Here is a 57,671-nt window from a genome sequence, read left to right as displayed (position 1 = left end):
GCATTTAGCGTGGTATTCCGGTCCGTTAATACTCAAGGGCCAATACTAAACACTTGGCTATTGCCTAAGTTCTTCATTTACAATATGCCGATGGATGAAGCTAAATAGGGAGCGCTTTTTCAAACGACAATAAGTATATTGATCACTCTTCGTGCTGATTGATCACTCGTGACCTCAAAATTTGACTGCTCTTGGCCTCATTTACCATGAGCGCTGCGAAATGACCTCACCCAGAACACTCGCATCCAGTCCTACCGTCTGGTCGATTTGTGCAATGCGTGTCGAGAGCTTCTGCACCAAACCGAGGAGACTCTCCAATTCCGCCTCTGGAAACACGTTGTAGAGCAGAATGTGCGCGAAGGAACTGCCAATACGATCAACACGCCCAGCACGCTGGATAAGACGCACAGGATTCCAGTGCAGATCATAGTTGATGACGACCCCTGCATCTTGCAGGTTCTGCCCTTCTGAGAGGACATCGGTGCTGATGAGTACTTGGATTTCTGAACCATCAGGTCGCCAGGGTTGATCACCCGGGATCTCGGGTGGACGATTAGCCACCGGAGCAAAGCGCTCGATGAGATTACGACGCTCCTCCGGCTTGGTATTCCCGCTAATCATGCCCAGCGCAGGCTGGCCGGCCTGTTCCTGCCAAGCGGTATCCTCAAGGAGCTGTTGATACAAATAGGCAGCGGTGTCATGGTAGCTCGTGAAGATCAACACCTTTTGCCCCTTGAGCGAGCCAACCAGCACCTCCTTCACCTGATGGACCTTATCGTCTCCATTTCCACCGGCCTCATTCTCGCGGACTCTCTTCAGCATCAAGAGGATCGTGTTCAGGACCGTAATGTCACGATTGACCCCTCGAACTACCGCACTTCACCAACACCTGTGAACATTGTGGCCGGGAGTACAATTCATGCGGTCAGCTCCTGGCACCACGCGAGCAGTGGGAAGAACCCTGGGACCCAGAATAATAGAGAAACCCTTGGTAGCTTATGTAGGTAGCTCCAGGGGTTCTTTGTGCCTTGCCTTCTTCACAGTGGCTCAGGACCGATATGATGCTGCTCCCAGAATTCACGAGCATCTTCATAGTCTTGCATCTCTTCGTCGTATGCCTGCTGAGCTGCAAGCTCATCATCCAGTGACACACGACTCTCGCCGTAATAGGCTCGTGCAGGCCTATATGACTGAACCTCCACACGCGACCAGATAGGGTTATAGGAATTCAGATGCTCCATAGGTGTCATGTTCGCGATCTGCTTCTCTCCATGCGCCTTCCAGGCAAGCCTGCCTCTGTAGGCAGCATACCCCAGGGCTACAGCCAGCAGGAGCGTCAGTAAGAACATGCCTGGACCTGCCCACTCCCAAGTCATCACAAACACGCTAAAGGCCACAAACACGGCGACCAGACTATAGAGACAACCACTAAAGATCAGGATATTCCGCATCTATACTGGCCCTAAGAATTTAGACACGGGAAGAGGCTGAAATAAGATATACTCAAGCATGATGAGAAAACAGTATTCAGCCGCGTTCAAAGCGCGAATCGTACAAGAACTCTTGAAAGAAGAGAAGGCGCTGGCCCAAATTGCCAGCGAATATGAAGTCCATCCGACCCAACTGAAGAATTGGCGAGCCGTCGCCTTAGAAGGGTTGCCTAGCCTCTTTGAGAGGCAGGATACCACGGCAGACTTAAAAAGGGCGCATGAGCAGGAATTGAGCGAGTTGTACGCCGAAATTGGCAAGTTGAGTACACAGGTCAGTTGGCTTAAAAAAAAGTTACAACTCTGAGTCGGGGGGAACGAGTGGCACTGGTGGAGCGAGCAGAGAGAGAGCTGCCCTTGAGCCTGCAAGCCGATCTACTGGGCCTGAGCCGCGCAAGCTTGTATTACCAGCCGCGGCCACCTTCCGCTGAAGAAGTGTGGCTCAAACATCGGATCGATGAAATCTACACGCAGTGTCCCTTTTATGGCTCCCGCAAGATTGCGGCGCAGTTGCAGCGAGAAGGGATGAGCATCAATCGGAAAACGGTCGCGCGATATATGCAGGAGATGGGCATTGCGGCTATCTATCCGGGGCCGAATCTGAGTAAGCGGAACCAGAAGGAAGGAGTCTATCCGTATTTACTGCGCCACGTCACCAGCGCCTATCCCAATCACATTTGGGGAATCGATATCACCTACATTCGCCTCCACGCGGGCTGGATGTACCTGGTGGCGATCCTGGATTGGTACTCGCGCTACGTGGTCAGTTGGGAACTGGATCAGACGCTAGAGTTGCCTTTTGTCTTGGCTGCCATGCAGCGGGCATTGAAGCAAGCGGTGCCCCTGATCTGCAACAGTGATCAGGGCAGCCACTTTACCAGTCAAGAATATTGCCAACTTTTGCTGGATGCCAAGGTGCAGATTAGCATGGATGGCAAAGGGCGAGCCCTGGACAATATTTTTACGGAGCGTGTGCGCCGATGAGCACTCATTCTCCTCGTTGGATGAGTCCAACACCACTGAAGCACAGGTGGTTAAAGCACTTCCTTACCTGGCGGCGAAAGCCAAAGGGGACTGTAGCATGGAAAGAAAGCGCAGTGCGGGAAGCACTCTCTCCCAAGAGGCTGCGCGAGCTAGTCCGCATAGGGTCAGCCCTGTATTGGGCCAACGTCAGGCGACCTGTTGCAGGTGAACAACCAGAGGGTCATGGTGCTATTGCCTCTGCTTGAGATCGTGATGATAAGCCGTTCGTCATCACGAATGCTTCTCTCAAGGGGACTCGAAAGGATCGAGCCAACCGCCGAACAACGGACCTACGTGCGGACCAGGGGAATGGGTGAACTTCGGGATCGCCTACACGCCGCGAGGCGCAGGGCGACGGAACCCCCATAGTAGTGCGCCCATGTGGCACAAGAACCTCTCTCACCCGTCGGGGTGAGTCCACTGAAGCGAAGTGGATAAACCAGCAACTTACCTTCAGTCGAAAGATATGAGGGGACCGTAGCATGTTGTCAGGAAGGTCGGTGAAGTCCCAGTACCAGGGGCCAGAGGCCGATCAGGTAAGTCGTGTATGGTGAAGACTGATTGTCTGAAGCCCAGTCAAGGCGGAATTGGGGCAGCCCACAGGACACGGTACTAGCGCCTGTGTTCGACGTTGCCGGGAACGGTACTATTTCCCTGCAAAGCTTCCGTCGAAGCCTACCCGTACGGAACGGGAAAAGACGTAAAGGACACCTGGAGCACGAACTGAGATTCTTGGAGGCAACTTGGGGTTGCCCTAACCACCGCGAGGTGTATGGGTACAGAGGGACCGAAGTAGTCGCGGAAGTCACGCTCCGCCGGGGCCTGTGAGAAAGACACAGACAGGGCGAAGGGTCCCAGGAACTCGTCTCAGCGGCAGAGGTTGGCCTGGATGGGCCACACGATCTTTGCGCAACGAGGCAAAGGGTTCTGGAGAGCCACAGTGCCATGAAAGTGGCCCGCTGGGTTCGGGAAGAGACCGTTGGAAAAGGGCTGAGTCCAGGAAACCACCTGAAATATCAGGCAGGTCGGGACAGCATCAGTACCTCGCTGGCGGTCTACTTCATACTGGCAATGCCAGTGAAGGGGCAGCCTACGAAGGTAGGCCAGAGTGTATCGCTGATCACGATGCACAGGGAAGGTATTAGGAAGTCCATACACGGAAAGGTATGCGAAATGCAAACACCCCGTACGTACCTGGGACTTCTGCGTGAACGAGGCAAAAGAGGATTACCTCTCAAGCGCGTTTACCGACAACTGTTCAACAAGCAGCTCTACCTGACCGCTTACGGGAAGATCTACAGGAATACGGGCGCGACGACAAGAGGCATCAGCGAGGAAACTGCTGATGCGATGTCGCTCGAAAAAATTGATACCATTATCGAAGCGTTACGCTCCGAGCGGTACCAATGGCAACCCGCACGCAGGATCTACATTTTAAAGCGAAATGGGAAAAAGCGTCCCTTGGGCCTACCCGCCTGGAGTGACAAATTACTGGCGGAAGTAATTCGCCAGATCCTGCATGCCTACTATGACATTCAATTTAGCGAGCATTCCCACGGTTTTCGGGAAGGACGAGGATGTCACACGGCTCTACAGGAAATCTATCACACCTGGGGATCGGCAACCTGGATTATCGAGGGCGATATCTCCGACTGCTTCGGTTCATTATCGCATGACCTTCTCCTCTCAACGCTGAGAGAAAACATTCACGATGGACGCTTTCTCTACCTTGTGGAAAAACTGCTTCGGGCCGGATATCTGGAGGACTGGCGATTCAATCAGACACTCAGCGGAGTACCACAAGGCTCCGTTCTGAGTCCAATACTCAGCAATATCCTGCTCAACAAGTTGGACACCTTTGTGGAAACCATTCTCATCCCACAGTACACACGAGGAGAGAAAAGAAAGCTTAACCAGGAGTATGTGAAACTCCACAGACAGATGCATAACCTGCTGAGAAATGGGCAGAAGGAGGCTGCTCTCAAAGTGAGAAAACAACTCCAGAAGCTTCCCTCCGTAGATCCGCAAGATCCGGACTACCGACGGCTCAAATATGTTCGTTACGCCGACGACTTCGGCCTCGCATTCACGGGGCCAAAGCGTGAGGCAGAAGAGATCAAACGACGACTGACAGCGTTCTTGAGCGAGGAACTCAACCTCACACTCTCTTCAGAGAAGACGCTCATCACTCACGCAAGAAGTGATGCTGCTCGCTTTCTGGGCTACGAAATCACCACCATGCAAAGTGATACCAAGCAGAGTCGGACGAAAGCTGGCTTCAAACGCCGGAGTATTAACGGAAAAGTGGGATTGCGTGTCCCAAGAGCCGTCGTCATGGAAAAACGTAAACGCTACCAGCAACGAGGCAAACCTATCCATCGAACCGAACTGCTCAAGGAGAGTGACTACACAATCATCTCGACTTATCAGCTTGAATACCGAGGGATAGTCAACTACTATCGATATGCCTACAATCTGCATCGACTCCACACCCTCAAAAAGGCAATGGAAGGATCGCTGACAAAAACGTTGGCGGCCAAACACAAAACCTCGGTAGGACACATCTACCAGAAGTACCGAACACGGCTTCAAGTCGATGGAAAAACCTACAAAGGATTACAAGTCACCATTGCCCGTGAGGGAAAAAAGCCATTGGTAGCGGCCTGGGGAGGCATCCCCTTGCAGTGGGATATCAAAACAACGCTTGACGACCAGCCACAGCAAATCTGGCATGATCGATCGGAACTCGAACAGCGGCTCTTGGCCCAAGTCTGTGAATATTGCGGGGCGACCCGTATGACAGATCGTATTGAGGTGCACCATATTCGGGCCCTCAAAGATCTGAACAAGTATGAGGGCCAAGAGAAGCCAAGCTGGGCAAAAATCATGGCAGCCCGTCACCGTAAGACACTGGTCCTTTGCCGCACCTGCCATCTGGATTTGCATGCCGGACGGCCATTGAAACACAAACGATCACGTTCACGAACGGAAATCCTCCGATAATGCTGGAAAGCCCGGTGCAGAGAAATTTGCATGCCGGGTTTGGAGGGAGGCATTCGTAAAAGGGCAGCAATGTACCTCGACGGGTGCCTACCCTACTTATGGCGCACCGTCAAGTATGAGGAGGTTTACATTCACGACTACGCTTCACCTCGTGAGGCATGGCAAGCCTTAACCGGCTATTTTCAGTTCTATAATCATGAGCGTCCCCATCAGGCACTCGGTTACCTGACCCCGGCTGAACGGTACTTCGCGGTTCCTGCGTCGGTTTCGAGGGACGAGCGAGACCGAGATCGAGCATGAGGTCGCGCTGGCATCTGACGGGATCGAACGGAGGCCCAGCACGGGCATCAGAAGAAAGGTGGTATCTATGGCCGATCTCCATATCAAGCGGGTTGCTCCGACAGAGCTGGCCGAAATCATCCAACTCTTTACCGAGCAAGTCTACCCTGCCCATCCAGAAGAAGCTCACCGCCATTTCGCCGGACATGCACAAGGGCAGGCCGACACCTTCCTGGCCTGGAGCGCAGGGAGCTTGGCCGGCTATCTCACCATCCGCTGGCAATCGAAGAATCCGCAGTTTCGGCAGCAGAACATTCCGTTGATCCATCATCTGGGGGTCTTCCCGCAGTTCCAAAGACAAGGGATCGCCTCACGTTTGATGGATGCGGCAGAACAATTGATCGCCACTCGCGCCACTCAGGCAGGCATTACGGTTGGTCTCTTTGATGAGTATGGGCCAGCGCAGCGGCTGTATGCCAAGCGCGGCTATGTTCCCGACGGACGAGGGGCGTGCCAGGGGCAGCGACCACTTCAACAGGGGGAGACGGTCACAGTCGACCACGACCTCATTCTTTGGCTTACTAAGGATCTTTGATGCCTGTAAAGAAAATACACAAAGGAGGAAAGTAGCTCTTATTTCTACCGATTTTTCTGTCTTGACAACGCGGGCCACTTTACCTTTATCCAGCCTTTTCAATCTCCAAACGCTCTGTCAGATCGAGGTGAATGGTGCCATAGGGGTTGACATTGCTGTAGATCAAGGGTGTAAGCGCTCGAAGATCCTCTTTCGTCATCTTGTTCATCCAGGTGGGATCGGCCAGGAGTTGTTGAAGCAAAAGAGTCTGAATATAGACCAGACTGGCTTGGAGGAGGTGGAGTGAGAGCATGGTCAACTCCTGGCCCTCACGCCTGTTGGTCGTAAATTCCCCATGCCGCCCGTACAGAATAAAATTGGTGGCACCATTCCAGTTCTCCACCACATTGAGCCCCTCGTGGATCTCGCGTCTCAGTGCCTCACTGCTGAGATATTCGCAGAGGAAGATGGTTTTATACGCTCGTCCGAGCTCTGAGAGGGCTTTATACGTAGGATGCTGGACACCATTGCGGGTAAAGCGATGCAGAATGGTTTCGGTTTCTGCTGTGCCGAGCCGAAGGCCCGTCGCGACCTTGATCATTTCATCATATTGTTGCCGGATGAGATCCCAGTTGATCGAGCGCCGCAGTATCAGCTGGAGGTTGGGATACTTTTCGGCATCGCCTGCTTCGACCAGCGAGAGTTTTTGCCGATGGATGCCCTTGAGGCGGGGAAGCAGTCGAAAACCCAGGAGTGAGCACATGGCAAAAGCAACCTCCGACTGCCCATGAGTGTCCACGTAATTGCGATCAACAGCCATCTCGGTGCAATGGCGTAACACGCCCTCGATCATTGCTGCGACCTCCGACGAGGAACAGCTTTTCAATTGGGAATAGATGCAGGTCGCCTTCTTTTCGAGATGCCAGTAAATCATGATTCCCGGCCCATGATAGCGTGGGTGCCATTCCGTGAGCAGGTTCTGGGCAAACGCACTGAATTTCTTTGAGTCAGAGGCACAAGCCGTTGTGGCCTCGCCCCAAATGTGCGGAAGTCGCGCCTGGAAAGTGGCATTGGCTACGGCGCGAATGGCGGCTCGCTGGTGTTCTGGGGTCAGCAAGCGCTGTTTGGTATAGACAAGCTCCCGGTAACTGATTCCGTGATCACCCGCACTGACTCGTTTGAGCCCGATGTTGGTTCCCAGCCCGAAGAGGCAAAGGAGGAGACGCATATCACGCGTAGCCGGGTCCAGATGCTCGCGGGGCGTCGGACTGGGAAAGAAATCGGTGAAATTGGTCCGAAAGTTGGCCTCTTTCAAGATATCAAGTAAATCGATCACAGACCAGCGCCTGAACAACGCCGCTTTCAGGGCATTCAGGTTCGGGGGCTCCGGCTGCGGTTCTAACGAGGAGAGGGAAATCCAGCCGCCTTTCTTTGGCAAAAGCTGAACCTTGGGGTTGGTTGGCAGATTTCGATTGAGCTTTTCCAGTGCCGCCGTCATGTCTCGTTGCACGTGTGCAATGAATGCTTCTACATCTTGCGGCTGATGGAGCGCTTCGTAGTAGCCCTGGCGTTTGCTCTCAAAGTCCTTCGGCAGATCGTCATTGGGGTCGCGGAAACGATTGGCGTGCTTGAGCCAAACCTCTTTCGTGCGAACCGTGTTGCGCAGCGTTTGCAAGACACAGAGTTCATAGTTGATCCGATTGACATGCTCCGTCTTGCTCTTCGCATCCTGTTTCACGACGGCGGAGCGCCAGGTACCTGGCACCACTCCATCCAGGGGAATGTCCTCGGTGGGGGCGAAATGGACCTGGGTGCTGGGAATATCGACGTACTTTTTGAGCAGTGCTAACGCACGCACGACTGGTCGGTGGACCTCGTTGTTCGAGCAAAATTCCAGATGTTTCAGGATGACCGGGATCATGCGCCGATAGTGCTTGCTGTACGAGGAACGCATGAGCTTCTGAACCTTTTGCTGATAGCCGGTCCCGGTCGCTTTGTATTCCTTGACCAGGTCGCGCAGCGTTTGCTCTGGCACAACCGGAAAAATGACGGCGCGAACGGTGCCATCAGGCTGATCAATGGCGACTTCGGCAAGGCGAAAGAGCAGATTGGTTTTCCCGGACACTTTTTTGATCTCACGGACAAACGCTTGCTCGACCCGTCGCTCGGCTTTGGTCGTCAAATGGTGCGCCATGTCGAGCAGTAAATCGACCAGGATATCAATAATCTCCTGCCGACGCAGCCAGCAATAGGCAGCCAGCAGGGTCCAGCGGAGGGCATCTGGGTGGCGGCGAATTTCATGGATTTCTTCAACGACAATGCGCTGGCGGTACTGCTGCAACGGTTTCGGAGAAGCCTGGGCAAAAAGCGTCGCCGGAAGGCCAAGCTGCTCAATTCGCTCCAGCTTCGCGATTTCCTCCAGCATATGTTCCAGGCTCATCTGACCGGCATCCTGTTTGAGCGATTGCCAGACGGATCGATATCGCTGAGCAGGAGTCGCCCCCTCTTGATCTGGTGGTGCTTCTATGCTTGCCTCCGCAGAAGGTGGTTCCTCTGAGATGATGGTTGTCAGCAACCCATCGAGGCGCGCTCGAACTTCTGGTGTGAGTTGTTGGGAGATAGACGCACAGAACTGCTCGTCAAAGCGATGCAGTGCGGTGTGAAGTAAGCGGGAGAGGCGGTCGGGAGTAGGTGGCTCAATGTGCTGCTTCTGGCAATGCTGGTAGGCAGCGGCCAGGAGTGCATCCTCTTGCTGCTGCTCACCCAGCACCTCCTGGCACAACCAGGAGACCAGCGCCTCTTCATCCTGTCTGGTCGTTTCCCGGAAACCCAGAAATGCACGGATGGCCGCACGATGGGTTTTGATCATGCGGCCATCCCAATCATAGGCTAGCAGTTCTTCCGTAGCGATGCCGAGCTGGTGCGCGATATGGCGTGTCACAGCGGCGGGAATGTCCTGCTTCTGCGAGGGAAAGCGTCCTTCATACTGGAAATACTTGAGCAAGACAGCGAAGCCGAGCAGATTGCGATCGGTTTTGCTGTCTCCCACCAGATCGAGTTCAGTGGAATGAAGGGTAAAGTGCGCCTCCAATTCCTCATCGGTCCATTGTCGTTTCATACGGGTACGTTCTCCTACAAATACATGGTGAGCCAGGCTCACGGCTGGATTGTAGCAAGCGCGATAGACAGAGTAAAAGAGGAATTGTTTTTGTAACCAACAGTACTAGACACTCGAAAATTTATAGAGCAAATACTAGTAATTGGGGCGTTTCTTGAGGTAGAATAGGGGTGGTAAAAGACACTTTAGCACCTCTATTTCAGCGGCATTCTTGATCATTACAATCTAAGCAAAAAGAGCAAAGAAATGCATCGAACACCTGCGACAAGACTCAAAGCGATCGTTCTGGCTCCGCCAATGGCGGCCACGATGCAGAATGTCGCCGGGCAGTTGGCTCCCTCCTCACGCAAGACCTACACCATTGATGCCAAACATTTTGCCCACTGGCTTGCTGGCCGCGACCTCTCCCTCACCTCATTGAATCGAGATAATCTGGTGGCCTATCGAACTCATCTGGCAGAAACCTATGCACAATCGACTGCCGCGCGCATGTGGGCCGTCGCCAGGCGGTTGCTCGATGAAGCCGTTCAGCGTGGTCTCCTGCTGAAGAATCCAGCAGAGGGTGTTCGCGGGTTCAAAACAGGCGATGATGAAAGTCCCCACGCCTTGAAGCGTGAGGAAGCCAAGGCGCTTCTCGACGCTATTGATCGCCGCACTGCCCTCGGCAAGCGGGACAATGCCCTTCTCATGCTCCTCCTGCGCACGGGCATTCGTCGCGCTGAAGCAGTGGCTCTGACCATTGGCGATCTCATGATGGAACAAGGCTATCATATTGTCATCATTCGGCATGGCAAAGGCAAGAAGCGGGGCCTTGCCAAACTCCCGGTTGAAGTCCGACAGGCGATTGACGACTATCTAGAGGCAGTTGGCAGAGCGTGTGCTGCTCCAGAAGCACCGCTGTTTATTAGCTTTCGCAAAGGCGATCATCCCCAAGAGAGACCGCTTCATCCCAATCAGGTTGGGCGTATCGTGAAGCAGCGCGCGCAAGTTGTCGGGATCGTGATGTCTCCGCATGGAATGCGAGCCAGCTTCATCACCTTGGCGTTTGAGGGAGGAGCAGATCTCGCGCTCGTCCAGGATGGGGCGAGGCATAAAGATCCTCGAACCACAAGGCGCTATCAAAAGCGGCGAAATAATCTGCATAAAAATGCTGTCGATTTCGTTTGGCCTGAATAACCTATTTCTTATCGAATAGAAGGAGAGATTCATGGCACAGTTTGATCAACGTGGACAGAAAATCACAGGAAGCCAGTACAATGCTGGACGAGATATCAACTGGGGAACGGTACAAAGTCCTGTAGATCTCGTGTCAGAGCTAGAAAAACTGAAGGAAGAAGTAAATCAAGCTCAGCAGAATAGTCTTCTTGATAAAAAGAAAGCTACAGATGTTGAGTATCAAATCACAAAAGCTATTCAGGAAGCAGAGGAGTCACACCCAGATAAAAAGACAATAGTTGATCATCTCAAAACTGCAAAATCTTTTCTTGATGGCATTGCTACTGTCGGAGGACTGATAACAACTATAGCTGGCGCGATAGAAGCTGTTCAAAAACTCTTCTCCTGAGGTGTTGCATGACAAAGTTTGATCAGCGCAAGCAGCGTGTCGAGAACCAATACAACGCAGTTCGCGATATCAATTTGCATCAAACAGTCATCCCTTCTTTGAACGAAGCAGAACAACGATACAATAGACGAGAGATGCTTAAGAGAGTACAGGTATGGAGAGTTGATCCCATTCTCGACCGTGCATTCCATGAAATGGACAGAATTTCTGTTGCGTTTCACTATCAACTCAATGAAGAAGTAAATCCCTGGAAATCTGTTGTGCAAGAATCCAACAAACCTTTGCTCCCTCTTCCTACAGGGTTATCTATAGCGCAAGTTTATGATCAATCTGGAGGGCAACTCCTCATTCTGGGAGAACCAGGAACAGGTAAAACCATTTTGCTCTTGGAACTTGCCCGCAACCTCCTTGATAAGGCTGTACAAGACGATTCTCATCCCATACCCGTTATTTTTGATTTGCGGTCGTGGGGAAAGAAGCGAAGGTCTCTTGCTGAATGGCTTGTTGAGGAACTCCATGATAAATATCGCGTTCAAGAAAAAGTGGCTCAAGTTTGGATCAGGAATAACAGTCTGGTTGTGCTGCTTGATGGCTTTGATCAATTGGCTGTCAGGGTCCGTCAGGAGTGTATACAGGCTATTAATGCGTATCTACGACAACAAGGTTTTGTATCCATTGTCATATGCAGTCGCTTAACAGACTACCTGCACCAAAAAGTTCAACTTGACATTCAGAGGATAATAACAATTCAACCGCTTGCTTTACAGCAAGTCCTCACACATCTCTCTCAAAGGAGAGGATTGTTTACAATAGTGCAGGATACCTTACACCATGATCCGATTTTACAAGAATTACTGACGACTCCATTGATGTTAAGTGTTTTTATGTCAGCTTACCAAGACGTATCCATCGAACAAGATGTATTGACGGGAACACTGGAGGAACGTCGGCAAAAGATATTTTTAACGTATATTCAACAAATGTTTAAACGAGGAGGTATAGCCCGCTATTCAGAAGAGAAAACCGTGCAGTCGCTACAGCAACTAGCAAAATATATGAAGCAAACCCATCAAGAGGAGTTTTTTATCGAGCATATACAATTCGATTGGCTGACAGAAGAACATGCACGTCGTGCCCATAGAGTGATCATACATGGAAGTACACTGTTCCTCGGTTTTGTGGGTGCGTTAGGAGGCTTTCTCATCACCGCACCTAGCCTCGGATTGCTCCTTAGAGTGATCATTGGCATTATTGGATATGGTTTGTTTACTGGGCCCATAGTGGGATTTGTTCTTGGAAAACACCTGAAACAAAACTCAATAATACAGCCTACAGAAGTAGGCCATTGGTCTTGGAGACATGCATGGGAGAATATAGGCAACAATATACGCCTTATAACAAAAATTTTTAACATTACTATATTTATCGACTTATTTCTCGTAGGGATGAGAATGGGATTTCATATCAATGAAGGTCTAGCGAAGGAATACCTTATTGGTTTTATTGCAGGATTGGGACTTCCACTAGTGGTATCACTGAGCTTTGCAATAACAGTCGGGTTAGCGGGTGGGTGGTCAAGCAGCTTATTAGAGAAAAATCAGCGTGTAAGGCCGAATCAAGGAATACGGCGCTCATTTTACCATAGTTTGATTTGGGCTATCGCTTGTGGCTCGATAGCAGTCGTGGATACGACTGTTATGACATGGTTGTGGGATAGGCTTATCCCTGGACTCGATAGTTCGCCCCAACTAATTATCAATCCCCTATTCATTGGATTGGTTTTTGGAATATGTGCTGCTTTGGCTTCTGGACTGAAGTATGGTGGACTCGCATGTATACAACATTACATCCTACGTGTGTTCCTCCAGTTTGAAGGAAAGATGCCTTTAAATGCTACCAGCTTTCTTGACCACGCAGCAGAGCGTATCTTGCTTGACAAAGTGGGAGGAGGATATAAATTCATCCATAACCTTCTCCAAGATTATTTCTCTGGACACTCTACAACGCCACTTTCTGAAGAATTTACATACCCAGTAGGGAATGAAACACAATTAGCTCGAGAAATCATGGCATCGCCGAGACAAGAAAGACAAATAGGACCACATCAGAGGTTTTCAAAGAAACGAAAGAAACGTCGTCAATCGCGATCTCGGTAAAATCCGATAAAACCTTAATATTTTGAGCCAAGAAGGAAAACGAGCCTTATCATAAATTCATGGCATGAAAAAGCTAATGGCTTACTTTTTTCGTTAGAATCTCACCGATGGGCCTAATAAACCCTCAAGTTTTTTTGTATTGAAAATCTGAACCGTCTCCAGCAATATTGCTATCTTGCCCCTGGTAGCACGAACGTTGGAAATGGGCCTATTTCAGTAGCCATAAGGACAATCAGGACGCGGCAATCATTAAGCTCCATATCTTTCAATTCCGCTCGTATCTGCCCAAGGTTCAATCTAAACAATCCTGAGGTATCTTTCTTCTCTGTCATAAATCCCTCCTTGTGTGATGTGGTGGGTTACTCTTCTTCGTCTGCCTCTGCTTTGGCCTTTTCGAAGGCGTCTATTTCCTCCTGGGTGGCAGGCTCCAGCTTGTATGTTCCATCTTCCTGCTTCGCAAAGTGTTCGCCAACAGAGAGGCCCATCCAGTCCAGCTCTCCAATGCGATGGCTGATGTTCTGGCCGTCTTCATCTGGATACCAGTACGAGCCGTCTATGGATGATTCGGTATAGGCTCCAGTATCAACGATATGCATTAGCTCGCCGTACTCTTTGCAAGCCAGGGCGCGCCCGTGTTGTTCGCACGCATTTTCCTCTTCCTCTGTGGCCTCTACAGCTACTGGCTCTCTATCTTCATCGTCCTCACGATCGGGGATGTAGACCTTGAGCGTTTTCTCGATGGGATAGGAATAGCCGAATGTGCTGGTAGCGGTGCCCTGGACGTGTACCAAGTAAACAGGCGAGCCGTTCACCTCGTCGGGCAAGGTGCCTACAATAAAGGTATAATCAACTCCAACCTCTTTAGCGTCCAGGTTCCCCTCGTTGGCTTCATCCTGCCACATAAAAGCCGCAATCATACCCGCCTGGCGGTGTGCAATTGTACTGTCTATCTTCTGCTTAACAGCCATAGTGATAGCCTCTTTCTGTTATCATATGAGCAAGAGCGTTGCTCTTTTCCGATCTCACCAGGGCGGGCTCGTGCTACCTTTGCCCGTTCCTGGTGCTTCTAACGTGATGCCTCTAGTATACGCTACTTTGCTTTCCTGCACTAAAATGGGTGGTCGCCAAGCTCTTCTAGGTCACTCTCAAATGGGTTGCTGGGCAGATCAAGGCTGTCATCTTCTGGCGTTGGCACAACTGTGTATGTGTACTGCCCTGCCTCTTTTACGGTGCCTGTGGTCGCGTCGTACTCCTCATCTGGTAAGATAAGGTAGGTTTCATGAGCACTGCAATACTCGGCCATGATGTTAGAATTCATGCTTTTGTACAGAAGATTGATACCAGTGCTGGCCTCCTGGATCTCTCCATAGCTCCAGAACTCGACACCTTGCTTGGCGCAGCTGGCGCTCGCCTTTGCTATACACCCACTTGCCTGCAGGGTCATAGGGGTCAGCGTATCCAAACCTGAAAAGAGTACGCTAAGGATTCTGCGACGAGTTTTCTCGTGAGCAAACCGTTTTCCCGTTGGTAGGCTCTGAGTTAAGGAAGAAGCCCTCTAGCCGCAAAGTAGATAAGTCCGGCACAGTTACATTATCGGCAGAGTTTTTTGCGCAATAAAATGGTCAACTCTGCCGATAACACCGAGATTCTGGCCAGAACTGGACCGATAATGTAGATTATCGGTCCAGTTTGATGATCGTTTGGTTTCTCGCAGCGACCAAAGAACCAGACGAAAGAGTTAATTTCCTTGCAGGTTCAATTGCCATGAAACCCCGTATTTGTCTGCAATCCAACCAAACTTTTCGCTGAACGGATATCTATCAAGAGGCATGAAAACCGTGCCGCCTTCAGAAAGCTTTTGAAACAACCCATCGATTTCTGGTTCTGTTTCGCATTGTACAAATATCGACAGAGCCGGGGTGAAGGTAAAAGCATGTTGTCTGCCGCTATCCTGGGCTTGAAATTCCTGTCCATTGAGAGAGAACCTGGCAAGCTTGACGGTTCCTGCTGCCTCTTCTTTATCTTCGCCCTCGCTCCACCGTTCGATATGCAAGAGGCGTGAATTCTTGAACAAGGACATGTAGAATGTAATAGCTTCTTCAGCTTTGCCGCATTGTTCTCCGACGAACAAGAAGTGTGAAATGAACTTTTGCTTTGAAGTGTCCATTGAAACCTCGCTCCTTCTACGAAATGAGATAGACGATCAACGATATGAGTCTTCTCTAGACTCAGACAACCTTCTTTGTGTTGTCCGTCTGTGTATTCTTTCGGACACCATAAGAAATGGAATATGTTCCATTGCACAATGGTACTCTTGAGAAGATGGGAGGCGCTTGCCATTCAAAACTGTGCCGCACTTATCCACTTTGCGGCTGCCGTCTCGCTATCTTAACGCAGGGCCTGGTAGTTCTACTTTTTTGCTTCGCATACAAAAAGCAGAGGATAATGCAATGACCCCATCTATAGCATCGCTCCTCATGCGGTTAGATATGAAGCGTGGCTGAAGATAGCTATAGAACAGAGCTTAGCGTACAGTTTTCAGGTTTGGATGCGCTGACCCCTTTCTTTACAGGAAGTATTGTTCTTGGTTTTGTCGAGTATTCTTACGACGCTTTGCCAAGCGTTCAAGAGGTTCTTTACAATATCGTAGCTAGCGTGTTTCCTTTCTTGGGGTTTGGTGCTCTCTTGCTTGCGGTCGGAACTGATGAGCTACAGGGATCAGAGCTTCGCCGTGCTCTTCATTACGCATCTGTGCTGACAACTACACTTATTGTCTCCCTGTTTGCTACCATTATCTGGAATGTTACTAGCTGGCTACAATTTTATAATAGGCCTTTCGGTGTTTTTTTGACGAAAAGATACCTGGACTTTGCACATTTTAAGCTGAGGAACAGACGATATCAGCGAAGCGAGAGAGGTCTGAGCGCGGAAGTAAAATGACATTAGGGTTTTGGGGCAATGTCGAATAACGGAAATCATTCCACAGATGACGCCGCACAACAGCAAGCACATCGGCGAACGTCGCCTGGCGCTTTCGGTACCACGCTGTTTGTTGGAATGGAATATCCCCTGTGGGATGGTGGTGGTGACCAAGAAACGCGACCAAGCTGTAGAGCCCAAAGAGGCAAGGCGTCATCCGTTCGATCGCCTTGTCTGACCATTGTCGCTGTGTCTCCACACCTAAATGTGCCCGGCTCTCTTCAAAGGTGACTTCAGCACACCAGCGTTTCATAAAATCGGTGATGATAGAGAGGCCAGATTGGGTTTGATCAGTCGAGAAGTAGGCTCGTGGCTCGTGTTTCCCCTCGGGATCACGGCTCAAAACCCATCGGATAGGTAAAGGCGTTTGACCTCCGCGATACCACAGTGCCGTTGCACTGCACCATTCGATCCGCCGTTTGCCTTGTCCATACCATGTGACCCAGGCTTGCTGCCAGGTAGTATGTGGGTCAAAGAGCACCTGATCAAACTGCGGGAGGCGTTGGCCTATCAGGCGTGGTCGCCCCATTTGGCGTGGTTGACGTGTTGGAGGAGGCGTATAGAGACAGGCATCAAAACGCAACGGGGCGATGAGCGTGATCTGCTGTTTTCGGCAGGCCGTTCCCAACTCTACAACACTATATGCGCCATCACCAACAAGCTTGATAGCTCGATCAGGGAACCATCGGCGTACGAGCTTCATGAGTTGTTTAGTCCAGTCTGGAACGGTTTTATGCCGGCGCCCTAACCTCATATCGACCTCCTCGGAAGTCAACAAGACACAGAGAAAAGGAAGTGCCCAGGGTCGGCTCGTCCACGGAGGGGTGACGATGAGCATCAGGCAAAGCCACCTCAAACCACGACTGATCCTCTTTTGCTTCTCTGACGAGCGCACAGGGTCATGGTAGTATCCACACTTCGTAATATGTGGTCCCCATCGCCGCTCTAACGTTTCATCTGCTACGATTTCAACTGTTGCCCCTTTGGGAACAAACGTCTGAACGAGCAGCAGCAATAGAAGGCGACTGATTCGAAGAGGAGACCAGCGAGCGCGACTGAGGACATGGTGGAAGAGATTGAAATGCCTTTCTTCTTGCAGTCCTGCCGCTCGTAGCGCTGCTGTTACTGTCCTGCGTCCATGCGTCAGGAGCGTTCCTTCAATAAGTTGCACGACCTTTTGCCAGGTCGGCCTCGTGAAAGCTCCTCGGAATGGAGCTAAAAGGCTCGCAAGAGGATGTGGGAACACTGGAAGAAACCTCCTTTTCTCGCACAACGGACACTACTATTCCTTGCAGTGTACTGGCAGAGGTCAAAAAGGCTCTTCAGTAAAAATGTGCAAAGTCCAGGATACGACGTACCATATAACTAGCGAGCTCCTGCGAGTTGAGCGGAAGCCTTGCATCCGAAAATGAACGGCTTCCATGCCCCTGAATCGAGCGGTGGCTCGTTTGCTCGTGTCAACCCGCGGTAATGGTGACGTTGCTGGCGGAGCCCGCAACGTCGATGTCGTAGCATGGGGCCGTGGGGTCCATGTCCGAGCTTTGGAGCCGCACGTCGTTGCCCACATGACTGAAGGTTTGATCGTCGAAGCGCAATTCGGAGACCCACCCCTTGAGGTGGACGCGGGCCGCAACCCCTCCCGGACGTCGAATCGTCACCACTGTTGCTCCCCCGCTGATCTGGATGGGAACGACCCTGGAGGGCACAGGAAGCTCCAGGTGGATGGAACTGAGTCCCCCCTTGACCTCCAGCCCGACGAGATCGAGACCACCTAATTCAGCGGTGATGTCCGCTGCCCCGCCCTGGACCACGATCTGCCAGGGGATGGCGACGTTGAGGGACACTTCGGATGCGCGTTGCCTCCAGTCCACCACCCCCAGATAGCGGGGATAGCGGATCGTGACCACCCCATCTTTGGTCTTCACGTTGGGCGCCGGTCCCTCGAAACGGGCCTGGTAGAGGGTGGCGCTGTTGTCGTCCGCACGCACGAATAGCCGAGTGATCCCGGAGGCGAAGACGAGCCGACCGTGAGCATGTGCTTCCAGCGGCGCGGAGAAGATCCCTCCCTCGCCCTCTGGCGCTTCTCGCAACCGGGCAATTTCCTGCCGAGCGATCTCGTTGCTGCGTTGCAGAAACGCGAGGAGGAAGGCGAGCTGCTCCTCGTCGTAGTGCGACGCAAGGTCCTCCCATGCCTTCCCGAGGGCATCGAACAGCGGGCCACGGTTATGCCGGCTGTCTGTGTCCGAGGCAAGCTGAACGAGGACTCTGCGGCCATCGTTAGGGTCGCGAGTCCTCTGGATCAGGCCGGCCTTCTCCAACCGGTTGAGGATGCCGGTGAAAGTTCCGGTGGTGAGTCCCATGAGATCTGCAAGCTGGCCGGCTGACGCTTCCCCCCCATTCTCCAGGAGATCGAGGACCTGGATGTCGGTGTCTGTCATCTCGATGCGAGTGGCAGCCGCCCGAAAGAAGGATGCGCCCAGTCCATAGCACTGCCTCAGCTCTCGCGTCAATCTGGCGAGCGTCTCTGGAGATTTTCCCTGTAAATCCCTTGACAAAATGATCACCTTCCTGTAAGGTATATTTATCTTGTTAATCAAGGTAAATTATTAAGTGATATTGCTTGTGAAACTAGCATAAATCCAAGAGGATTTGCTGGATGATCAAGTGATTTGCATTATAACACACGCCAGACGTGGGGAGAAGAACACCATGCGTATCGTGATGATTGCCACCGGGTCCTGGGGAGATGTCCGCCCCAATGTCGTGTTGGGGCAAGCCCTCCAACAAGTCGGCTATGAGGTCGTGCTGGTCGCCGAGGAGTCCTTCCGAGAATGGGTCGAAGGCCGAGGGATCGTCTTTGCCGGACTCAGCTTCCAGATGCAAGCGTTGCTCGATGAGCAGGCTAACAACCGCACACCACTGCAGACGATGCGTTGGATGCGCAGGATGACGCAAACGATGGTTCAGATGGGCAAGGAAATCGCGGAGGTGATTCAGACTGGCGATATCGTGCTGGTGAACGAAGGGCTCTTGGGGCTGGTAAATGGTGCTCTGGAAACACCGGACGTTCGCTTCCTCCACCTGAATCTGCAGCCCTGGATTCCCACCACCGAGTTCCTGGGCATGTTCCCCGAACGACCTACTTGGCTTCCCATGCCGGCTGCGACCTACAATCAATGGGCTGGTGGGGTGGTACGGCGGTCGCAGTGGTGGGTGATGGGTAGGTACGGCAATCAGGTTCGCAAGCACTATCTGGGCCTGCCGAAACAGACCTGGGTGAAGCATCGTGCCCTGCTCGAGGCCACGCCCTCGGTGTTGCTGGTCAGCCCTGCGGTGCTCCCCCCACCTGCTGACTGGCAGCCGCAGCATCATATCACCGGTTATCTCTTTGATGAGGAGAGCGGCTGGGAAGTGCCCCAAGCATTGCGTGATTTCCTGGCCGGGGGTGAGAAGCCGGTGTATATCGGTTTCGGCAGTATGCGCGAACGCCAGCCGGAAGCCACCACCCGTCTCCTGCTGGATGCCGTGAAGCGGACGGGAAAGCGGGCCATCTTGCTCAGTGGGTGGGCAGGGATTGGGGCGTCGGATCTGCCAGAAGACGTATTCTTGCTCAACTATGCTCCGCATAGCTGGCTGTTCCCGCGCATGGCGGCGGTGGTGCATCACGGTGGGGCGGGGACAACGGCCGCGAGCCTGCGGGCAGGGGTGCCATCAGTGATCGTGCCCATGCTGTCCGATCAACCATTCTGGGGGCGGCGCGTGCATGCGTTAGGGGCAGGCACCAGGCTGATTCCCCGAGCGAGACTGACAGCCGAAAATCTGGCAGCGGCGATTACCGAAGCCACGACTAATCGCGCGATGCAGGGGAAGGCCGAGGAACTGGGAGCGAAGATTAGAGCGGAGGATGGGGTGAGCGAAGCGGTGAGTGTAATCCGGAAATACCTGGAGACTAGGTGAAACGGGAGCACGTGCAGGGACGGAACGGTCCTCTGGTTGGAGCAGTGAAGCAACACGCGCCAGAACCAAGCGGAGCATCAGGAAATTACATTCACATGTCGCGATATATGCATCCAGAGAACGAAATAGTGTCCAGCAGCGCGGCGCAACCCCCCCACGCTGCTCAAGCAGGACGGTGAGACCCTCGCACAGGAAAGGAACATTCCCATGTCAACAGATATGCCTCCAGAGAACGAAACAGTGTCTCCCAGCGTGGCGCAACCGCCCACGCTGCTCAAGCAGGACGGCGAGGTCCTCGCGCAGGCTGGTTCCCGGGAACCCAACGCGGCCCAACCAGTTGGGGGAGGGATGTTTCACCCCTTTCGCGTGCACAATTTTACGCTGCTCTTTGGTGGTCAGACGATCTCCGTCCTCGGCGATGCGCTCTATGCCGTCGCATTGCCGTGGCTCGTCCTGACGACGGGCGGCAGCGCCCAGGAACTGGGTCTTGTGCTGACCGCCTACGGTATTCCCCGCGCGGCGAGCATGCTGGTGGGCGGTTGGCTCTCGGATCGCCTACACCCGCGGCGGGTCATGCTGATGGCGGATGCCGTGCGTCTGCTGCTGATGGCTCTCCTGGCGGCGCTGGCCCTGGGAGGACATCCCACCGTCTTTCAGTTCTGCGCGATCGCTGTGCCGCTGGGAGCCTTTGGGGGCGCATTCACACCCGCCTCTATGTCCATCTTGCCGGATACGCTGAGCAACGAGAACCTACAAGCTGGCAATGGGCTGATGATGTCCTCGATGCAGGGTGCGAACCTGATTGGCTCGGCTTTCGCTGGCGTGGTCATGGCCGCGTTCACCGCAGGAGCGGCCCTGGCCATCGACGCGGCGACCTTCCTCGTTTCGGCGCTTTCGCTGGCCCTGATGCGCACGCCCTCTCGTGCCACATCCAGCACAAAAGAGGCAGGAGCAAGCCGAGAGAATCCATCAGCCAGTACCCAGGAGCAAGGTACGCGGATCAGCTTCTGGCAGTATCTTCGCACCTCGCGGCTTATTCAGGTAACCCTGCTGCTTTTTATTGTGATCAGCCTATGCTCAGGAGGCCTGGTAGAGGTCGCGCTGCCCGCGTTGATCCACAGTCCCATGCACGGAAGTGCGAGCAGCTATGGCGTTATTCTGGCAGCCTGGGGTGCAGGAGCGCTCGTCGGGGCAATCTTCGCTGGCATGCTGGGCAAACGCAAACACAAAGGGCTGATCGTATTCCTGGGTGGCCTGATCGTGGCTGCCATGATTGCGCTTCTCCCCATTGGGGGCATCCCTGGAGCCATCGTCTGTATGCTGATTGGCGGCATCGCCAACAGCGGCCTCACGATCCTGCTCTTCACTGCGGTCCAACTGAACATCCCGAGCCATCTGATGGGGCGTGTCATGGGCCTGCTGATGTTCTGCTCCTTCGGGATGTATCCATTCTCGGTCGCTCTGGCTGGCGTGCTCTCGAACCAGTTCGGCCCGGCGATCCTCTTTCCGTTCGGTGGACTCTTCCTGGCTCTGGCGATGCTGTTTGGGATGACCCAAACAGCGTTGAGAGAGATCTAGCAACCATGCAAAACGAGATGAAGCGGCTTAAGCCGCTTCATCTCGTTTTGCATGGTTATATCATTTTCGCACTTTTAACGAAATATCTCATATAGAGGTAAGGCTAGGATCACTACAAAAATCTATCACAAGGCAACCTTGTGATAGATTTTTGTAGTGATCCTAGCCTTACCTCTGGTTGCTGGTAATTGGCGCGAAGGTTAGACGCTTTTTAGCGCGAAGGGTGGGATTTTGGCGCGAAGGTTGAGCAGCACAGCCATTGGTAACGAATCAAGCCGCTCCACAAGCGGATGGCTGCAAATCGTTTTTGTAAATTCGGTTGCTCATTGATACATCTTGGCTATTCCCACGGGATGCGCAATGAGGTACTACCCCTCTTTATCCCTTCGAGGTTGGCTTGTATTGAAGGCACAGAAACATCTATACTCTCCTAAGTGGATATCCTGCGAAGTAGGATGTCAGAGCGGCCCGCTCTGACAGGGGATTACAATGGCGTCTTCCACCTGGTAGAATGCAGTCCTGGGGCCGCTTTTTGCCTCCTCTCCTGAATTTACAGCTTTCGAGATTCGTGAGCCGCTTCCGAGGCGGGTTCTCGCTCGACCAATGGTTGAGGTGCTCAACCTTCGCGCCAAAATCCCACCCTTCGCGCTAAAAAGCGTCTAACCTTCGCGCCAATTACCAGGTATTGAAGACGTAATAGAACGTTTCGCGTCTCGCCGGCGAGTGCACGGCACAGCAATTGCTGGATGTTGCGCTCGCTTTTCACCAGGTGAGCCAAATGATCCTTGGCGCGCCACGGAGCTTCTCCGGGAACATCACTCGCCGTTGCCGGGCGCTCCAGGTCTTCCGGGCTCAGCCCTTGAAAAAACGCCATGACCTGCATCTGCGATGCCGCAAGTGTGTCCAAAATCTCTGCGCGAGTTGGCATGATTACCCTCCTAGAAACCAGTGGGAAGCATAAGGCGTGTCCAGACGGCAACCACCGGCGTGGCATGAGGGCGACCGTCAGCTCGCCCTGTCGAGAGCCAAAACAGCTCGGCGGTTTCAAGCACGCGGCAGGTCTCCTCCCATGGAGTGGCAACGGCGTTTGGATCACTGTATCGCGGGTCGATGGTTGTGATTGGTTCGTTCATTCAAAAACTCCTTTCGATGGGAAAGGAGCGTAAGAGCAGCAATCGAAAATGTGCGCGACTATGCTTAAAGGTGTGCTTGTTGTCCACCTTTGGAGGCGTTGACAGAGAGACGATATCATGGTATGCTACACGCACCATACAAGAAAAAGTGTTCTAAACCAGAATATCTGATGTTTCTAGCGAAAGAGGCGACGTCTCTCTCTCAGTGTGGTGTTGAAAGGGAAGGGGTTTTCATGCTCCTCTGCAAAAAGATCAAACTTGACCTCAGCGAGCAAGACATGGCTACCCTTGAGTTCATGCAAGGAAAATGCAGAGGGCTCTACAATTGGTGGGTGATGAAATTGCGAGACGGTGAGAAGTGGCGCTTCAACGCCTGCAAGAAAACGCTGGCCGAGAGCCGTGCCCATGATCCTGAACTTAATCAGGTCTATGGGAAATTGCTTGCGGAAGTGTACTATCGCCTGGATGGGGCCATGCGAGCCTTCTTTCGTCGCGTCGCCAATGGGGAAACCCCAGGCTTTCCCCGCGTGCGCCCTCGCCATGGCTTCTTTACCCTCTGTTATCCGGCGATGTATCTCACGCTTGAGGGAAACACGCTCATGTTGCCCACAGGAGGCAAGGGCAAGCACAAACGCTTTCCTGCCATCCGTGCCGCACTCACCGAACTGCCTCCAGAAGGCTTTCGAGAGGTGGCGATCAGTCGCGATGGCAGAGGTAACTACTACGCCTCTTTCAGCTACCGAGAGCCCGAGCAAGCCAAACGCGATGGCAACACCGTGGCTTTCGATCTGGGCATCAAGACGCTGGCAACTGGGGTCACGCAAGAGGGCCGGATCTATCACATCGGTGGGTTCAAAGGCTCGCGTTGGTACAACAAACAGTTGGATCGGCTTCGCTCGAAACGCAGCAAGTGCAAGAAGAAGTCGCGTCGTTATCTTCATCTGAGCAAGGTGTACAAGCGCGTGTCGCAGAGGAAGCGCAACAAACAGCGCGATAGCCTGCACAAGGCATCGCATCTCATCGCACGGCGATTGGTTGAGAGAACTGTCGTCGTGGGCGATCTTTCCCAACGGCACATGGTCATGAAAGAGCATCAGGAGCGAAACAAGGCGCTCAATCGGGCAGTCTACAATGACTGGGGCTTGTATGCCTTCGTCCAAATGCTCACCTATAAATGCCAGTTGTATGGGAAAGAGCTTCAGTTGGTAGATGAGCGTAACACGTCCAAGCAGTGTAGTGGCTGTGGGAATCTGCAAGCCATGCCACTGTGGAAGCGGACGTATCAGTGCGCGGAATGTGGACTCGTCATGGATCGAGATGAGAATAGTGCTCACAACATCTTGACGAGGTTCCTTGCCCGGCGAGGGCCATACACTCAGGCTTGTCCTGAGTGCGATGTGCTGCAGGTGACCCAAAGCGGCGTAGAAGTCATGGGGACTTCCTGTGAGGGCCAAGTGCAGCAATTGAATCTATTCGAGGGTGCATAAGCACATTTGAGTAGATTTAGAAAGGCAGGTGGGGAAAGGTGAGACTGTCGGGTCTTTCAAGCTGAGACCCCTTCCTCGATCATAACCGCTTTGCGCCCTGCTCCTTCTGCTCCCAACGACTGATGCTTCCTCGCGCTGCCCCAATCTTCTCAGCGAGATCCTCCTGGCTCCAATTGCGAAGACGACGCTCTCGTCGAAGAAAATTTGGATGCTTTCCCCGTCCTTCAGGTTGCTGCTCCTCCGGGGGAAGATCTATCATCTTTCCTATCATCAGCGCGGGAAACAATTCCCCTGGCTTCTTCTCATACAACGCTGCTAGCTTGCGCCGATAGTAGGGCATGGACTCAACATGCCCATTCTCCCAGCGACTGATCGTCGTCACCGCAACACCCAATGCGTCCGCAATCTCCCGCTGCGAATATCCACTCAATTCACGGGCCCGCTTGAGCACATTCTTCATCCTCATCCCCTCCCCCTACAGGCGCAGGAGCTCGGGAGTCTTGAGACGGCGATCATGGGTTTCCACCCATGATCGCGATGCCTTCCCCTCCTCTCGTTAATCGCTACACAATGGCAGCAAGCTCTGATAGCATTGTGCAGCGGCCTGCGCGGCGGGCAGTTGCCAGAGGTCCTCGTTAAACATTTCGATGGAGTAGAGGCCGTGGTAGCCAAACTCTTCCAGGCGGGCTATGATAGCGCGCAGGTCGAGAACACCCTGTCCCGGTAATACGCGGTCACTATTACAGTTGCTGAGATCGCCCGGTTTGTCGCGCATATCGTTGAGGTGAACATGCTTGATCAAGGGAACTATCTCTGTTGTGAGGTGTTCAAACTTAGTTACAGTAGTGTAGTAATGGGCGGGATCAAAGAGAATGCCCACCTGTGGATGCGCGACCTGCTGCACGACCTGCACAGCGCTATGCAGGCTCTTGATGACCGGCGACCAGTTGAACTCGACGGCGATGGCGACCTGTAGCCCCTCCATCCCGCGGGCCAGATCGCGCACATTTTCCGCGATTATGGGCAGGGTATCGCTCGTGACCTGCTCAGGTCCATCAGTGCCGATGACCATCGTACCGCCGCCCAGCTCGTGAATGAGGCGAGCGTTGTTCAAAAGCAGATCGTGATTGGCACGCTGCTGCTCAGGCGAGCCAAAGCAGATAATCGCAGTCTCGAAGCCGCCGATTGCCTGCAGGTTGTAGCGTGCCAGTAAAGCGCGCGTATCGTCAAGAGTGTGGCCCTGCGCGATGTACGCTTTAAGCTGTGGCAATACAAACTCGACCAGCGTAAAGCCTGCGTTAGCATAAGCATCCAAAGCCTCTTCCAATCCCCCGTGTCTGGTCGAGACCGAGTTGATAGTCAGTTGTGCACGTCGCATAACTTATAGCACCTCCGCAATCTGAATAATACGCTCCATAACACGTACGTCCCATAGACAGGTTTCCGCTGGCGCGCGCAACAGCTGCTCGCCTGTTAGAGCACGTACGAAGCCTTGCGCTTCGCGGAAGAAAGCCCAGTCGATCGGCGCGTGATACTCCGTTGTTACATAGCCTCGCTGGCTCGACCGCGTGACGATTACCCTGGCCGCCTGTTGACGATTCATCGGTACTGGCGTCTTAATAATCAGCTCACCCCTTTGGAAGGTGAAGGTCGTATATTCACGCCAATCCGGCGAGAAACTGCTGGCCCCGCGTACTGTAACTGGCACTCCTTCATGACGTAACAACGCCTGCATCGAGTGATCGGCCTGGAACTGGGCCGCATAAACTGTCATTTCGGAACCAAGCAGGTAATGGCAGAGATTGATGTTGTGCGCGAAGATGTTCACCAAGTAGCCATAGGCAGCCTGTTGCTGTGGAGTAGTGCAGCCATCCGGATAGGTTGGGCACAAGGGAGGTAGTGGCGTTGTATTGTCTACCTTAATCGGCGTGCCAGTATTCTGTAGCCAATCTCCTCCATCGCACTGTGCGTCAACGCTCAGCAGCGGACCCAGCTCGTCACTAGCTCTCACCTCATTCAGCAGTTGCCTGGCAAGTTCAACGCCGGTATCGTAGCGCTTCATAAAGCCGACCGCGTAGAGCAGCCCTTTCTCCCGCGCCAACGCCATTAACTCCTGTGCTTCGTCCAGACGTCCGACCATCGGTTTCTCAGTAAGTACGGATTTCCCTGCCTGTAGAATCTGCTTCACCAGCTGATAATTATTAGGCCACTGCTGAATGCAGACAACCGCGTTAACAGTTGGATCAGCCAGGAGCTGCGCGTTATTTTCGTAGACATGAACGTTGTATTTTTTGCCTACAGCTCGCGCGAGCAAGGGCTGTAGGTCGCTCACTCCGGCGATCTCGCAGTCGCCACTATCGCGTAAACGGGCATAGTTGGCGAGATGAGCCAGTTGGCCCATCATGCCGACACCGATAAAGCCAATTTTGGGTCTGGCGGCCATAGATAACGAACTCCTTCGTGAAAATAGTCTGCTGTGGCGGGGGTGTGCTGGTGCTCTTCAGGCACACCAGCACACTCTCCATCTTTATTGCTAGAGCGTATGTGATGATGTAATGGTAGTCTGCCAGTTGCGTTCCTGAGGATGGATGAGTGGGTTGAGCACCTGCCAGCCACGGTCCAATCCCTCGTCGAAACGCTCGTTCCAATAAATTGGGTCCTCGTGCTCAATGGCAATATCACCGGTATAGCCAATCTCGTCCAGCGCCGAAATAAACTGTGCCCAGTTGATCTCGCCGTAGCCGGGGATGCGGAAGCGAAAGTAATCACCATTTACGCCGCCGCGATAGCGCCGCTCCGGCAACATCTCGGTATCTTTGGCATGCACGTGGTAGACGCGATCCTTGAATTCGTGTAGCGCGCGGATATGATCGATCCCTTGCCAGTAGAGGTGTGAAGGATCAAACTCCAGGCCCAGCGCCTTCGATGGCACTGCTTTAAAGAGCGCATTCCAGGTATCGGGCGAGCCACCGATGTTGACCGGATTGAAGGGCAGGCGACCATGGATCGACATCCAGTTTTCGAGCGCGATTAGCATGCCACGTTTTTCGGCCAGCGCTGTGATTGGTCCAAAGCGCTCAGCGAAGAGCTGGATATTGCCTTCCCAGTTGCGCTGAGCATCGAAGCCGCCCATGCTGGCAATAACATTGATGCCCAGAGCTTCCGCAGCGTCAAAAACGCGTGCGTAGGCCTGCGTGATGGCCTCGGGCGCTGAAAAGCTTCCCCAGGCTAGGTCATAATAGGCAATACTATTGACGGAAACCTTATGTTTCTCAGCAAGCCGCTTCGTCCTAGCGATGGCCTCGCGGTCCAGTTCACCTTCAGCCGGATTGCCAAAGGCGCGCGCGTTGAGTTCGATACCATCGAAGCCCAAAGCGGCAGCTTTTTCCAGATCAGCGATATTGCTGGTGAGAAAACTAAGTTTCATGACTATCCTTTCACAACTCCCGAGGTAAGACCTCGTATAAACAGACGTTGCAAGAATAAGTATATGATAATCGTTGGTAGCGCACCAACCATTAAAGCCGCAAATACCTGCCCCAAATCAGTAGTACGATAGGCGTAGAAGAACACCTGGATCGCCAGAGGCAGGGTACGCATCTCCGGCGTGCGGATTATAATCAGAGGCAAGAAGTATTCGTTCCAGGCCGCCAGGAACTCCAAAATGCACACGCTCGCAATGGCCGGTCCCGAGATTGGCAACACGATGCGCACAAAGGCATTCAATTCGCTGCAACCGTCCACCACGGCCGCGTCGCGCAGTTCATGGGGAATGCTTTGAAAGTAGCCCCAAAAGATGAAGATCGAGATCGGCAACCCCGCCGCGGCCAGAGGAATGATCAGCCCTAGGTAAGAGTCGGTCAGATTGAGCTGAACGAGCAAGACGTAGAGCGGAATAATCGGTACCGGCGCCTGCATGGTCAGCACGAATATAAGCAGGATCGCGGCAGCGAAGCGAAAGCGAAACGTGCTCAAGGCATAGCCAGCCAAGGCCGAAAGTACGGCCACCAGCAGCGTCGTCAGGACAGCCACCAGGAAGCTATTAAAGAGCGCGTAGCCCAGCTCCGCCGTCTGCCATGCGTTGGTATAGTTTTGCCAGGCCAGCGACCGGGGCAGACCCCAGATATTGGATAGCAGATCGCTCTGCGTCTTGAAGGAAGCTATCACCGTCCAGATGATAGGGTAGACGATAATCAGCGAGAACAGGAACAGTACGATATGGTTGATCAGCCTGGGCACCGCTCGGCGCAGGAGGAACGGCGCGCGTTTGGCATGAGACGTATCGGATAGCTGAAGTGAGGCACGCATATTAGCCGTTCCCTCCTATGTTTGTATTGCGCGGAGCCATGTATTTGAGCTGGATCAACACAACGATGGAGACCAAGGCAAACAGGGCATACGAAAGCGCGGCTCCGTAGCCCAACTCGTTGAACTTGAAGGCCTGGAGATAGATATGCAGGCCGATCACGTTCGTTGCGTTATCCGGTCCGCCCTCGGTCATCAGGTAGGGTATGTCGAAGGCGTTCAGGGCACCAGCCAGCGAGACCATCACGTTGATCAGCATCACCGGTTGCAGAAGCGGAACAGTGATACGAAAAAACTGCTGCACGCGCGTAGCGCCATCCACGCGTGCAGCCTCGTGAAGTTCGACCGGTATCGTCTGCAGGCCAGCCAAGAAGATGACCATGTGGAAGCCATACCACTTCCAGATGTCGACCACTATCTCGGACCACAGCGCCAATCGTGGATTACCCAGCCAGTCCTGCACCAGCGCCCCCAGGCCGACAGCGCGCAGAAGATTATTTACCAAGCCGAATTGATAATCATACATCCAGGCCCATATCAGTGCGACGACCACAAACGACATCACCACTGGCATAAACAATGCCGTGCGATACGCGCTGCGCCCACGCAATTCCTGCGAGAGCAGGACCGCCAGCAGGAGTGAGAGGATAATCTTGCCGCTCACTGTGCCGATAGCATATTGCACGTTATGCAGCAGTGCCATCCCCAACTGGTCATCGCTGAACATACGCTGAAAATTGCGTAGGCCAATAAAGACTGGGTCATCGATGCCGTCCCATTTGAGCAGCGCAAGCCCGATGCCCGATATCATGGGATAGATTTTGAATATGCCGTAGAGCAATAACGCGGGCAGAAGCCAGAGATAGGGCGCAACCTTGCGCGGCACCGAGATCGCCCGTTTACTACTTGGGCGACCACCGCTCGTCTGTCCTATTGCCTCCGTTCCTGACTTCGCCTGTGAGATAAGCTGGAATTTTGCCATGCTTTTCCACACTCCAATCTAATAAAAGCAGCGCGCAGCCTTAGTTCGCGAAGGTGTAGCCATCCTGGCGCAGTCCATCCATCGTTTGCTGAATCTTTTGCGCCGCCGTGTCTGGTTTGAGCGTCTCCGAAACCAGGCCCTGGATGTTCTGCTGGAAGGCCTGGGTGATCTCGGGCGGCCAGTACCAGTCCAGGTAGGTATTCTGGATGGGCGCACATGAGTGGGCATACTTCAATGCCAGAGGATCGGCGCTCGCCTGCACATTTTTGTTGCATGAAGCCGGGTCGGCATTTTGATCTGAGGCCCATTTGGACCATTTATCGTTGGTCATAAGGTCCAGGATGTTGAGGGCCAACTGTTTGCGTTCAGGGGCTATTTTGGCATAGACGGCGTCCGCACTACCGGTGCCCCCAGGCATCTCACGCTTGACACTGCTATTGCTGACCGCCAACAGCGGAGGCACCAGGTCCAAGTCCAGGTTGGGGAAACTTCCTTTGCGATAGGTACCAATAATGCTGGAATGGGTATAAAAGAAGGCGGCCTTACCCTGGGTAAAGTTCACGACCGCGCTATTGCTATCCAAGTTGTTAACCGATTGGATGAACATACCATCCTGGGCATAGCTGTAGATAAGTTCTAGAGCGGCCACATACTCGGGATCGGTAAACTTCATGCTGCCCGTCAGCGTTTTGAAGGTAAGATCGACGCTTTGATTATTGCTGGTCTGCGCCAGGGCCCAAAACATCCAGACGGGCCAGAGATAAATGTCCTTTCCGGCATGCACAAAGGGCGCCACACCGATCTTTTTGAGTTCGAGGGCCAGCTTGCGCAGGTCATCATACGTCTGTGGCTCCTGTTTAAAGCCAACCTGTGCTAGCAGCTTCTTATTGTAGAAGAAGGTGAAGCCGCTGATTCCTCCTCTGGCCAGCGCCTGTAACTTATTTTTGACGGTGTAGGTCTTTAAGGCTACTGGCACAAAGCGATCTTTGTGGGAAAAATCGTCGAGGGTGAGCAGCCTGTTGCCAACGGCATAACGGCGCAGGTCCTGGCCATTGAGATCTAGCAGGTCAATCTGATCGTGTGCGACCTCTGACGCGGTAAATAATTCAACAAAACGCTCGCTAGTCAATCCGCGCCACACCACCTGCCCACCGGGAAAGGCTGCCTCGATGCCTTTGATCAGGGGCTGGTTCTGCGCGGGATCGTTAGCGCTCATAATGACGAACTTACCCTTATAGGGTCCGCTATTTGCACTTGACCCACCACCACAGGCTGCCAGTGCAGCTCCCATGGCTCCGACACCGAGCAGTTTCAGTACCAGGCGACGATCCATCTCCGTACGAGCAATCTCTGCTAGAGACATACTATACCTCCTTGTAAGTAGTACTGGTAAGATCTCAATGTTACAAACGACATACATCTATGGTGTGGCTGTGTCACTGAGACGTGCAGACTATGTTGGCAAAATCCGGCGTAATATGCTTCACAAATTGAAATTTGCAGGCTAGTCTGCTTTTCCTGCACCAATAACTTGTGATGCAAGTTCGATAAGAGCGATTGATCCGGGCGTCGGTACAAACTCTTTGGAGTTATTTTCGACTCCAAATGCGCCTGTGAACCATATTCTGGCAGTTACGGAAGAGCTTTTGAATCATATTCTGGCACTGTTATCCATATTGTGGCCGCAAATCTCAACGAACGATCTCCATTTCGGGAGATGTGAGCAATTGACAACGCGCTGCCACGAGTTGCTTCACAAATCAGAATTGCTGCCAACATATGCTACAAATCAATTTATAGCTTGTTTGCTATAAATTGCCTTCTGGGCTAAAGAGTCTGCGGATTGTCAAAATGTTTGGATATCCTTCACAGACGTTGCCAGAATATGGCTAAAATCACAGGATAGTAGTTCAAAAGCTTTACAGACAAGTTTCTACGAGATATATGTCAGTTGCGTCAGGCATTGTCTAACCTAAAAGGTAACTACTGTCCTTATGACATGCGTATATTCTGCAGTCAAAGTATATTGCACGCCCTCTGTTCCGTATGGAGACAAATCCTTGCAGTTGTCTCGGTGTCATGACGCTCACGCTCCTTCGATCTACCTTGCCCTACACCCTATCATGTCCCCCCACGACAACTATAGGACAGCCGGGCGCGTTACTATTCGAAGGCATGACGGGACGACTAGTCATCATGTAGACCGTTAGCAAAGCGCCTACATTGCATCAAAAAATGCTATTCAAAGTTATAGGTTGTTTATTTTGTTGCGATGTCCCAGTCTCGCCACGGCGTGCCAGTGGCGATGGGGCGGCTGTATCGTTCCTGCTCTAAAGTAGCGACTGTGGATTTGCGTACAACGAGCGTACAATCTAACTTTTCTAGTTCGGCGGTTGCCTTACCTTCAAGCTTATCGAGCAACTGCGTCATAGCGTGCACACCCATTTGATAGACGGGTTGGATAATAGTGCTTAGCGCGGGATCATAGAGGGATGCGATTTCGAGACCATCATAGCCGATGACAGCCACGTCTTCTGGTACACGTAATCCCGCCCGTTTGAGTGCCGTGATTGCGCCAATGGCGCTAAGGTCCTGGTGTACAAAGATAGCGGTTGGTGGGTTGCTGAAATTGTTTTTGAGTAATTGCTCGACCGCTTTCGGGCCACTGGCATAATCAAAGCTTGCCTCAACGGCCAGATTTTTGTCAAACTCCACGCCCCAGTCCGCCAGAGCGGACTGAAAGCCGCGAAGGCGCTCGATGCCTGGCGATGATGTCATAGGGGCAGTAATGCAGCCAATGCGACGGTGCCCCAGGTCGAGCAGGTGCGCGGTCGCCACGTAGCCTCCTCTCCTATCATCCATGGGGGGCGCCTCCTGGAAGATACAGGACGATGGGAGTCCCAGTTCCGGCTCTCCCCAACTTTTGATGAGCCGAGTATTGTAGCGTTAAGAAGGAACGGTGAAGAAGTGCAAGGAAAGAGCGAAAAAAGGTGAAAGGGCTTCCAACTGTTTCTTGGGGATGTGCGGGGATGTTCTCTTCCTCCTGTCATTGCAGAAGTTGTGCGGGTAGTGGCGGGTAGTGCCCCCCATCACTCTCACAGAAGACCATCAGGTTTCCTGTGAGGCGGAAAGCAACACAAGCCGACCGATGCAGAGCCAAGCCTGATCCCATCGGTTCCATTGAAATTGCGCTCAAGCAACATGCAAGACGCGCAAGCGGAGCAAGTCAATGTTGGCTCGCCCATACATCTGTCGTTTGAGCAGTTTGAGCCGGGTGATGTGTCCTTCCACTGGCCCCGTACTCCATGGCTCCGTCAGGGCGGCGAGAGCCGCATCAGCTTCGTTTTCTAGACCCAGAGCAAAGCGACGTATTTCCTCGCAAGGACTCGCTTTCGCCCTCTTTAACCAAGGAAAGAACATCTGGTCGTCACGCTTCTTGATCATCTGGAGAAACTCTTTCCCCAAGGTAGAGAGGTTCTCCAGAGATGGAGCCAAACGAAAGAGAGCTTGTCGGTAGGCAATGTCCGTTTCTCGGAGTTCTTCCGGTTCGCACAAGAGCAACCGCGTTGCTTGCCTGGGAGTGCGGGTTGTCGATGCGCGCTGAGCAATTGGAGCAACGAAAGGAGATGAAGGACTGGCAACCATTTCCTGCGGAAGAGGCCAGGTATGGAGAAAGTTCCGGAGACTGCCGTAGCTGCCTGTAAAGCCTTGCTGTTGGATCTCTTGCCAGAGCGCTTTGATCATGACCTCCCCTTGTTCCCAACGCTGCTGCAGATAGGCTCGATACGGTTCGACTTGGGATGGAGACGGGCTATGGCGTCGATCGACAAACTGAGGCATGCGCAGATATTTGCGCACGGTCTGCCGCTGGACTTGCAAACTGGCAGCTATTTCCCGTTGTGGTTTCCCCTCGGCGGCCAGTTCGTGCACCCGTTGATAGAGGGCCAATTGCCAAGCGCGTTGGGGACTGGGAGAAGGCGCTTTGCGACGCGGTGACTTGCGTTGTTTCGCCCCTGCTTGAGCGAGCTGGGCAGGAGCGGTAGGCTGGTCCTGCTTGCTCTCTTTGACCTCCTCACCTGCTTGCTGGAGCGCATCCATCTGCCGAGCAAGCGCCTTTTGCAGGACTTCCCGCAGATTTTTGCCTAAATGCCAGCGGTCAAGCACTTGTTTGGCTTGAGGTGCTCCTTTCATGGCTCCCTTCTGATAACTGGCCCCACGATCACGGCTTATGACCTCTACGTCTGGATGCTCACGTAGCCAAGAGGCAAAAACCTCCTCATCACTGCCCAGCAGCACATCCACAGGTCGATGGTGCTCCAGATCAACAAGCAGTGTTCCAGCTTGCAGTCTGCGAAAAGACCAATCATCGACGCCAAGAACTCGAGGAGTCGGAGCAGTGCTCACCCCCTGACGACGGAGCAGAGAAAGCAGGTTAGAGGCACAGATAGGCATGGCATGAGCTGCACATTGCTTAGCCCCAGCCTCTCCACCTAATGCCCATGCGATTGTGAGCAAGGCATCTCGCAATCGGTTCGTTCGACGAGCAAAAGGTTCCACCAGTTCCGGGAGCCGTTCCGTAAAAATTTTCCGCTTACAGTCGGGATTCTGGCAAAAAAAAGCGATGGACCTGCACATGGAGTTGCAGGCGCAACGATCCCCAAGGCAGATCTTGCAGTGTACGCATGTAGGTGCTATGAAGACGCCGAGTTTCCTGCCCACACACAGGACAAGACGCCAGGCTTTGTAACGAGGCCAGCACCAGTGTCAGTTCCTCTGATGTGATCAGCAGTTCATGTATTTCAAGCTTCTCTGGGACAGGTATCAAGAGCTTGATTACCTTCTCAATCTGATCTTTTGCGCTCAATACTGATACTGTTTTCATCCTTCCAGTTTAGCATCTCTGCCTTGTTGAGCTTTTCATCAAAAGCTGGGGAGAGCCACGATGACGCAACATCATACACCGATTGATCACTCTTCACCCTAAAATCTGTCTACTCGTCGCGCTTACTACCAACTTGCTCTAAAATAAGTAGGCGCTGTGATCGGTTTTCGCAGAGATCCTAGCCGAACCTCAGATAGAGTTGAAGCACAGATGTAGCAAAGAGCGATGGAGTTATTGGCTTACCTCTTTGTGCTCTGCTCTACCGGGAGTAACTGTGATGGGCGTAGGAATCGGCGAGACCACAAAGATGCTATCGAGATAGGCCCCTAACCGCCCAAGGGAGGCAGGACGAGAAAGGAAGCCGATATAGCCATCGGGTCGTACCAGTACTAATCCATCATCGGTGATGCCGTACTCCTTATAAATGGCCGCGTTTTCGTCATAGATGATGTGCGTGCGCTCACTATCGCTTGATTCTGGTGGGCGAGGAAGAATGAGAAATGCATCCACCAGGTCGCTATGCCTGCGTTTGAGTATAGCATTCATCTCCTCCCATTCTTGTAAGCTTCGTTCGGGGTCATGCTGGTGCGCAAAGAAGAAAAGGACATGGCGCGTTCCCAGGCAAAGCATATGTAAACGCATAGGCGTCTTGCCAAGATAAACAACCATATCCGGCGCTCGCTCACCGGCATGATGCCCAATCGGCATACGCTGCCGCTCCCTGAGCGCCCCAAAGAGATTTCCCTCCTGGTATTCACTGACAATTGGACTACGGCGGTATGACGCGGCTACCTGTGAGATAAGCGTTGCAATCCGCTTGCTCGCGATTTTGCTGCTAATGACCAGGGGCGCGACGCTATCACGCAGGCGTGAGGGGAGTGCACCCTGCGAAAGCGCAAGGCGTGAGAAGAAGTTCGTTCCTCGTAGAAGCAGGCGGCCAAAGCGTTCACGCTCAGCCTCATAGCTATCGAGCAAGTGTGGTTGCGCCTTCTCTTGACTGACCAGCGCCAGCTTCCATGCCAGGTTGAAGGCATCTTGAATGCCTGTATTCATGCCCTGGCCAGCGATGGGCGAATGGATATGGCAGGCGTCTCCCGCCATTAATACAGAGCCCTGCCGGTAGTGATGCACTTTGCGCTGATTGACTTGAAAGCGCGAAGACCAGACAGCGTCATGCACTCTGACATCGGTCATACCACACTTCTCAAGTATGCGCTGCACCTCCTCCAACGTTACATCGCCTTTCGGTTCGGTTCCCGGTTTATACCCGATAATGATGCGGTACTGTTCATGTGGTATTGGGAGGCAACCTATGAAGTCTCCTTCCTGCCAGAAGAAGGACGCCTGGTGAACGGGTAGATAGCTACCCATGTGAACATCGGCGAGTGCGAAGGACTGCTCGAAGGTCGAGCCCTTAAAGTCGAACCCTAGCAGATGTCGCACGGTGCTATGAGGGCCATCGCAGCCAATCAGCCAGCGCGTGCGCAACTGCTCACGTTGCCCATTAGCATGTTCCAGTACGACATCCACGCCGTTTCCTGTCTGTTGCAATTCAGTAAGCTCAACTGCACGCTCGACTTTAATCTCCTGCCGCGTGAGATGCTCATTGAGTATATTTTCTGTCTCCCATTGTGGCAGGCAGAGCATGAAGGGATAACGGCTGGGAACATGCTGCATATTTATCTGGGCGATACGGTGATGCTTATCGCCATAGATGTTCATGGCTTTCACCTTTACGCCTTCGGCCAAAAAGCTATTGGTCAGGCCCATTTTCTCAAAGAGTTCAAGCGTTCTGGCATGAATACTCAGTGCCTTTGACGTGTGCGATGGCTGGGGGAGGCGGTCAATAATCCTACACTGCATTCCATGACGCTTTAACTCGCTCGCCATTACCATGCCGGTTGGTCCCGCACCTACAACCAGTACCTCGATGTCATAAGTATTTGTGGCGCTCTGTGACATGCTCGCAGCCTCTCTCTTTCTTTCCTCTTGCCCTATGCTTAAGATGAGTTAGCAATGGTAAAGATATAGACAATCACTCCTATAGGTCACTATACACGCATGCGCATATAGGTATATCTGGTATATTGTAGGGTCCATATTCCCACGACTTGCGCAACGAGCTGATTGACGGGACTAAATCGTCACACCATCCCTGGTCAACACAAGAGTGCTGGAGCACTCTTCAGAAAAATTGAGCCATTAGCTCTCAGCCCAATCTCTCCGGCTGTAAAAAGCAAGCCAGGAGAAGTTTTTTCGGTCCAGGGTGGTACACTGTTTCTCGAAGCAAAAGAGAAGCAGAAGGTAGTCCACCTGAGAGGAACCAGTATGAGAACAGTCATTTCCAAAGATGGCACCTCCATCGCGTTCGATCAGTCAGGCCAGGGACCAGCGCTCATCCTGGTGATTGGTGCGATGGGGACTCGCCTGGATGAAGCAGGGCTGGCGAGAGCCCTGGCACCACATTTCACCGTGTTCGCCTACGACCGGCGTGGCCGAGGCGACAGCGGGGACAGAGCACCTTACGCAGTTGAGCGCGAGGTCGAGGACATCGACGCCTTAATCGCCGAGGCTGGCGGATCGGCGTGCGTCTTTGGTGGGTCCTCCGGCGCAGTTCTGGCCCTGGAGGCTGCGCGCCTGCTCGGAGGCAAGATCGAGAAGCTGGCGCTGTACGAACCCCCATTCATTGTCGACCAGAGCCGTCCCCCGATCCCGCAGGATTACGTCGAGCATCTCAACGCCCTGCTCGCGGCAGATCGTCGGGGCGAGGCGATTGAGTACTTCCTGATCGATGCGATGCGCGTTCCTGCTGAACTCGTTGCCCAGATGCGAAATGGGCCAATGCGGTCACAGTTAGAGGCGGTAGCGCATACGCTCCCCTACGACGGCACTATCATGGGAGAGACCATGAGCGGCAATCCCGCGACCCTCAGGAAGCGGGCCTCTGTTACCGTGCCCACACTGGTCATGGTCGGAGGAGCGAGCCCGGCGTTTTTCCACCACGGAACGCAAACGCTCGTGGGCATCCTGCCCAATGCTCAGCACCGTCTCCTGGCAGGTCAGGACCACGGCCCGGCTGACGACGTCCTTGCTCCTGCGTTGAAAGCGTTCTTCCTGAGTTGAGCAGCTCCAATGGAGCCCGGCGCCAGTCGTTGCTCACTCATCCATCAAAACCCTAGGCTTGCATGCTTTCCTGTGACGCTGAGGCCAGGCGAAGGAAGGTGGCCAACCCCTCTGGAACGCCGAACAGTGTGATGGTGATCTGGCCAGTGGCTTGGCTGCGCGCATTGCGAGCCAGACGCGCTTTCCAGCAGAGACGAGTGTGTGCTCGCTCGGCACGAGAAAGGACCACTTCCGCAGTGGGAGGCGAAGCGACCGGAGCTTGCGGGGGGATGGACATCTCGATGTGTTGGTGACACACGAGCTGCAGGCAGGCACGCCGATGCTCTCTGCGGCTCCAATCCCGCCAGAGCAGTGGTGCGGGACCAACGGCCAGCGGATGAAGCAGCAGGCTGACCTGGCGCGGCTTCTTCGTGGCATGCCCCTGCCATTGACACTGCTCGCGCAACGGACAGGACCGGCAACTGCGAATGCTGGCCCCGTACACGATGCGCAGGCTGCTGTCGGCTTCTCGGCGCTGTTCCTGGATATGAAGCTCCTGGTTGGCTGGACAGCGAAGTGTCCCATCTGGGTGGAGCGTGAAATCGCGGCCCGAGAAGCGACCGGCCTTCCATGCAGAGCCCACCTCTGGAGGAGCATACCCGGAGGAAGGGGGCATGTGTGCTGAGGGAGGCGGGAGAGCAGGCGCAAACTCGGTCGTACGAACCGGATCGGGATGAAGGTGATGGCCTAGTTCCAAACGCAGGTTCCAGACCCATTGAGCCACACACTGCCAGGCTTCTTGTCCCCAGGCCGAATGACTGCACCACCGGTCGGGGTCCTGGTCTGCCTTCGTCTGCTAAGATGGGCTCAAAGGCACCACGGTGCATGTACAGCTCGACCACATCGCAGGCAGTGAAGGCGTGTTGTGGCAGGTTCGTGAAGAACAGTTCGTAGACCATGCCTGTGCGTGTGACCCCAACGGGACTCTTCTTCTTCCCTGCAGGATGCGTGGCCACGACCACTCGGTAGGACACGCCCTCGGGTCCCACCGGGATCTGTGGACAATCGTAGAGGCTGCGCACCATCTGGCTTTCCGGGCGCTGCTGGAATTGATCGGGAGGCAAGTGCAACCGCGCCTGAATCAGTGGGTGGTCGAGCAGGTGATAGTCTTTGCCGCGGGTCACAAACGAGAACCCGGCCACATCGGTGAGCACCGCCCCATTGCCATATTGCCCATCCAACCTCAGGAGCGTGCGCGAAGCGTCGAGGTGATACGCTGTTAGGTACCGGCCAATGGAGGCACACCCCTTGCGCAATTCTTCCCGATAGCGCCCGTTCCCTCGATTCCCGAAACTGCCGAGCCATTGATAACTATGCGCCTGCGATACTGTTGTCTGTGTCCTGACGACTTCCCCTCGTTTGCGGCCCCGGTAGCCAGGCGCGCAGACGTCATCTAACCGACGAAAGGGCGGGGGAAGTTCATCGGTCTGGGGTAAGGCGCGTTGGCGGGCGGCCTCTCGCGTCCCATCAATGTCGAACACGATCCATGTCTTCCCGGCTCGATCTACCAGCCCTCCCGTTTGCTTGCCAGGGGTGAGTGGCCGTGCGAGCAGATCAGCGAGAAAAAGCGCACGCAGTGCTTCGACGGGTGCCTCCGTCAACGCCGCTAAAAAACGCGAGAGCGCCGAACGAGAAGGCAACCGATCACGCTCAAAGAGCGTCATGAAAGGGATCGCAAAGGGCTGGAGGCTTTCGTAAAACTCCTCCAGGGCGCGTTCGCCGCTGATCGCATACCCGAAGAGGACCGCGAGAAAATCGATCACCTCGTAGCGGCCAAAACGCTTCCGCGTAAAGCGCACCTGCTCGTTAATCTTGCTCAGGACCTCGTGCTGGCGCAGATAGCGGCTGATCACCACCACTTCGCCAAACCAGGACGGGGTCGAGAAGTTGGGCTCCGACGTCGTCTGGATTTTTACCGAACCATTGGCGATACTGGTCATGTATCCCTCCTTGTTGAGAAGCGTTGTGTGTTTTCTTTTCAAGGAGGCATATTTCTACCCCGATTGGCTACCGGTCACACTCGTTGCGCATCGCGTGGGTTTGGCAACGCGGCTGAAAAAGCTGTCTGGGAAAGAAGAGCTGACAAACAGAGATGTGTAAGCTCAAGCTTCCCGTCTCGCATCTGATGCTGCCTCCCTTTTGCCATTGTTAAATGTGTATAAGAGACAGGCATCAAATGACCGGGGCTTTCTCGCCACGTTCTCTGTAAAATCGCCCACAATTCATCGGAAATCCGAAAGGCTGTCGTTGTGCAATTATTTGGCGTGCGTTTCCGACTTCGTGGCTTCGGTGCCTGCTCCTTCATTTCTCCTTGTGCCACTTCTTAGCTTCCACCTTGAGAGGTCCGCGATGGATGACATCCGTCAAACGACGATGCCAGTCTATATCACGCCACATCCCGACAAATTGTGGACCACAAAAACTGCTGGTGGCCATGGCTACCCATTGTCCCGTTGCAGAAGCTTGTCTCACTCCGTACTCGCACAGTTCTTTCACCCACTCCCAATTGAGCAATGGCCAGTCTTTGTAGTTGATGACTCCCCAGCACTCAGTGGTGATCAACGGCTTCTGTGCATGACGCGACCATTCCGCAGCCAGTTCGATGCCGTGGCTCAATGCTCTCTTCCATCTTTCTGGCTCGGAGCGATAGAGCACTTCTCCTTTTTGCACCAGATTTGCGTATCCCTGCGAATCGTCAAATTCATAGGTATAGCCCACCTGTTCATCGAAATCACTCCACATAGTCATGAACAGGTGTAATTCTAAAAAATCAAGAAAAGAAACATCTTGCTGGCTATCGATCTCAGAAATAAATGAAAAGCTATACTCCAGCTCAGGATACGCTGTCCGTACCACTGCGATAGAGTCATGCATCCAGCGCCTGCCATCAGATGTATCGCGGGCGACCTTCGCCTTCGCCTCAGCCTGGGGAGCGAAAAAAGGGGCCCACCAGCGCGAGGGAAATTCATTGCAGAGATCGACATAGAGAATGGTGCTGAACAATCCTGCATCTGAAATGCTATCCAGCGTATGTCGCCAGACTCGCCCCAGGTCTTGTGGTGTTTTGAGCAACATGCGCATATCATCACGGTCCTGTCTAAACCAGCTTGAGAGCGCCACCTTGATCTCTCTTGCTTTGCACTTCGCAAGGAATTGGTTGAGCGCCGGCTGAATGATGACCCGGTTGAGAGCAGGACTTCCCCATGCCTGCTGGTTCCAGACCGGCAGAAGCTCCCACTCCTTCTGGGGGTCAATGGCTAACAGATGGGGATAAGGATCGATGCGCACAGCGTCGTAGCCCCGCTCCTTTAACTCATCCAGGATCAAATCCCAATCTTCGTATCCCGCTCCTGGCCAGCGACGCTCAAGCCAGGAGAAATCCCACATCGTAATCGCCAGGGGATGGGGAATATTTGCAATCTGCATAGGGAAAACCTCCAGTATCTTTCATACTGCATTGCTGACGTTTCATTTGCATTTCTTGAAAGAGACAGTGTATGCCTTTTCTGTAGAGGCATTGCATTCTTTCTCTTTGCCACAACCCCTCCTGGGTTTGACAGACAGAACTGTAACAGAGTACTGCTTTTTTGTGAAGTACGAACAAAAAGGTGGTATACTTACTTAAAAGTAAATTTTGGAGGAAGAGCATGGCAAAGGACCGACAGACGCTGGAAAAGAGGGTGGCGGGCCAGTTCAATGCGGTTGAAGGAACAAGTCAGGGGTTAGAATTAGTTTCGGGGAAGTGGACGATTCTGGTCGTTTTTGCTCTTAAGAAGGAAGCGAGACGACTGAGCGATTTGCAACGGATGATCGAGGGCATTTCACAGAAAATGTTAATCCAGACGCTGAGAAAATTAGAATGCTATGGTCTGGTCGCACGGACGGTGTATCCAGTTGTTCCACCCAAAGTTGAATATGCCTTAACCCCACTGGGTTTCACTCTCCTTGAGCCGTTGTATGCCATCTGTCACTGGACAGATGATCACTGGGGAGAAATGCAGGCTGCTGCTCAGCAGTTTCAAGAGAAAGAGAGAAGCTGAACTGAAAGCACTGCCAGGTTATTCGGATAGGCACTTAGTGCATAATCAAGAGACCTTTTGTCTGAGGCCTCTCCGGCATACATGCACGGAGGTTCCTGTTCCTCACCCACCGTTTCCGGCCTCTCCCGAAGGAGAAACCGGCTCTTGGTGGAGATAGGCAGGACTTTTCAGCCGACGCGCTCCGGCACGGGCAGCTCCGCTTTTGCGTCGAGCCACTAAGCCCATGCTTCGGGGCAAGTGCTGCCCCTCATTTGCACGTTGTTGAAGCTCCTCCATCACGGCTTGCAGGCGCGGCTCCGCACCTTCCCAGACAGGCTGGGTGAGAGAGGGGATCGTTTGCTGCGGTTCCAGGTAGGAAAGCAAGAATGCCGAGTAGAGATCACGCTGCACCGGCCCGAATCTGCAAGGACATTGGTGCCAGCGCTCTGATCTTGGCTTCTTGTGATACTGCCCCGACTTCTGGCAGTACTGAGAGAGTCTGGTCTGGTAGGCTGAGGCTTCGTGCAGGGTGCCGCCAGTTTTTGCAACTATGCGAGTCAAATGCCCTAGAAACATCCCTGGTGCGCGAAGTCCGATGCTCCGACCATACTGCTTCTGCCATCCTTTGAACGAGGTTTTCTCTATGGTGATCGTGTTCCCCACCGAAGCGATGCGATGAGCCAGATTGCCATGCAGACTCTTGCGGTGTGCGGCGAGTCTGCGCTCAGCATTGGCGTGTTGTCTCCTGGTCGCCTGGTACCGCTTGCTCTCCTTCCAACGCAGGCGTTTGCCCGACTTCACCCGGCCTTGCTCATCGTAGTTTTCTGGATTGTTGGCACGGCGTTGCCGGTCCATTTTCCGTTGGATGCGCCGCTTTCTTCGGGCGTTCGGGGTTAATTCCTCGCAGAACGTGACCAGATCGGCTTTGCCCTCGCGCGGCACAATGGCAAGGCTGGAGGGGCCGATATCCAGACCAATCGTGTCGGTTCCGGTCTGCACATGCTTTTTCTTGATGAGTGCGTGACCCTCTAAGATGAGCTGGACGCGCATAGCGGTTGCCATCGTGATCGGCCCCTTGAGCGGATGGCGAGGAAGCCTTGCGGCGGACCAGGCGGACATATTTGATCTTGTGGCGCATACCATGCTGGATCACGGGATCGTGCCAGTCGATGATCGCCGGAATGACCTCTTGGTTCCAGATCAAGAAGCCACCGTCTCCCGCATTGGGGTCCAGCACGAAGCGCATGCCGGCGTCGTTGCGTTTGCCCTCCACGCTATCAATGCCACGTCCCTTGCTGCGGAAGCGTACTCGTTTGGCTTTCCCAACACAGACCCGATTGACCGCCTGATAGGCGCGAGTCGCAAGGGTTTGAGCCATGGTGCTATCAATGTGGTCGACGATCCAGGAGACACGGGCACGCTTGGCATACTCGTGCATCTCATATTCCGAGAAGTGGTATTTTGTGCGTAAGGCAGAAAAAGCCTGAGCGCGTTTCTGTTTGTGCGAGTGTGGGAGAGCCCGCGCCTTGTTCCATGCAGGATCATTGCGCATGCACCGGAGCCGCTTCATGGCTTCAGCAAGCAGAGCGTTGTAGAGGCACCGAGCCGCTTCCAGGTGCGCACGTACCTGGCGTTCCTGGCTCCAATCGACTTGGAGAGGGAGTTCAAGAAGAAAGGTCGGTGTCGCGGGCTCGCTTCATGACGTGCTTTGCCTTCCGATGCAGAGTATCTCTTGAGAAAGAGAGGGGACGGCTGCCCGTCCCTCGTGTCTTTCCACACGTTCACATGTCTACACAGCTATTCCAGTTGGGCAGGCTTCTTCCGGTAACTCGACGACGTACCGTTCGGAAATGGATTCGTGAGAAGCAACTCCGTGCGATTACGTTAGGTCGAAGAGAAGGATACCGGATCCGGCGCTCTGACTGAAAGGAGTTTCGCGCGCAAGCGTGAAACAAGAGAAGACGATGATCTTTCTTCATCTTGTGGAGAACACAGTACGAAAGAAGAGTGATGCTTCCCCTCCACCCAACCAGCCCGAAAGGAACGCCCATTCATCCCCGCCTTAGAAAAAGCGGGGCTTTCTGGGCCGTTCTCTGTAAGGAGCTCGGCCAGTTCACAGCCAAAGTAGCCACAGACCCGCTGCCTGAGCTCTTGAGCGGTCAAAAACTGAGCAGGTTCGACAATCGCTCGCTTGCCGTGGATCCACTTTGGCTCAATCCGATTGAGCCAGGGACTTTTGGTAGGCAGCCAGCACGGGATGATGCGTACACCACGTTTGCCGATTTGAGTCTCTTGCAGCACTGTCTGATTGTGCTGGCGTAGCCAGGTTTTGACCCGCTTACTCACGTGCCAGGAGACGTTATCCCAAATCAACACGAGCATGTGCTTGTCTTGCGCCTGGACCTGCTCACACAGCCATTCCAGAAAATCCGTGGTCACCTGGCTAACTGGGCGTCTTGAAACGAAGCGTAAGTGCATGTGACGGATGCTTGTTCGATACTGTTCATGTCGTCTCTTCGGAGAAAAAATGAGACTGCGCCGTCGAATAGCACACCTCTGTTACTGGCACACCTTCTCTTCTTCTTTGCGCAAATGCGAGATCCCCCGTCGCTCCCGCACGATCGATGTCAATAAAGCCAGGAGGAAGATGGCAATGGGGTAGAGAATCTTCAGGCCAACGCTCGCCAGCGTAGCGCAGAGGAACACGAAGAACACCGCATAGACAAGACGTTTGCCAGCGTTCCGGGTGACACGCATGTAGGACACGAGACAGAGCAGGTAGAGAAACAGGAAGACAGAACTTGCCACGGTGAGAACACTGACGAGCACATTGGGAAAGACAGCAGTTATCCCTGTCATGACCACAAACACCATGCCCAGGACCAGGATTGCACGCCTTGGAAGCCCTTGGCTATCAAGATGAGCGAACCAGCCTGGCAATCGTTTGGTGCGAGCAGAGGTGTAGAGGAGCCGTGACATCCCCCAGAGCCAGCTCGCTGTGTTGAGTTGCATGATGGTGAGCGCGAAGGCAACAATGATACCGGTAGCGAGCCAGGCTGGGGTGAGACGTTCAGCAAGCTGCAAGAGTCCGCTGAAATCACTGACTCGATTACGCGGAATGAGTGCAGCAATCATCACGGTCAATGCGACAGACAACCCCCCACAGACAAGAAAAGCTGCCATCATGGCAAGCGGAAAGTCGCGACGGGGATTGCGGAATTCGCCAGCGATGAACGTCAGATTCTCGAAACCAGCATAGGCCCAGAAAGCCACCACTATCCCAGATAAGAGAGGCTCAGGAGCACTCACTGCTGGGAACACAGCACGATATCCATGGTCTATCTGCGGATAGGTGAGGGCACAGAGGGCAACCACAACCAGGAGTAATGCCCAGCTCACCTTCCGCTGAACGTGCGCTCCTACTGCTGCACCGAGAAGGTTGGTGGTCATGGCCACGACCAGGATGGCCAATGCGCCCACGAACTGTATGACCATTCCCCCTCCGATGGCGGAGCTGAGGTACGAGCCCGCAATCAGGACGCCCGCAGGAATGCCGAGCACCACAATTGAGAGAAACAGCGGCGGAACGGTTGCAGCGACATGTGAACCCAGGCCACGAGCGATGAAGCCCTCAATGCCGCTTCCGTTGGGAATGAGTCGCACCATATCGGTGAACATAAACAGCATGGGCACGCAAAGCAGCGTTCCACCCAGCCACACCAACAGGACGTCATGACCAGCAAGAACATAGGTCAGTGACGGTAAGTACAGAATACCAGAGCCAGCGATTGACCCAAGTGCAAGAGCCACGCCATCCCACAGCGTGAGGGTGCGCTGCAATTCTTGATGAGCCATAAAGAAATTCTCCATTCTCTCTTCCTCCTTTTTCTGACCGAAACATGTTCTTTCCACGGCATCGAGCTGTGTATGATATACTTCTGTCATATTTGAGGGGAGGTTCCGCTTTCAAAGGGCGATATAGCGCTAGCATAGCACCTCATTGTGCCAACATCCTGTCATATTTGGAGAGTAAGCATGGCTCACATTGACCGTCTCTTCGGCATTTTGCTCATCCTCCAGAGGAAGAGATCTGTTTCTGCTGCACAATTAGCTCGGCAGTTTGAGGTTTCCACACGAACCATTTACCGTGACCTGCAGACACTCAGCGCGCTTGGCGTCCCAGTGTACACGAGCCGTGGACATGGGGGTGGTATTCACTTGCTTGAAGGTTATTTCCTCCCTCCATTAACCTTCTCGCGAGGCGAAGGCATCATGCTCCTGGTAGGGCTAACGCTGCTGCAGAGCCTTCATACCTTTCCTTTCCCCGCCGAGGTGAAAACGGCTGTTCAGAAACTCCTGGTAGCGGTTCCTGATTCTTTACGCATGACCTTGATGCAAGCGGAGAAGGTGGTTGGATTTGAGCACTTCCCAGGTGATATCTTTCATCCAGAACCCACCCATGCTCCTCAAATGGATGGGGATACTCCCGAAAGCTCCATCATCACGACCTTTTTACAAGGCATCCTGGATCGTTCGCTCGTGCATGTGCGGTACGGATCACCGTACCATCTGTCAGAGAGGCAAGAGACAGCAGTTATCCCCCTGGGACTATTTTGGGACCGGAACCATTGGTACCTCGTAGGAAGGAAACGCGATGGTGATGCCACGATGAGGTTGTGGCGAGCAGACCGTGTTGTCTCTCTCAGAGGAGATTCCGAAACCGTGACCCCCCCGCATGCGTTTGATATCCAACCTCTTTTAGGGCACACGTGGCTGAGATCAGCGATGGATCAATGGCAACGAAATGCGCCTGTTATTATTCGCCTCACGCGATTGCAGGCAGAACGGCTCCAACGAGACTGGTATTATCGGCATGCCCGATTTGAAGAGCGCAGAGGCGATCAAGTGATCATGACGATTGGAGAGGAAAACCAGACGATCGTCTTCGAATTGTTGCGCTGGCTTGGGCCAGGGGCAGAATTGATAGAACCGAGGGCTTGGCGAGAGCAAATGAAAGAGGAGCTACGGCAAATGTTATCAATCTATGACACTCCAGAGTGAGAGAGAGAATGTTGAGAAAAAGACGGCAACAGGATGATGTCACACAACATTCGAGGCTCCACACTCTTTCAGGAATTTCTCGTCTCTTCTGTGGGAATAGTTCTCTTCTTTTTCTCTGCGCTTGCTTCTTTATGCCTCGTTGCGCATCCCGTGGGTGTCTGGATTGTTGAACTGGTAGCGCAGGGCTTACGCCCCCAGCTAGAAACGTTGGAGGTTGTCGACACACCATCACATACGTATCTACGTGAATTGGGTTGGCTGCTACATTTCTGGCAAAAAGGAGCCATACTCTATAATTATGAGACGGTCGTACCACATCCCACGATGCAGATTCTGATGCAGCAATACTCGCGTGACCTTCTATACGAAGAGCCAGGTGCTGATATTTGGGAAATACTTCTTTGGGCTGCTCGGGAAGATGCTTACTACGATCCTCGCTGGAAATCTTCTGCTCTCCCATTTGACTACTTACCTCCAACAGAACATCAAGATATGCATCAGGCTCGCCATAAACGCTTTACTATTGAAGCCTGGACACCTTGCAGAGAGTTTTGTATGAATGAATGGTTCAGATATCGCGCACTTGAACAATTCCCAAAAGAGAATGCAACTGTTTCCAAAAAGTTGGAAAAAGGGATCAACCATTGGCAAGATGCCACGCTTTCGGGCTTCTTGACAGATGAGAACGTTTGTCCTATACTGAAGAAAATATGAGGCAAAAGAAAGAGCAGAACCGTATGATTCGCGCCCATAAGATCAGACTGCATCCCACAGCTAAACAGGCAGTGTACTTTGCCAAAGCCGCTGGCACTGCTCGCTTTGTGTGGAACTGGGCGCTGGCTGAGTGGAACCAGCAATATGAGGCCGGAGAAAAACCCACTGTTTACAAGCTCAAGAAGCAATTCAACGAGATCAGACGCGAGCAATTCCCCTGGACCTGGGAAGTGACCAAGAATGCCTCTGATCAGCCCTTTCTAGAGTTGGGCAGGGCATTCGCCGCGTTTTTTGAGGGACGTGCTCACCGTCCACGCTTCAAGAGCAAAAAGCGCAGCAGGCCAAGCTTCTATCTTGCCAACGATCAATTTGAGCTGGGTGATCATCGGATCTGGGTCCCCAAGCTCGGATGGGTGAATATGGCAGAAAAGGTACACTTTGTTGGGAAGATCACAGGCGCACGTATCACCAAAACGGCAGATTGGTGGTTTGTTTCCATTCAGGTCGAAATGCCTGACCCTCTCTCTGTGAAGAGGCCGGCGGCTATCGGCATCGATGTGGGGCTCAATCGGCTGGCAACCTTGAGTACAGGAGAGGAAGTTGAGAACCAAGCCTTCCTCAAAACGGCGCTTAAGAAACTGCGCCAGGCGAACAAACGGTTGCATCGTCGCAAACCAGGATCAAAAAACCGTGAGAAAGCACGCAGGCAGGTGGCACGACTGCATTATCGCATCATCTCTTTAAGAGATGATGTCCTCCACAAGCTCACGACCGGGCTAGCAAATTGCTATGGAATCATTGGCATTGAAGATCTCAATCTCAAAGGATTGCTCAAGAATCGCACGCTTGCCCGTTCGTTCTCGGATGCGGCTTTAGGCAAGCTCTTGTCCTTGCTCACCACGAAAGTGGAGCAGCGTGGTGGGCAAGTGATCAAGGTAGATCGCTTCTTTGCTTCCAGCAAAACGTGCCACGGTTGCGGGTGGAAGTGGGAAGACATGCAGCTTTCTGATCGGGTGTTTCTCTGCCAAAACGCGCACTGCGCCTATTATCAATTCTCCCAGGAGAGAGATCACAATGCGGCCTTGAATATTTTGGGCGAAGCCCTTCGCTTGATCGGGCTGATTGATCAAGTCGTCAGCGGTACTGGCTCGGACGAGGACGGAAACTTGGCTGTGGACTTGACGTAAGACCAAAAAGGCTCATGGGTCTTGAGGCTATTGGGAATGAAGCAGCAACAACGAACGATGCGGTAAAACTGTGCTTGCATATGTTTTACTACATTTATCGGAGCAGAAACAACAAGCATAACAAATTGCCCAAAAACCGCAAAAATCACGTGTTTTTCTAGCGGAGTGCTGTCAACACTGCCGTCAAACTCGCTTTTATTTCCTCTCGCATGGCTTGCAAAGCGGGTTGATGGGGATGTTGTTTGAATCCTGTGCCATTTCATGCTACACTGCTATAGTAGGATGATTAAACATCCAGAGTGAGCTTACCCAGAGCGAGCTTACAAATCACATAGCGCATGTTTTGTGGCAAATGGTGGATTGATAATAAGCACCTATACTAGAGAGGATATGCCCCCCCATACACACTCCCCCTAGAAGACCAATGTCCCGATATTCTTCATTCAGATAGGCTGACCTTCCAAGATACTACCTGGATGCGGAAAGGAAAGAGAGGCAACGTCATGACTTGGACTGTACAGGCTATTGAACGAGCGCAGAGAACTGTTCAGGCAACCGAAGTCCTTCGCCAACATGCGGCAACCATTGCCAATGTCTGTAGCGAGACAGAGGGAAATCAGATTATCGTAGCAATGGTTGAGGTGGATGGCTCCTTCGCTGGCACACAGGTTATTCCCCGCGCTGAACTACAAAATCAACTGGAGATTCTTGAGATACAGGAACACAAGTGGGTGCTTGCGCTCTCCCCCAGCTCTTCCATTCATGACATTGAACGGCGCTGTGCTGATATCGGCTACTTCGCCAATCGCAGGCGCTCCGCCATCCAGCGTCGCCTGGATCAACAGCACTAGCACTCACTCCTACGCAATTGCAGCATAGTTAATAGTCATAACAGGAGAGAACTATCTCACTCAAGATAGTTCTCTCCTGTTACCTCTGCTTACCAGACTATTCTGGTATTCATCTCCTTTACGCCATGATACTATGGCCCCTTAACTCTACCTCACCAATGGACATCTCCATGTTCACTGGCTTCGGCGAAGAGGCCCGCGTTGCTGAACTGGCCGCCAAGGAAGCGAAGAACTGCTGGCCCATTCCGCTGAGATGATCCTCAAGCGTCTTTCGAGGTCCCGCTTGCTGCCAGGTCGCCGGAGAGTAGGATGGTGTTTCCGTCGGGGTCGGCGATCAGCGCAAAGTGCATCCCGAAGGAGGTCTTGTAGGGTGTACGGAGGCCCTGGTAGCCAAATCCGGTAAGTTCGGCGTACTTTGTATCCACCGCTTCCTGTGTCTCCAGGTAGAATTCGAGAACGGAGCGGTAGCTATCGGCTGCTTCCAGGTGTCCTGGCTCATTCTTGCTGACAAACCCTGGGTCCCAACGAGAAGGATTGGAGTCCAGGAAGAAGGTCAGCCCGCTCCCCATCTTAACTCCGACATGAGTCTGTTTCTCGCTCCCCTCGGGAATGGCCAGACCAAGCCGCCGATAAAATTCCAGTGCTTTGCCCATATCCTGGGTGATCAGGCCGAGCATGTAGAGTTCAAGTGCCATGATGCGTATTCCTTTCGCTTCATATGAATGACATGAGAGTTCATCTCCCTCTGTCATCAACTTCGTGCTTCTATGATAGAGCAAAAGGAAGAAGGGAATCTTGCCTATTCTTGCGCATCCTGGTACAAATATGCGCGGATTTACTCCTGCTGCCGATAGCCTCGTGGAGTGAGGCCGAGATAACGCTTGAAGGTCCGGGTCAAATGGCTCTGGTTGGCGAATCCGCTCTCTAAGGCAATGTGAGCGAGGGGTTCATTCGTCTTTTTGAGCAGGTGTTGTGCTCTCTCAACCCGCTGGCGCAGCACAAATTGATGTGGGCTCTCCCCCATGGTCTGCCGGAATAAGCGGGCAAAATGATAAGAACTAAAACCAGCCTGTTGAGCCAGGGCCTCCAGCGTGAGATCCTGGCTAAGGTGAGCCTGAATGAAGTCTGTCACGCGTTGCACTTGCTGGCGTGTCAGCCCCTGTGATATCTCTTTTATATGTATTGGCGCGCATGTATAATGCTGCAAGAGATGTACTGCAAGCATCTGGGCCGCCGTTTGGGCATAGAGTTTTCCAGCAGGGGTCGGCTGCTCTAGCTCTCGCCACAGCGCAAGCCCGATCTGTGTCAGCAAGGGGTCCTGGAAGCCTGAGCGTCCGATCAGCGTAAGACGAGCGGGATCACAGTCAGCTACCTCCTCCACAGTTCGCGCAAACAGATCTTTACTCAAATGGAGATGGAGAGTCTGCGTTGGTTCGGAGGTCAGGCCGTTCCAGCGCAACTCGCTGGACACGCTCCCATCGGGAGCCAGCATCAGATCTTCCGCACGTATGATCCCTCCCTTCCAGGGACCGTTCACAGACCGACGCTCCATATACATCGCCCCGCCAGCGAACAGCACCAGGGGAATATGGGGCAGGTCAGGGTCAGACTCAATGAGCCCCTCAAACTGCATTGGCTCGTGATATGCACGCGCTACCAGTCCATCCCACCCCATCTCCTCGCTAGAGAGAAAAAGTATTGGAGGAGTCGGCTCATCCGAATATGCTGGCAGAGATGTGCGCCGAGAAACCGCAAACTTTTCAGCCAAGGCAGTCCCTCACTTCTTTTACTCTAGAGTAGCACGCACAGTATTAAGCCGAATGGCCCGACGCCCCATGCTTCCGCCTGTTATCCCTATCAGGCTTCGGCGCGTATATGGAGGAGGCAACTCGCGTATGAACCACGCTGGAGTGGCAGTTCAAGTCCTCGCCTCATGAGCGCGGCCCCTGAGAGGACGATCTCTGATGCAGAGGCATTGCCCAGTTCTCGCACGCGATACCGCGTCGCTGGCTGTAGGCCCTGTAAGCGCAGGAAGGGAAGCGGCTCCCAGAAAGGGTTGCTACGCCGGAAGGCAAAGAGCACCGCTTCACTGCCGTCGGGCGCGACACTCGTGACCGCTGCGAGATCGCCTTTGCTGGCCGTCGGCGAAAGGAGCCAGTACTGATCGCCATCCTGTACCAGGTGGCGAATCGATTTATAGACCGCGATCCAGCGGGTAGCTTCCGCGAGGTCCTCATCGCTCCAATGCAGTAGGTGACCGCCGATCCCAAGCGCGCCCATCATCGCGATATGAAAGCGGTACTGTACAGGGATCTCATTTACCATGCGGTCATGCGGCATATCTGTCACCCAGGCCCCCATCACACGACCAGGCAGAATATGCGAGATGCCTTCTTGAATAAAGAGGCGTGCGTCAGGATGCGTATTATCGCTCGCCCAGACCTGGTCTGTGCGCCGGAGCACGCCCAGATCGGCGCGCCCTCCGCCCGAGGAGCAGGACTCGATGCTCAGGTCGGGATGGCGAGCCCGTAGTGCATCCAGAATGGCATAGATGCCCTGCGTGTGGCGCACCCAGATCTCACGCGCGTCCCCGCCTCGCGCGCTGTATTCGGGCCAACCCGGCTCCGCAAGAGGGCGATTCATGTCCCATTTGATAAAATCTATCGCATTTTCGGTGAGCAATTGATCCAGCACCGTAAGCAGGTATGCCTGTACATCCTGACGGCCCACATTCAAGACTAATTGGTTACGCGCCTCGCTGCGCGGGCGTTGCGGGAAATGATAGATCCAATCCGGGTGTAAGCGGTACAGGTCGCTATCAGCATTCACCATCTCCGGCTCTACCCACAAGCCAAACTGCATGCCCAATGTCTTCACGCGCTCAATGAGCGGGCGCAGGCCATGGGGAAACTTCTGCGGATCGACACGCCAATCGCCCAGACCCGCTCGATCATGCACACGCCCTGGGAACCAGCCATCGTCGACGACGAAGAGCTCCACACCCAGACCGGCGGCACGTTCGGCCAGCAAGCATTGCCCCTCTTCAGTCACATCGAAGGTCGTGGCCTCCCAGGAGTTATACAATACAGGACGCGGCTGGCTAGCCTGCTTTTGCGGCAGAACCTGCTCACGAACATAGCGATGCAGGCGACGCCGTACCCCATTCATGCCATCAAGCGTAAAACCCGCCACAAAATCGGGCGTAGTAAAACTTGTTTGCGCGGCCAGCGTCCAGGCAAAATCATGCTCGTGAATGCCACCCCCAATAGCGGTGGCCCCAGTGATCGTTGTCGCTATGCGCAAGGCCCAGTTACCACTCCAGGCCAGCGTGCCAAAATAGACCTCTCCCTGTTGCTCATTGGCCTGAGTATCCAGCGCGAACCAGGGATAGGCATGCGAGCCCGTTACCCCTTTGCGTGACTCTAGCAGCGTTGTACCAGTCACAACCTGCTGCTGCTGGAGGCGGCTCTCGCCTGCCCAATGTCCCCCTAATGTAGTCAGCCGACGTGGCATGACCTGGCGTGGCAGATGCCAGACTGCGGAGAACAGGCGCTCAAGCACAATGGGGTCTGCGCCCTGATTGGTAAAGCACGCGGAACGAATGATGACATCGTTTGCGACATCTACCTGGTACAGCAGAGCGACCTGTAAAGGATAGACCGCATCCTGTAACAGAATGCGTAATGCAGGCAAACCGTCTTGCTCACCAATCTCGGCATCATGAAAGCGGAGGTCGGCATCACGTGTCTGGTCGGCGAAGGTGATCTTCGCGGCCAGTTCGCCAAAGCGTAGCCCACCAAACGCGGGATATTCTTCAGGCGCGAGCGCCAGGCTGACATCCTGCGATGATCTGTCAGGCGGCATAGATGCTGCGGGGATATCGGAGAAGAAGGAGAGGCGCGCCCCCCAGTAGAGATTGAGTACATACTCCTCCTCTGTAACTCCCAGCGCGTATGTACTATTCTCCGTCACCAGCAGCCAGCTCCGCTGCGTTGGCTGCTGGTGAATACCGGTCGTTAAAATATCTGAAGCGCCAGGTGTCTTCTGGTGCCATGATGTGGCTGATTGCTCTAGCATGCTATGTCGTCTTCCTCATTTGCTTTTTTTATCGAATCAGATGCCGGTGGTTGGCGAATGGAATAAGGCCTGGGACCTCAGTATATCACGGATACGGGTACGCCATGATGTTTGACGAGCTTCCCATCAATACAAGGCCCATTCTTTATTGAGACATTCTGTTTCTATAAAGCGTGTAATCACCGGCAGGTCGCTAGGATCGATAGGATCGCGAATGATTGCGCTAATCATACATGCCTGCGCTTACAGCAGGTCCATCTTGAAAAATGAAAGAATACGAGCTATGAGTAGTAATGCAGCAGCCAGCGGGCAGTTCACAATTGGGGGGGACCTTACCGTCAACCGCCTGGGATTTGGCGCCATGCGTATCACAGGGGAAGGCATCTGGGGCGAACCCGCTGATCGTGAGGAGGCCCTGCGCACACTGAAACGGATTCCTGAGCTGGGCATAAACTTTATCGATACGGCAGATAGCTATGGCCCCGAGGTCAGCGAGAACCTGATTCATGAGGCGCTCTATCCTTATAAAGGTCTCGTGATCGCGACCAAAGGCGGCCTAACCCGGCATGGACCGGATATCTGGCCCCCGCTTGGGCGTCCCGAATATCTGCGCCAGTGTGTGCTGATGAGTATGAGACGCCTGGGTATCGAGCGCATCGATCTATGGCAACTCCACCGGATCGATCCCAAGGTCCCACGCGATGAGCAATTCGATGTGATCAAACAGATGCAGCAAGAAGGTCTGATCCGGCATGCAGGTCTTAGTGAGGTCAATACGGAGGAGATTCAGGCGGCTCAGAAGTTCTTCCAGGTCGTCACCGTACAGAACCTATATAACCTGGTAAACCGTCAGAGCGAAGAGGTCCTTGATTACTGCACACGCAACAATATCGGCTTTATCCCCTGGTTCCCCCTGGCATCGGGCAACCTGGCACAGGCTGGCTCACAGCTTGACGAGATCGCTCACAAACACAATACCACACCCAGTGGAATCGCGCTCGCATGGATCCTCAAGCGCAGCCCTGTGACGTTGCCTATTCCCGGTACCAGCCAGGTGAAGCACCTGGAGGAGAACGTGGCCGCGACGAGTGTCACTCTTAGTGACGACGAGTTCAAGGCACTCGACGAGCAAGGGAAGCGTGAGTGGCAAAACCAGGTGCAAAATCAAGTGCAAAATCAGGCAGGATAGAGATGAACCTGGTTCTACCACATCCGCCATTCAGCGCCTGGCTGCCAAGTAGCAGCTAGAAAGGACGTGGTAGAACCTTCTCTGTTTATCTAACCATCAATGCAAAGAAGGATTGCAGAGTACTCACTTGGCAAAAGGCTGAGCATGGCTTACAATAGCTTGTGTCCTCTCTATACCAGGGCACATACTATTCACAGCGAGGAGGCCTTCGCGCCGCAATGACTTCACAGCCTTCTACGAGCATAAAAATCCTGCTTGATACCGATATTGGCAGCGACATTGATGATGCTGTCTGCCTGGCCTATCTACTGGCTCAGCCCAGGTGCGATCTCCTGGGCATCACTACCGTGACTGGTGAGGCAAAGAAGCGCGCGAAGATGGCAAGCGCCCTCTGCACCATTGCAGGCCAGGATATTCCCATCTATCCTGGCGTGGAACAGCCCCTCCTCACCCCCATTCAACAACCGCTGTCCCCGCAGGCAGCCGCGCTCGACCGCTGGGCACATGCGCACGACTTCCCCCAGGGTGAGGCGATCACCTTTATGGAGCAAACCATCCGCTCTCATCCAGGCGAGGTTGTTCTGCTCGGCATTGGCCCAATGACCAATATCGCTCTGCTCTTTGCGACCTATCCCGATATCCCTCAACTCCTCAAGGGCCTGGTGCTGATGTGCGGACAGTTCGCTCCTTCTGGACGCGAATGGAACGCCCTCAATGATCCCTACGCGGCTGAAATCGTCTATCGCGCAGCTGTGCCCATCCACCGCTCTATTGGCCTGGATGTGACGATGCAGGTCCGTATGGCGGCCTCGGAGTTCCGCCAGCACTGCACGCATCCCCTGCTACGCCCGGTCCTGGATTTCGCGGAGGTCTGGTTCGAGCGCGCCGACATGGTGACCTTCCATGATCCCCTGGCGGCAGCGACCATTTTTGAGAGCGCGCTCTGCACCTTCTCACCTGGCACTGTCTCGGTCGAGATCAAGGATGAGGCTAAAACCGGGCAGACCTACTGGCAACCCGGTGGCGTTCGCGCACGCCACGAGGTCGCCCTCTCTGTCAATGCCGAACGCTTCCTCGAACACTACTTCCACGTCTTTCAATAGGATGATGGTGTTGGTGGGGTGCCTACGGCACCCCACCAACACCATCATCCTGCTGAAGATGCCCCTTGTGCAGTACATATTCTCCCCTAAAACAGCCTGATCTTCCTATTCCACTATATAGAACTTGACCAATATAAGGATTCTCAAGTACATTGGGGCATAAGGATACAGTGCGCTGATCTTACCTATCTACAATGACCAACTCCAAATTATTTGCAAAAAATTTCATGAAATTAAAGGACTTATGGCATGCCGATGATGGATCTCAACCCAGACAAGCCGGGAGGCCAGGGCCACACGCCTCTCCCAAAGAGTATGGGCCAATTCCCTTCAGAATCCGCCAGCTTCTCTCATAATCCTATTTCTGAGCATGAAATGCTCCCAAATGTAGCAGGTGCCGGGACCAATCCTCAACGCTTCAATCCCGTCACTGACCCAGGGGTAAACCCATTATTTTCTGCGCCTGAGCAGCCCAAAGCCACCCGTCAACTGGTGCCAGCATACAGAGAGACTAACGCCAGTGACAACAAGATGACGGTCCAGCGCGAGCCTGTGGTCATCAAGCCGGCTGGGATTAAGGGTGGGGTTCCCCGTCCACCCCAGGGACGCCGGATGGTCATTCAGATCGCGGTGGCCTCGCTCCTGCTCGTCATCCTGGCCGGCACATTGCTCGCGACCATTCCCCTGGGCTTCGCAAATGGGAATACAGGACTCAAAACTATTCTCTCCAGTAGTGGCCTCTATGATACGAAAAATGATAATTCCACTCTCTTAGCGCAGCAGGCCGCGACCGCAACCGCGGTGACGCAGGATGGCTTTGATGCCGGCAATCAGGCTTATGCCGGTGTCAACTCTGGACCCGCCCTCGGCGGCTCGGGCAATCGTTTCTTCCAGGGACAGTGTACCTACTGGGCGGCCTATCGCTTCCACCAGCTGCATGGCATATGGGTGCCCTGGCTTGGCAATGCCTGGGAATGGCTGGGACAGGCCCAGAGCTACGGCTGGAAAGTCTCCGCGCAACCAACAGTGGGCGCAATCGTTGTGCTCCAACCAGGTGTGCAGGGCGCGGGCGGCTACGGACACGTGGCGATCGTTGAATCGATTAACTCCAATGGAACGGTCCATACCAGCAACTATAACTGGTATATGGGTGGAGGCGGCTTTGGCGTGCTCTCCTACTGGGACTTCTCCTATCCTGGCTATCCCGGCATCGCCTTTATTACTAACTAAACATTACTCCCCTAAAAAGAGGTGTAGGAGCTCGGCTCTCACCTCTTTTTTATGCACGAACCAGGGGCGTCAAATAGGCCAGGAGCACCGCCTTCAACTCCTCAAGCAGCGTACACGCTCCTCCCCTTCAACTGCCATAGCCAGGGCCATCAAGGCCTGGAAAATAGCAACGCAGACATGAGCGCAACGCAGGCACTGCTCCTCATCCAGTTGGGGCGCGCGCACCGCGAGCAGGGCCACAATGCGCTCGATGACCTCCTGGCGCAGTTCCTGAGTCGCCTGCTCAACGTCAGAGAAAGACTGCGCACCAAAGAAGAGTGGGCGAAAACCAGCGTGCGCCTCCCGAAGCTTCGCCAGGCCCTGAATCAGGTGCTCTAGAAAGCTCGCCAGCGGTAGCTTATCCGCATCCACCGAGAGCGTTTGTGCGAAGAAGGCCCGCAACTCCTCGACATAACGCGCCACAATCGCGCGCAAGATGGCCTCTTTATTGGGGAAAAACTGGTAGAGCGAGCTAATTGACGTCTGCGCCCGCGCGGCTATCAGGTTCGTCGTCGCATCCCCATACCCTTTC

General features: G+C 53.6%; 47 protein-coding genes and 3 pseudogenes (1 of these 50 cut by a window edge). 19 read left to right on the top strand and 31 right to left on the bottom strand.

Annotation, left to right across the window (positions count from 1 at the left end; translation table 11 throughout):
• Positions 1 to 201: 201 nt before the first annotated feature.
• Both KRAC_RS51810 and KRAC_RS51805 read right to left on the bottom strand, forming a co-directional pair.
• Positions 202 to 822 (bottom strand): C-terminal helicase domain-containing protein, encoded by a 621-nt coding sequence (locus KRAC_RS51810; RefSeq protein ID WP_040447531.1) that lies wholly within the window; start codon positions 820 to 822, stop codon positions 202 to 204.
• Between the two features lie 215 nt (positions 823 to 1,037).
• The gene (locus KRAC_RS51805) at positions 1,038 to 1,451 is read right to left on the bottom strand and encodes a hypothetical protein (RefSeq protein ID WP_007921046.1); all 414 of its coding nucleotides are present in this window, start codon (positions 1,449 to 1,451) and stop codon (positions 1,038 to 1,040) included.
• 58 nt (positions 1,452 to 1,509) lie between these two features.
• Here KRAC_RS51805 and KRAC_RS51795 point away from each other — a divergent pair.
• The 4 genes and pseudogenes from KRAC_RS51795 to KRAC_RS51780 form a co-directional block, all read left to right on the top strand.
• A pseudogene (locus KRAC_RS51795) lies at positions 1,510 to 2,468 on the top strand (IS3 family transposase); the annotation flags it as partial.
• A gap of 1,215 nt (positions 2,469 to 3,683) precedes the next feature.
• Positions 3,684 to 5,513 (top strand): reverse transcriptase domain-containing protein, encoded by a 1,830-nt coding sequence (locus KRAC_RS51790; RefSeq protein WP_052569361.1) that lies wholly within the window; start codon positions 3,684 to 3,686, stop codon positions 5,511 to 5,513.
• 96 nt (positions 5,514 to 5,609) lie between these two features.
• Positions 5,610 to 5,813 (top strand): annotated as a pseudogene (locus tag KRAC_RS77510) (integrase core domain-containing protein); the annotation flags it as partial.
• A 67-nt stretch (positions 5,814 to 5,880) separates the two neighbouring features.
• Positions 5,881 to 6,387, top strand: a complete 507-nt coding sequence (locus KRAC_RS51780) for a GNAT family N-acetyltransferase (RefSeq protein WP_007921040.1) — start codon at positions 5,881 to 5,883, stop codon at positions 6,385 to 6,387.
• An 85-nt stretch (positions 6,388 to 6,472) separates the two neighbouring features.
• Here KRAC_RS51780 and KRAC_RS51775 read toward each other — a convergent pair whose 3' ends face one another.
• On the bottom strand, positions 6,473 to 9,484 hold the full coding sequence (locus KRAC_RS51775) for a Tn3 family transposase (protein ID WP_007921039.1): 3,012 nt from the start codon (positions 9,482 to 9,484) through the stop codon (positions 6,473 to 6,475).
• 246 nt (positions 9,485 to 9,730) lie between these two features.
• On the opposite strand from KRAC_RS51775, the gene KRAC_RS51770 reads away from it, so the two are divergent.
• Genes KRAC_RS51770 through KRAC_RS51760 form a run of 3 tightly spaced genes read left to right on the top strand, consistent with a single transcriptional unit; the run spans position 9,731 to position 13,204 of the window.
• Positions 9,731 to 10,660 (top strand): tyrosine-type recombinase/integrase, encoded by a 930-nt coding sequence (locus KRAC_RS51770; protein WP_007921038.1) that lies wholly within the window; start codon positions 9,731 to 9,733, stop codon positions 10,658 to 10,660.
• 31 nt (positions 10,661 to 10,691) lie between these two features.
• Positions 10,692 to 11,048, top strand: a complete 357-nt coding sequence (locus KRAC_RS51765; protein ID WP_007921037.1) for a hypothetical protein — start codon at positions 10,692 to 10,694, stop codon at positions 11,046 to 11,048.
• Positions 11,049 to 11,056: 8 nt separating this feature from the next.
• Positions 11,057 to 13,204, top strand: a complete 2,148-nt coding sequence (locus tag KRAC_RS51760) for an NACHT domain-containing protein (protein WP_007921036.1) — start codon at positions 11,057 to 11,059, stop codon at positions 13,202 to 13,204.
• A gap of 170 nt (positions 13,205 to 13,374) precedes the next feature.
• On the opposite strand, the gene KRAC_RS73040 is transcribed toward KRAC_RS51760, so the two are convergent.
• The 6 genes from KRAC_RS73040 to KRAC_RS51735 form a co-directional block, all read right to left on the bottom strand.
• Positions 13,375 to 13,536 carry a hypothetical protein gene (locus tag KRAC_RS73040; protein ID WP_007921035.1) on the bottom strand — a complete coding sequence of 54 codons (162 nt, stop codon included), beginning with the start codon at positions 13,534 to 13,536 and terminating at the stop codon, positions 13,375 to 13,377.
• Positions 13,537 to 13,563: 27 nt separating this feature from the next.
• Positions 13,564 to 14,172 (bottom strand): hypothetical protein, encoded by a 609-nt coding sequence (locus tag KRAC_RS51755; protein ID WP_007921034.1) that lies wholly within the window; start codon positions 14,170 to 14,172, stop codon positions 13,564 to 13,566.
• Between the two features lie 140 nt (positions 14,173 to 14,312).
• Entirely contained in the window at positions 14,313 to 14,648 is a 336-nt protein-coding gene (locus KRAC_RS51750) for a hypothetical protein (protein WP_007921029.1), read from the bottom strand.
• Between the two features lie 294 nt (positions 14,649 to 14,942).
• Positions 14,943 to 15,371 (bottom strand): VOC family protein, encoded by a 429-nt coding sequence (locus KRAC_RS51745; protein WP_007921027.1) that lies wholly within the window; start codon positions 15,369 to 15,371, stop codon positions 14,943 to 14,945.
• 711 nt (positions 15,372 to 16,082) lie between these two features.
• Complete coding sequence (locus KRAC_RS51740; protein WP_007921025.1) at positions 16,083 to 17,429, bottom strand: IS701 family transposase; 1,347 nt, start codon at positions 17,427 to 17,429, stop codon at positions 16,083 to 16,085.
• Positions 17,430 to 17,640: 211 nt separating this feature from the next.
• Positions 17,641 to 18,747, bottom strand: coding sequence for a MarR family winged helix-turn-helix transcriptional regulator (locus KRAC_RS51735; RefSeq protein ID WP_420795865.1), 1,107 nt, complete (start codon positions 18,745 to 18,747; stop codon positions 17,641 to 17,643).
• A 145-nt stretch (positions 18,748 to 18,892) separates the two neighbouring features.
• Between KRAC_RS51735 and KRAC_RS51730 the strand changes: the two genes are divergently transcribed.
• Together KRAC_RS51730 and KRAC_RS51725 are read left to right on the top strand one after the other, a co-directional pair.
• Positions 18,893 to 20,140: a glycosyltransferase gene (locus tag KRAC_RS51730; protein WP_007921022.1), complete on the top strand. Its 1,248-nt coding sequence runs from the start codon at positions 18,893 to 18,895 to the stop codon at positions 20,138 to 20,140.
• Between the two features lie 207 nt (positions 20,141 to 20,347).
• Positions 20,348 to 21,718 (top strand): MFS transporter, encoded by a 1,371-nt coding sequence (locus KRAC_RS51725; protein ID WP_007921018.1) that lies wholly within the window; start codon positions 20,348 to 20,350, stop codon positions 21,716 to 21,718.
• Positions 21,719 to 22,334: 616 nt separating this feature from the next.
• Here KRAC_RS51725 and KRAC_RS51720 read toward each other — a convergent pair.
• Both KRAC_RS51720 and KRAC_RS51715 read right to left on the bottom strand, forming a co-directional pair.
• Entirely contained in the window at positions 22,335 to 22,646 is a 312-nt protein-coding gene (locus KRAC_RS51720) for a hypothetical protein (protein ID WP_007921016.1), read from the bottom strand.
• Positions 22,647 to 22,656: 10 nt separating this feature from the next.
• On the bottom strand, positions 22,657 to 22,851 hold the full coding sequence (locus KRAC_RS51715) for a PNPOx family protein (protein WP_007921015.1): 195 nt from the start codon (positions 22,849 to 22,851) through the stop codon (positions 22,657 to 22,659).
• Positions 22,852 to 23,084: 233 nt separating this feature from the next.
• On the opposite strand from KRAC_RS51715, the gene KRAC_RS51710 reads away from it, so the two are divergent.
• Positions 23,085 to 24,338 carry an RNA-guided endonuclease InsQ/TnpB family protein gene (locus KRAC_RS51710; RefSeq protein WP_040447528.1) on the top strand — a complete coding sequence of 418 codons (1,254 nt, stop codon included), beginning with the start codon at positions 23,085 to 23,087 and terminating at the stop codon, positions 24,336 to 24,338.
• Between the two features lie 79 nt (positions 24,339 to 24,417).
• On the opposite strand, the gene KRAC_RS51705 is transcribed toward KRAC_RS51710, so the two are convergent.
• The 11 genes from KRAC_RS51705 to KRAC_RS51655 all read right to left on the bottom strand — a co-directional run bounded on the left by KRAC_RS51705 (position 24,418) and on the right by KRAC_RS51655 (position 36,469).
• Positions 24,418 to 24,798 carry a helix-turn-helix transcriptional regulator gene (locus tag KRAC_RS51705; protein WP_007921013.1) on the bottom strand — a complete coding sequence of 127 codons (381 nt, stop codon included), beginning with the start codon at positions 24,796 to 24,798 and terminating at the stop codon, positions 24,418 to 24,420.
• A 96-nt stretch (positions 24,799 to 24,894) separates the two neighbouring features.
• Positions 24,895 to 25,716: a sugar phosphate isomerase/epimerase family protein gene (locus KRAC_RS51700; RefSeq protein ID WP_007921003.1), complete on the bottom strand. Its 822-nt coding sequence runs from the start codon at positions 25,714 to 25,716 to the stop codon at positions 24,895 to 24,897.
• Between the two features lie 3 nt (positions 25,717 to 25,719).
• Positions 25,720 to 26,781: a Gfo/Idh/MocA family protein gene (locus KRAC_RS51695; protein WP_007921001.1), complete on the bottom strand. Its 1,062-nt coding sequence runs from the start codon at positions 26,779 to 26,781 to the stop codon at positions 25,720 to 25,722.
• Positions 26,782 to 26,871: 90 nt separating this feature from the next.
• The gene (locus tag KRAC_RS51690; protein WP_007920999.1) at positions 26,872 to 27,765 is read right to left on the bottom strand and encodes a sugar phosphate isomerase/epimerase family protein; all 894 of its coding nucleotides are present in this window, start codon (positions 27,763 to 27,765) and stop codon (positions 26,872 to 26,874) included.
• Positions 27,766 to 27,767: 2 nt separating this feature from the next.
• A complete protein-coding gene (locus KRAC_RS51685; protein ID WP_007920997.1) occupies positions 27,768 to 28,646 on the bottom strand; it encodes a carbohydrate ABC transporter permease in 879 nt (292 codons plus the stop codon).
• Position 28,647: 1 nt separating this feature from the next.
• Positions 28,648 to 29,625: a carbohydrate ABC transporter permease gene (locus KRAC_RS51680; RefSeq protein WP_007920995.1), complete on the bottom strand. Its 978-nt coding sequence runs from the start codon at positions 29,623 to 29,625 to the stop codon at positions 28,648 to 28,650.
• Between the two features lie 40 nt (positions 29,626 to 29,665).
• Complete coding sequence (locus KRAC_RS51675; protein ID WP_007920993.1) at positions 29,666 to 30,988, bottom strand: ABC transporter substrate-binding protein; 1,323 nt, start codon at positions 30,986 to 30,988, stop codon at positions 29,666 to 29,668.
• Between the two features lie 896 nt (positions 30,989 to 31,884).
• Entirely contained in the window at positions 31,885 to 32,487 is a 603-nt protein-coding gene (locus KRAC_RS51670) for a substrate-binding domain-containing protein (protein ID WP_052569301.1), read from the bottom strand.
• A gap of 330 nt (positions 32,488 to 32,817) precedes the next feature.
• Positions 32,818 to 34,260, bottom strand: a complete 1,443-nt coding sequence (locus KRAC_RS51665; protein ID WP_244422556.1) for an ISL3 family transposase — start codon at positions 34,258 to 34,260, stop codon at positions 32,818 to 32,820.
• The gene (locus tag KRAC_RS77505; RefSeq protein WP_244422555.1) at positions 34,217 to 34,507 is read right to left on the bottom strand and encodes a transposase family protein; all 291 of its coding nucleotides are present in this window, start codon (positions 34,505 to 34,507) and stop codon (positions 34,217 to 34,219) included. Before KRAC_RS77505 ends, KRAC_RS51665 begins: the two co-directional genes overlap by 44 nt.
• A gap of 231 nt (positions 34,508 to 34,738) precedes the next feature.
• Positions 34,739 to 36,469, bottom strand: coding sequence for an FAD-dependent monooxygenase (locus tag KRAC_RS51655; protein ID WP_007920989.1), 1,731 nt, complete (start codon positions 36,467 to 36,469; stop codon positions 34,739 to 34,741).
• A gap of 366 nt (positions 36,470 to 36,835) precedes the next feature.
• Here KRAC_RS51655 and KRAC_RS51650 point away from each other — a divergent pair, with 366 nt between their 5' ends.
• Entirely contained in the window at positions 36,836 to 37,630 is a 795-nt protein-coding gene (locus KRAC_RS51650; protein ID WP_007920987.1) for an alpha/beta fold hydrolase, read from the top strand.
• A gap of 44 nt (positions 37,631 to 37,674) precedes the next feature.
• Here the strand turns inward: KRAC_RS51650 and KRAC_RS51645 are convergent, their stop codons facing one another.
• Positions 37,675 to 39,609 (bottom strand): hypothetical protein, encoded by a 1,935-nt coding sequence (locus tag KRAC_RS51645; protein ID WP_007920985.1) that lies wholly within the window; start codon positions 39,607 to 39,609, stop codon positions 37,675 to 37,677.
• A gap of 361 nt (positions 39,610 to 39,970) precedes the next feature.
• Positions 39,971 to 41,095, bottom strand: a complete 1,125-nt coding sequence (locus tag KRAC_RS51640) for a cellulase-like family protein (RefSeq protein ID WP_007920981.1) — start codon at positions 41,093 to 41,095, stop codon at positions 39,971 to 39,973.
• Positions 41,096 to 41,316: 221 nt separating this feature from the next.
• On the opposite strand from KRAC_RS51640, the gene KRAC_RS51635 reads away from it, so the two are divergent.
• Positions 41,317 to 41,709 carry a winged helix-turn-helix transcriptional regulator gene (locus KRAC_RS51635; protein ID WP_007920979.1) on the top strand — a complete coding sequence of 131 codons (393 nt, stop codon included), beginning with the start codon at positions 41,317 to 41,319 and terminating at the stop codon, positions 41,707 to 41,709.
• Positions 41,710 to 41,811: 102 nt separating this feature from the next.
• On the opposite strand, the pseudogene KRAC_RS68080 reads toward KRAC_RS51635, so the two are convergent.
• The 3 genes and pseudogenes from KRAC_RS68080 to KRAC_RS51615 form a co-directional block, all read right to left on the bottom strand.
• Positions 41,812 to 43,372, bottom strand: a pseudogene (locus KRAC_RS68080) (nuclease/transposase family protein); the annotation flags it as partial.
• A 200-nt stretch (positions 43,373 to 43,572) separates the two neighbouring features.
• Positions 43,573 to 44,127, bottom strand: a complete 555-nt coding sequence (locus KRAC_RS77500) for a transposase (RefSeq protein WP_244422554.1) — start codon at positions 44,125 to 44,127, stop codon at positions 43,573 to 43,575.
• 120 nt (positions 44,128 to 44,247) lie between these two features.
• Complete coding sequence (locus tag KRAC_RS51615; protein WP_007920968.1) at positions 44,248 to 45,558, bottom strand: APC family permease; 1,311 nt, start codon at positions 45,556 to 45,558, stop codon at positions 44,248 to 44,250.
• Between the two features lie 165 nt (positions 45,559 to 45,723).
• Here KRAC_RS51615 and KRAC_RS51610 point away from each other — a divergent pair, with 165 nt between their 5' ends.
• The 4 genes from KRAC_RS51610 to KRAC_RS51595 all read left to right on the top strand — a co-directional run bounded on the left by KRAC_RS51610 (position 45,724) and on the right by KRAC_RS51595 (position 49,501).
• Positions 45,724 to 46,749 (top strand): helix-turn-helix transcriptional regulator, encoded by a 1,026-nt coding sequence (locus KRAC_RS51610; protein ID WP_007920966.1) that lies wholly within the window; start codon positions 45,724 to 45,726, stop codon positions 46,747 to 46,749.
• Between the two features lie 33 nt (positions 46,750 to 46,782).
• Positions 46,783 to 47,463 carry a hypothetical protein gene (locus KRAC_RS51605; protein ID WP_007920965.1) on the top strand — a complete coding sequence of 227 codons (681 nt, stop codon included), beginning with the start codon at positions 46,783 to 46,785 and terminating at the stop codon, positions 47,461 to 47,463.
• Between the two features lie 23 nt (positions 47,464 to 47,486).
• Complete coding sequence (locus KRAC_RS51600; RefSeq protein WP_052569300.1) at positions 47,487 to 48,650, top strand: RNA-guided endonuclease InsQ/TnpB family protein; 1,164 nt, start codon at positions 47,487 to 47,489, stop codon at positions 48,648 to 48,650.
• A gap of 503 nt (positions 48,651 to 49,153) precedes the next feature.
• Positions 49,154 to 49,501 carry a hypothetical protein gene (locus KRAC_RS51595; RefSeq protein ID WP_007920962.1) on the top strand — a complete coding sequence of 116 codons (348 nt, stop codon included), beginning with the start codon at positions 49,154 to 49,156 and terminating at the stop codon, positions 49,499 to 49,501.
• A gap of 260 nt (positions 49,502 to 49,761) precedes the next feature.
• On the opposite strand, the gene KRAC_RS64275 is transcribed toward KRAC_RS51595, so the two are convergent.
• From KRAC_RS64275 to KRAC_RS51580, 3 genes are all read right to left on the bottom strand, one after another.
• Positions 49,762 to 50,196 carry a VOC family protein gene (locus KRAC_RS64275; protein ID WP_007920960.1) on the bottom strand — a complete coding sequence of 145 codons (435 nt, stop codon included), beginning with the start codon at positions 50,194 to 50,196 and terminating at the stop codon, positions 49,762 to 49,764.
• 140 nt (positions 50,197 to 50,336) lie between these two features.
• Positions 50,337 to 51,269, bottom strand: a complete 933-nt coding sequence (locus tag KRAC_RS51585) for an AraC family transcriptional regulator (RefSeq protein WP_007920955.1) — start codon at positions 51,267 to 51,269, stop codon at positions 50,337 to 50,339.
• An 89-nt stretch (positions 51,270 to 51,358) separates the two neighbouring features.
• A complete protein-coding gene (locus KRAC_RS51580; protein ID WP_007920954.1) occupies positions 51,359 to 53,578 on the bottom strand; it encodes an alpha-galactosidase in 2,220 nt (739 codons plus the stop codon).
• A 283-nt stretch (positions 53,579 to 53,861) separates the two neighbouring features.
• On the opposite strand from KRAC_RS51580, the gene KRAC_RS51575 reads away from it, so the two are divergent.
• The 3 genes from KRAC_RS51575 to KRAC_RS64270 all read left to right on the top strand — a co-directional run bounded on the left by KRAC_RS51575 (position 53,862) and on the right by KRAC_RS64270 (position 57,100).
• Positions 53,862 to 54,767, top strand: a complete 906-nt coding sequence (locus tag KRAC_RS51575; protein ID WP_040447523.1) for an aldo/keto reductase — start codon at positions 53,862 to 53,864, stop codon at positions 54,765 to 54,767.
• A gap of 218 nt (positions 54,768 to 54,985) precedes the next feature.
• Entirely contained in the window at positions 54,986 to 55,870 is an 885-nt protein-coding gene (locus tag KRAC_RS51570) for a nucleoside hydrolase (RefSeq protein WP_007920952.1), read from the top strand.
• 249 nt (positions 55,871 to 56,119) lie between these two features.
• Entirely contained in the window at positions 56,120 to 57,100 is a 981-nt protein-coding gene (locus KRAC_RS64270; protein WP_007920951.1) for a CHAP domain-containing protein, read from the top strand.
• Positions 57,101 to 57,193: 93 nt separating this feature from the next.
• Here KRAC_RS64270 and KRAC_RS51560 read toward each other — a convergent pair whose 3' ends face one another.
• Positions 57,194 to 57,671 carry the 3' portion of a TetR/AcrR family transcriptional regulator gene (locus tag KRAC_RS51560; protein WP_007920950.1) on the bottom strand. The gene runs 98 nt beyond the window's last position, so the window shows 478 of its 576 coding nt (coding positions 99–576); its start codon lies off the right edge, out of view; its stop codon occupies positions 57,194 to 57,196.

The sequence above is a fragment of the Ktedonobacter racemifer DSM 44963 genome (genome assembly GCF_000178855.1).
GTDB lineage: Bacteria > Chloroflexota > Ktedonobacteria > Ktedonobacterales > Ktedonobacteraceae > Ktedonobacter > Ktedonobacter racemifer.
The sequence above is the reverse complement of the archived record's forward strand: the minus strand, read 5'-3'. Positions and strand labels throughout refer to the sequence as shown.

Coding starts and splice junctions, on each gene's coding strand:
- KRAC_RS51580 (WP_007920954.1), bottom strand. CDS start 53,578: ATGCTAGAGCAATCAGCCACATCATGGCACCAGAAGACACCTGGCGCT.
- KRAC_RS51765 (WP_007921037.1), top strand. CDS start 10,692: ATGGCACAGTTTGATCAACGTGGACAGAAAATCACAGGAAGCCAGTAC.
- KRAC_RS51615 (WP_007920968.1), bottom strand. CDS start 45,558: ATGGAGAATTTCTTTATGGCTCATCAAGAATTGCAGCGCACCCTCACG.
- KRAC_RS51780 (WP_007921040.1), top strand. CDS start 5,881: ATGGCCGATCTCCATATCAAGCGGGTTGCTCCGACAGAGCTGGCCGAA.
- KRAC_RS51600 (WP_052569300.1), top strand. CDS start 47,487: ATGATTCGCGCCCATAAGATCAGACTGCATCCCACAGCTAAACAGGCA.
- KRAC_RS73040 (WP_007921035.1), bottom strand. CDS start 13,536: ATGACAGAGAAGAAAGATACCTCAGGATTGTTTAGATTGAACCTTGGG.
- KRAC_RS51690 (WP_007920999.1), bottom strand. CDS start 27,765: ATGAAACTTAGTTTTCTCACCAGCAATATCGCTGATCTGGAAAAAGCT.
- KRAC_RS51730 (WP_007921022.1), top strand. CDS start 18,893: ATGCGTATCGTGATGATTGCCACCGGGTCCTGGGGAGATGTCCGCCCC.
- KRAC_RS51760 (WP_007921036.1), top strand. CDS start 11,057: ATGACAAAGTTTGATCAGCGCAAGCAGCGTGTCGAGAACCAATACAAC.
- KRAC_RS51595 (WP_007920962.1), top strand. CDS start 49,154: ATGACTTGGACTGTACAGGCTATTGAACGAGCGCAGAGAACTGTTCAG.
- KRAC_RS51605 (WP_007920965.1), top strand. CDS start 46,783: ATGATGTCACACAACATTCGAGGCTCCACACTCTTTCAGGAATTTCTC.
- KRAC_RS51745 (WP_007921027.1), bottom strand. CDS start 15,371: ATGGACACTTCAAAGCAAAAGTTCATTTCACACTTCTTGTTCGTCGGA.
- KRAC_RS51635 (WP_007920979.1), top strand. CDS start 41,317: ATGGCAAAGGACCGACAGACGCTGGAAAAGAGGGTGGCGGGCCAGTTC.
- KRAC_RS51675 (WP_007920993.1), bottom strand. CDS start 30,988: ATGTCTCTAGCAGAGATTGCTCGTACGGAGATGGATCGTCGCCTGGTA.
- KRAC_RS51715 (WP_007921015.1), bottom strand. CDS start 22,851: ATGAACGAACCAATCACAACCATCGACCCGCGATACAGTGATCCAAAC.
- KRAC_RS51775 (WP_007921039.1), bottom strand. CDS start 9,484: ATGAAACGACAATGGACCGATGAGGAATTGGAGGCGCACTTTACCCTT.
- KRAC_RS51790 (WP_052569361.1), top strand. CDS start 3,684: ATGCAAACACCCCGTACGTACCTGGGACTTCTGCGTGAACGAGGCAAA.
- KRAC_RS51665 (WP_244422556.1), bottom strand. CDS start 34,260: ATGTGCAGGTCCATCGCTTTTTTTTGCCAGAATCCCGACTGTAAGCGG.
- KRAC_RS51685 (WP_007920997.1), bottom strand. CDS start 28,646: ATGCGTGCCTCACTTCAGCTATCCGATACGTCTCATGCCAAACGCGCG.
- KRAC_RS51650 (WP_007920987.1), top strand. CDS start 36,836: ATGAGAACAGTCATTTCCAAAGATGGCACCTCCATCGCGTTCGATCAG.
- KRAC_RS51805 (WP_007921046.1), bottom strand. CDS start 1,451: ATGCGGAATATCCTGATCTTTAGTGGTTGTCTCTATAGTCTGGTCGCC.
- KRAC_RS51670 (WP_052569301.1), bottom strand. CDS start 32,487: ATGGATGATAGGAGAGGAGGCTACGTGGCGACCGCGCACCTGCTCGAC.
- KRAC_RS51575 (WP_040447523.1), top strand. CDS start 53,862: ATGAGTAGTAATGCAGCAGCCAGCGGGCAGTTCACAATTGGGGGGGAC.
- KRAC_RS51680 (WP_007920995.1), bottom strand. CDS start 29,625: ATGGCAAAATTCCAGCTTATCTCACAGGCGAAGTCAGGAACGGAGGCA.
- KRAC_RS51770 (WP_007921038.1), top strand. CDS start 9,731: ATGCATCGAACACCTGCGACAAGACTCAAAGCGATCGTTCTGGCTCCG.
- KRAC_RS51700 (WP_007921003.1), bottom strand. CDS start 25,716: ATGCGACGTGCACAACTGACTATCAACTCGGTCTCGACCAGACACGGG.
- KRAC_RS51655 (WP_007920989.1), bottom strand. CDS start 36,469: ATGTCACAGAGCGCCACAAATACTTATGACATCGAGGTACTGGTTGTA.
- KRAC_RS51610 (WP_007920966.1), top strand. CDS start 45,724: ATGGCTCACATTGACCGTCTCTTCGGCATTTTGCTCATCCTCCAGAGG.
- KRAC_RS77505 (WP_244422555.1), bottom strand. CDS start 34,507: ATGAAAACAGTATCAGTATTGAGCGCAAAAGATCAGATTGAGAAGGTA.
- KRAC_RS51725 (WP_007921018.1), top strand. CDS start 20,348: ATGTCAACAGATATGCCTCCAGAGAACGAAACAGTGTCTCCCAGCGTG.
- KRAC_RS51810 (WP_040447531.1), bottom strand. CDS start 822: ATGCTGAAGAGAGTCCGCGAGAATGAGGCCGGTGGAAATGGAGACGAT.
- KRAC_RS51640 (WP_007920981.1), bottom strand. CDS start 41,095: ATGCAGATTGCAAATATTCCCCATCCCCTGGCGATTACGATGTGGGAT.
- KRAC_RS64270 (WP_007920951.1), top strand. CDS start 56,120: ATGCCGATGATGGATCTCAACCCAGACAAGCCGGGAGGCCAGGGCCAC.
- KRAC_RS64275 (WP_007920960.1), bottom strand. CDS start 50,196: ATGGCACTTGAACTCTACATGCTCGGCCTGATCACCCAGGATATGGGC.
- KRAC_RS51710 (WP_040447528.1), top strand. CDS start 23,085: ATGCTCCTCTGCAAAAAGATCAAACTTGACCTCAGCGAGCAAGACATG.
- KRAC_RS51705 (WP_007921013.1), bottom strand. CDS start 24,798: ATGAAGAATGTGCTCAAGCGGGCCCGTGAATTGAGTGGATATTCGCAG.
- KRAC_RS51645 (WP_007920985.1), bottom strand. CDS start 39,609: ATGACCAGTATCGCCAATGGTTCGGTAAAAATCCAGACGACGTCGGAG.
- KRAC_RS51755 (WP_007921034.1), bottom strand. CDS start 14,172: ATGGCTGTTAAGCAGAAGATAGACAGTACAATTGCACACCGCCAGGCG.
- KRAC_RS51720 (WP_007921016.1), bottom strand. CDS start 22,646: ATGCCAACTCGCGCAGAGATTTTGGACACACTTGCGGCATCGCAGATG.
- KRAC_RS51695 (WP_007921001.1), bottom strand. CDS start 26,781: ATGGCCGCCAGACCCAAAATTGGCTTTATCGGTGTCGGCATGATGGGC.
- KRAC_RS51750 (WP_007921029.1), bottom strand. CDS start 14,648: ATGACCCTGCAGGCAAGTGGGTGTATAGCAAAGGCGAGCGCCAGCTGC.
- KRAC_RS51570 (WP_007920952.1), top strand. CDS start 54,986: ATGACTTCACAGCCTTCTACGAGCATAAAAATCCTGCTTGATACCGAT.